General features: G+C 64.2%; 54 protein-coding genes (1 of these 54 only partly in view). 30 read left to right on the top strand and 24 right to left on the bottom strand.

Annotation, left to right across the window (positions count from 1 at the left end):
* Nucleotides 1–2148: the 3' portion of an Eco57I restriction-modification methylase domain-containing protein gene (locus tag P2T57_RS18890; protein WP_276302298.1), read on the top strand. The gene continues 2049 nt to the left of window position 1, outside the view; only the last 2148 of its 4197 coding nucleotides appear in the window; its start codon lies beyond the left edge, outside the window; it ends in the stop codon at nt 2146–2148.
* A 116-nt stretch (nt 2149–2264) separates the two neighbouring features.
* On the opposite strand, the gene P2T57_RS18885 is transcribed toward P2T57_RS18890, so the two are convergent.
* Nucleotides 2265–3014 (bottom strand): ribonuclease H-like domain-containing protein, encoded by a 750-nt coding sequence (locus tag P2T57_RS18885; RefSeq protein ID WP_276302297.1) that lies wholly within the window; start codon nt 3012–3014, stop codon nt 2265–2267.
* A 335-nt stretch (nt 3015–3349) separates the two neighbouring features.
* On the opposite strand from P2T57_RS18885, the gene P2T57_RS18880 reads away from it, so the two are divergent.
* Together P2T57_RS18880 and P2T57_RS18875 are read left to right on the top strand one after the other, a co-directional pair.
* A complete protein-coding gene (locus tag P2T57_RS18880) occupies nt 3350–3826 on the top strand; it encodes a cupin domain-containing protein (protein ID WP_276302296.1) in 477 nt (158 codons plus the stop codon).
* Nucleotides 3827–3935: 109 nt separating this feature from the next.
* Entirely contained in the window at nt 3936–4886 is a 951-nt protein-coding gene (locus tag P2T57_RS18875) for a hypothetical protein (protein ID WP_276302295.1), read from the top strand.
* A gap of 30 nt (nt 4887–4916) precedes the next feature.
* On the opposite strand, the gene P2T57_RS18870 is transcribed toward P2T57_RS18875, so the two are convergent.
* The 3 genes from P2T57_RS18870 to P2T57_RS18860 all read right to left on the bottom strand — a co-directional run bounded on the left by P2T57_RS18870 (nt 4917) and on the right by P2T57_RS18860 (nt 6596).
* Nucleotides 4917–5636 (bottom strand): class I SAM-dependent methyltransferase, encoded by a 720-nt coding sequence (locus tag P2T57_RS18870; protein ID WP_276302294.1) that lies wholly within the window; start codon nt 5634–5636, stop codon nt 4917–4919.
* A 72-nt stretch (nt 5637–5708) separates the two neighbouring features.
* The gene (locus tag P2T57_RS18865) at nt 5709–6191 is read right to left on the bottom strand and encodes a hypothetical protein (protein WP_276302293.1); all 483 of its coding nucleotides are present in this window, start codon (nt 6189–6191) and stop codon (nt 5709–5711) included.
* A gap of 66 nt (nt 6192–6257) precedes the next feature.
* Nucleotides 6258–6596: a DsrE family protein gene (locus P2T57_RS18860; protein ID WP_276302292.1), complete on the bottom strand. Its 339-nt coding sequence runs from the start codon at nt 6594–6596 to the stop codon at nt 6258–6260.
* Between the two features lie 106 nt (nt 6597–6702).
* On the opposite strand from P2T57_RS18860, the gene P2T57_RS18855 reads away from it, so the two are divergent.
* The 9 genes from P2T57_RS18855 (at nt 6703) to P2T57_RS18815 (ending at nt 15236) form a co-directional block, all read left to right on the top strand.
* The gene (locus tag P2T57_RS18855; RefSeq protein WP_276302291.1) at nt 6703–7305 is read left to right on the top strand and encodes an HD domain-containing protein; all 603 of its coding nucleotides are present in this window, start codon (nt 6703–6705) and stop codon (nt 7303–7305) included.
* A gap of 282 nt (nt 7306–7587) precedes the next feature.
* Nucleotides 7588–9087 carry an ABC transporter substrate-binding protein gene (locus tag P2T57_RS18850; protein ID WP_276302290.1) on the top strand — a complete coding sequence of 500 codons (1500 nt, stop codon included), beginning with the start codon at nt 7588–7590 and terminating at the stop codon, nt 9085–9087.
* Between the two features lie 76 nt (nt 9088–9163).
* Nucleotides 9164–10114: a carbohydrate ABC transporter permease gene (locus tag P2T57_RS18845; RefSeq protein WP_276302289.1), complete on the top strand. Its 951-nt coding sequence runs from the start codon at nt 9164–9166 to the stop codon at nt 10112–10114.
* A gap of 55 nt (nt 10115–10169) precedes the next feature.
* Nucleotides 10170–11039 carry a carbohydrate ABC transporter permease gene (locus P2T57_RS18840; RefSeq protein WP_276302288.1) on the top strand — a complete coding sequence of 290 codons (870 nt, stop codon included), beginning with the start codon at nt 10170–10172 and terminating at the stop codon, nt 11037–11039.
* Nucleotides 11040–11481: 442 nt separating this feature from the next.
* Entirely contained in the window at nt 11482–12708 is a 1227-nt protein-coding gene (locus P2T57_RS18835) for an ABC transporter ATP-binding protein (RefSeq protein ID WP_276302287.1), read from the top strand.
* Complete coding sequence (locus P2T57_RS18830; protein WP_276302286.1) at nt 12705–13490, top strand: aspartate dehydrogenase domain-containing protein; 786 nt, start codon at nt 12705–12707, stop codon at nt 13488–13490. Before P2T57_RS18835 ends, P2T57_RS18830 begins: the two co-directional genes overlap by 4 nt.
* A gap of 53 nt (nt 13491–13543) precedes the next feature.
* Complete coding sequence (locus P2T57_RS18825; RefSeq protein WP_276302285.1) at nt 13544–13981, top strand: dCTP deaminase/dUTPase family protein; 438 nt, start codon at nt 13544–13546, stop codon at nt 13979–13981.
* A gap of 275 nt (nt 13982–14256) precedes the next feature.
* On the top strand, nt 14257–14649 hold the full coding sequence (locus P2T57_RS18820) for a cupin domain-containing protein (protein ID WP_276302284.1): 393 nt from the start codon (nt 14257–14259) through the stop codon (nt 14647–14649).
* Between the two features lie 188 nt (nt 14650–14837).
* A complete protein-coding gene (locus P2T57_RS18815; RefSeq protein WP_276302283.1) occupies nt 14838–15236 on the top strand; it encodes a hypothetical protein in 399 nt (132 codons plus the stop codon).
* A 57-nt stretch (nt 15237–15293) separates the two neighbouring features.
* Here P2T57_RS18815 and P2T57_RS18810 read toward each other — a convergent pair whose 3' ends face one another.
* Nucleotides 15294–16568 (bottom strand): M24 family metallopeptidase, encoded by a 1275-nt coding sequence (locus tag P2T57_RS18810; RefSeq protein WP_276302282.1) that lies wholly within the window; start codon nt 16566–16568, stop codon nt 15294–15296.
* A gap of 442 nt (nt 16569–17010) precedes the next feature.
* On the opposite strand from P2T57_RS18810, the gene P2T57_RS18805 reads away from it, so the two are divergent.
* Together P2T57_RS18805 and P2T57_RS18800 are read left to right on the top strand one after the other, a co-directional pair.
* Nucleotides 17011–17781 (top strand): SDR family NAD(P)-dependent oxidoreductase, encoded by a 771-nt coding sequence (locus P2T57_RS18805; RefSeq protein ID WP_276302281.1) that lies wholly within the window; start codon nt 17011–17013, stop codon nt 17779–17781.
* Nucleotides 17782–18107: 326 nt separating this feature from the next.
* Nucleotides 18108–19157, top strand: a complete 1050-nt coding sequence (locus P2T57_RS18800; RefSeq protein ID WP_276302280.1) for a hypothetical protein — start codon at nt 18108–18110, stop codon at nt 19155–19157.
* Between the two features lie 456 nt (nt 19158–19613).
* Here P2T57_RS18800 and P2T57_RS18795 read toward each other — a convergent pair whose 3' ends face one another.
* Nucleotides 19614–20540, bottom strand: coding sequence for an ATP-grasp domain-containing protein (locus P2T57_RS18795; RefSeq protein WP_276302279.1), 927 nt, complete (start codon nt 20538–20540; stop codon nt 19614–19616).
* 48 nt (nt 20541–20588) lie between these two features.
* Nucleotides 20589–21536 (bottom strand): ATP-grasp domain-containing protein, encoded by a 948-nt coding sequence (locus P2T57_RS18790; RefSeq protein WP_276302278.1) that lies wholly within the window; start codon nt 21534–21536, stop codon nt 20589–20591.
* A gap of 169 nt (nt 21537–21705) precedes the next feature.
* Here P2T57_RS18790 and P2T57_RS18785 point away from each other — a divergent pair, with 169 nt between their 5' ends.
* Nucleotides 21706–22422, top strand: a complete 717-nt coding sequence (locus P2T57_RS18785; protein ID WP_276302277.1) for an EthD domain-containing protein — start codon at nt 21706–21708, stop codon at nt 22420–22422.
* A 72-nt stretch (nt 22423–22494) separates the two neighbouring features.
* Here P2T57_RS18785 and P2T57_RS18780 read toward each other — a convergent pair whose 3' ends face one another.
* The 3 genes from P2T57_RS18780 to P2T57_RS18770 form a co-directional block, all read right to left on the bottom strand.
* Complete coding sequence (locus tag P2T57_RS18780) at nt 22495–22623, bottom strand: hypothetical protein (RefSeq protein ID WP_276302276.1); 129 nt, start codon at nt 22621–22623, stop codon at nt 22495–22497.
* A 7-nt stretch (nt 22624–22630) separates the two neighbouring features.
* Complete coding sequence (locus P2T57_RS18775; RefSeq protein WP_276302275.1) at nt 22631–23227, bottom strand: hypothetical protein; 597 nt, start codon at nt 23225–23227, stop codon at nt 22631–22633.
* Between the two features lie 76 nt (nt 23228–23303).
* Entirely contained in the window at nt 23304–23465 is a 162-nt protein-coding gene (locus P2T57_RS18770; protein WP_276302274.1) for a hypothetical protein, read from the bottom strand.
* Between the two features lie 102 nt (nt 23466–23567).
* Between P2T57_RS18770 and P2T57_RS18765 the strand changes: the two genes are divergently transcribed.
* The 6 genes from P2T57_RS18765 (at nt 23568) to P2T57_RS18740 (ending at nt 30149) form a co-directional block, all read left to right on the top strand.
* Nucleotides 23568–24602, top strand: a complete 1035-nt coding sequence (locus P2T57_RS18765) for an LLM class flavin-dependent oxidoreductase (protein ID WP_276302273.1) — start codon at nt 23568–23570, stop codon at nt 24600–24602.
* Nucleotides 24603–24825: 223 nt separating this feature from the next.
* A complete protein-coding gene (locus tag P2T57_RS18760) occupies nt 24826–26112 on the top strand; it encodes an ABC transporter substrate-binding protein (RefSeq protein ID WP_276302272.1) in 1287 nt (428 codons plus the stop codon).
* Between the two features lies 1 nt (nt 26113).
* The gene (locus P2T57_RS18755; protein WP_276302271.1) at nt 26114–28132 is read left to right on the top strand and encodes an ABC transporter permease; all 2019 of its coding nucleotides are present in this window, start codon (nt 26114–26116) and stop codon (nt 28130–28132) included.
* On the top strand, nt 28132–28938 hold the full coding sequence (locus P2T57_RS18750; protein ID WP_276302270.1) for an ABC transporter ATP-binding protein: 807 nt from the start codon (nt 28132–28134) through the stop codon (nt 28936–28938). The genes P2T57_RS18755 and P2T57_RS18750 overlap by 1 nt, the downstream gene beginning before the upstream one ends.
* Entirely contained in the window at nt 28935–29711 is a 777-nt protein-coding gene (locus tag P2T57_RS18745) for an ABC transporter ATP-binding protein (protein ID WP_276302269.1), read from the top strand. Before P2T57_RS18750 ends, P2T57_RS18745 begins: the two co-directional genes overlap by 4 nt.
* Nucleotides 29712–29954: 243 nt before the next feature.
* Nucleotides 29955–30149 (top strand): hypothetical protein, encoded by a 195-nt coding sequence (locus P2T57_RS18740; RefSeq protein ID WP_276302268.1) that lies wholly within the window; start codon nt 29955–29957, stop codon nt 30147–30149.
* A 59-nt stretch (nt 30150–30208) separates the two neighbouring features.
* Here P2T57_RS18740 and P2T57_RS18735 read toward each other — a convergent pair whose 3' ends face one another.
* The gene (locus tag P2T57_RS18735; RefSeq protein ID WP_276302267.1) at nt 30209–32059 is read right to left on the bottom strand and encodes an asparagine synthase-related protein; all 1851 of its coding nucleotides are present in this window, start codon (nt 32057–32059) and stop codon (nt 30209–30211) included.
* Nucleotides 32060–32328: 269 nt separating this feature from the next.
* On the opposite strand from P2T57_RS18735, the gene trxA reads away from it, so the two are divergent.
* On the top strand, nt 32329–32739 hold the full coding sequence (gene trxA, locus P2T57_RS18730; protein ID WP_276302266.1) for a thioredoxin: 411 nt from the start codon (nt 32329–32331) through the stop codon (nt 32737–32739).
* A gap of 113 nt (nt 32740–32852) precedes the next feature.
* Nucleotides 32853–33413 (top strand): class I SAM-dependent methyltransferase, encoded by a 561-nt coding sequence (locus P2T57_RS18725; RefSeq protein WP_276302265.1) that lies wholly within the window; start codon nt 32853–32855, stop codon nt 33411–33413.
* 56 nt (nt 33414–33469) lie between these two features.
* Here P2T57_RS18725 and P2T57_RS18720 read toward each other — a convergent pair whose 3' ends face one another.
* The 3 genes from P2T57_RS18720 to P2T57_RS18710 form a co-directional block, all read right to left on the bottom strand.
* A complete protein-coding gene (locus P2T57_RS18720) occupies nt 33470–33868 on the bottom strand; it encodes a hypothetical protein (RefSeq protein WP_276302264.1) in 399 nt (132 codons plus the stop codon).
* A 51-nt stretch (nt 33869–33919) separates the two neighbouring features.
* Nucleotides 33920–34789, bottom strand: a complete 870-nt coding sequence (locus P2T57_RS18715) for a hypothetical protein (RefSeq protein ID WP_276302263.1) — start codon at nt 34787–34789, stop codon at nt 33920–33922.
* Between the two features lie 227 nt (nt 34790–35016).
* A complete protein-coding gene (locus tag P2T57_RS18710) occupies nt 35017–35373 on the bottom strand; it encodes an SHOCT domain-containing protein (protein ID WP_276302262.1) in 357 nt (118 codons plus the stop codon).
* Nucleotides 35374–35720: 347 nt separating this feature from the next.
* Here P2T57_RS18710 and P2T57_RS18705 point away from each other — a divergent pair, with 347 nt between their 5' ends.
* On the top strand, nt 35721–37226 hold the full coding sequence (locus P2T57_RS18705; protein WP_276302261.1) for an SLC13 family permease: 1506 nt from the start codon (nt 35721–35723) through the stop codon (nt 37224–37226).
* 70 nt (nt 37227–37296) lie between these two features.
* Here the strand turns inward: P2T57_RS18705 and P2T57_RS18700 are convergent, their stop codons facing one another.
* A complete protein-coding gene (locus tag P2T57_RS18700; RefSeq protein ID WP_276302260.1) occupies nt 37297–40167 on the bottom strand; it encodes an InlB B-repeat-containing protein in 2871 nt (956 codons plus the stop codon).
* Between the two features lie 147 nt (nt 40168–40314).
* Here P2T57_RS18700 and fdhF point away from each other — a divergent pair, with 147 nt between their 5' ends.
* From fdhF to P2T57_RS18680, 4 genes are all read left to right on the top strand, one after another.
* Nucleotides 40315–42411 (top strand): formate dehydrogenase subunit alpha, encoded by a 2097-nt coding sequence (gene fdhF / locus P2T57_RS18695; RefSeq protein ID WP_276302259.1) that lies wholly within the window; start codon nt 40315–40317, stop codon nt 42409–42411.
* A gap of 284 nt (nt 42412–42695) precedes the next feature.
* Nucleotides 42696–43892: an Acg family FMN-binding oxidoreductase gene (locus P2T57_RS18690; protein WP_276302258.1), complete on the top strand. Its 1197-nt coding sequence runs from the start codon at nt 42696–42698 to the stop codon at nt 43890–43892.
* Nucleotides 43893–44972: 1080 nt separating this feature from the next.
* Nucleotides 44973–46214, top strand: coding sequence for an orc1/cdc6 family replication initiation protein (locus P2T57_RS18685; protein ID WP_276302257.1), 1242 nt, complete (start codon nt 44973–44975; stop codon nt 46212–46214).
* Between the two features lie 370 nt (nt 46215–46584).
* Nucleotides 46585–46740 carry a hypothetical protein gene (locus P2T57_RS18680; RefSeq protein WP_276302256.1) on the top strand — a complete coding sequence of 52 codons (156 nt, stop codon included), beginning with the start codon at nt 46585–46587 and terminating at the stop codon, nt 46738–46740.
* 225 nt (nt 46741–46965) lie between these two features.
* Here P2T57_RS18680 and P2T57_RS18675 read toward each other — a convergent pair whose 3' ends face one another.
* From P2T57_RS18675 to P2T57_RS18660, 4 genes are all read right to left on the bottom strand, one after another.
* Nucleotides 46966–47775 carry a DUF8054 domain-containing protein gene (locus P2T57_RS18675; RefSeq protein ID WP_276302255.1) on the bottom strand — a complete coding sequence of 270 codons (810 nt, stop codon included), beginning with the start codon at nt 47773–47775 and terminating at the stop codon, nt 46966–46968.
* Between the two features lie 120 nt (nt 47776–47895).
* Nucleotides 47896–49521 carry a response regulator gene (locus P2T57_RS18670; RefSeq protein WP_276302254.1) on the bottom strand — a complete coding sequence of 542 codons (1626 nt, stop codon included), beginning with the start codon at nt 49519–49521 and terminating at the stop codon, nt 47896–47898.
* A 119-nt stretch (nt 49522–49640) separates the two neighbouring features.
* The gene (locus P2T57_RS18665) at nt 49641–50357 is read right to left on the bottom strand and encodes a ThuA domain-containing protein (RefSeq protein WP_276302253.1); all 717 of its coding nucleotides are present in this window, start codon (nt 50355–50357) and stop codon (nt 49641–49643) included.
* A gap of 95 nt (nt 50358–50452) precedes the next feature.
* A complete protein-coding gene (locus tag P2T57_RS18660) occupies nt 50453–51463 on the bottom strand; it encodes an MBL fold metallo-hydrolase (protein WP_276302252.1) in 1011 nt (336 codons plus the stop codon).
* A gap of 145 nt (nt 51464–51608) precedes the next feature.
* Between P2T57_RS18660 and P2T57_RS18655 the strand changes: the two genes are divergently transcribed.
* Nucleotides 51609–51860, top strand: coding sequence for a hypothetical protein (locus P2T57_RS18655; protein WP_276302251.1), 252 nt, complete (start codon nt 51609–51611; stop codon nt 51858–51860).
* Nucleotides 51861–51878: 18 nt separating this feature from the next.
* Here P2T57_RS18655 and P2T57_RS18650 read toward each other — a convergent pair whose 3' ends face one another.
* On the bottom strand, nt 51879–52400 hold the full coding sequence (locus P2T57_RS18650) for a YciE/YciF ferroxidase family protein (RefSeq protein WP_276302250.1): 522 nt from the start codon (nt 52398–52400) through the stop codon (nt 51879–51881).
* A gap of 114 nt (nt 52401–52514) precedes the next feature.
* Here P2T57_RS18650 and P2T57_RS18645 point away from each other — a divergent pair, with 114 nt between their 5' ends.
* Entirely contained in the window at nt 52515–52688 is a 174-nt protein-coding gene (locus P2T57_RS18645; RefSeq protein ID WP_276302249.1) for a hypothetical protein, read from the top strand.
* On the opposite strand, the gene P2T57_RS18640 is transcribed toward P2T57_RS18645, so the two are convergent.
* From P2T57_RS18640 to P2T57_RS18625, 4 genes are all read right to left on the bottom strand, one after another.
* Nucleotides 52685–53560, bottom strand: coding sequence for an alpha/beta fold hydrolase (locus P2T57_RS18640; protein ID WP_276302248.1), 876 nt, complete (start codon nt 53558–53560; stop codon nt 52685–52687). The genes P2T57_RS18645 and P2T57_RS18640 overlap by 4 nt on opposite strands.
* 375 nt (nt 53561–53935) lie before the next feature.
* Nucleotides 53936–54286 (bottom strand): GerW family sporulation protein, encoded by a 351-nt coding sequence (locus P2T57_RS18635; protein ID WP_276302247.1) that lies wholly within the window; start codon nt 54284–54286, stop codon nt 53936–53938.
* 61 nt (nt 54287–54347) lie between these two features.
* The gene (locus P2T57_RS18630) at nt 54348–54629 is read right to left on the bottom strand and encodes a hypothetical protein (protein ID WP_276302246.1); all 282 of its coding nucleotides are present in this window, start codon (nt 54627–54629) and stop codon (nt 54348–54350) included.
* A 79-nt stretch (nt 54630–54708) separates the two neighbouring features.
* Nucleotides 54709–55380: a uracil-DNA glycosylase family protein gene (locus P2T57_RS18625; protein ID WP_276302245.1), complete on the bottom strand. Its 672-nt coding sequence runs from the start codon at nt 55378–55380 to the stop codon at nt 54709–54711.
* Between the last annotated feature and the right edge of the window lie 40 nt (nt 55381–55420).

Genomic DNA, 55420 nt, shown 5'->3' with positions numbered 1-55420 from the left:
CTCGCAGATTTCGGCGCGACCAGAGCCGACGCCATCGGCGACCTGATGGACGCCTACCGGGAGTTCGCCGCGCTCGAAAACGAGACGCTGGAAGACGTGAAACGGATGGAGCGCACCTACGCCGAAATCCGGCGCGACGACCTGCGCCAGCGACTGACCGGGATGGCGAACGTCCACGCCGCCGAGCGGTTCGGCCTCGACGTGCCCTCCGGGGCCTACGAGCGAATGGGTCGGGCGCTGGACGACGACCGGGAGTGGCAGGCGGTCGCCGAGAAATCGTGGTTCGAGGACGCCCAGCGAATCGCCGACGAGCGCGGCTTCTTCCACTGGAAGCTCGCCTTCCCCGAAGTCTTCTACGAGGGCGACGGGTCGGCCAAAGACGAGGCCGAGGCCGGATTCGACGCCGTGGTCGGCAACCCGCCCTACGTCAGAAGTCGGAACCTGCCCGACGACCTGAAGGAGTACTACCGCGACGAGTACCGGACCGCAGAAGGGGCCTACGACCTCTACGTCCCCTTCGCGGAACTCGCCGGTGACCTCGGCAAGCGCGTCTCGCTGGTCGTGCCGAACAAGTGGACGACGACCGGCTACGGCCGGGAACTCCGCGAGCGCCTGCTGGACGACTGGGGGCTAAAGGAGGTACTGGACGCCTCGAACCTCGACGTGTTCCCCGACGCCGACATCTACCCGGTGGTCGTGACCTACGGCAAAGGCAGTGCAGACGGCGAGACCGACGGGATTCAGGTTCGTCATCCCGAATCGGGGTCTCGGGCCGGGGAGCGCGCTCTCACCGCGGCACCTGCGACCGCCATCGAGAAGTCGCTGGTGGACGGTCTCGGCGGGCGCGTCCTCCCCGTAGATTTGGACGCCGAGTTCGCCGACACCGCGGCCGAGGTGCTGGCCCGGTGCGACCGACTCGGCGACCACGTGACGTTCACCGAGGGCGTCCACACCGGCAACGTCCGGGAGAAACTGCTGGTAGACGACCGCGAGGACCCAGACGAGACCGGGGACGCCGAGAACTGCCGGAAGGTCGTGGACGGCAAATCGGTCGGTCGCTACCGCCTCGACTGGGACGGGACGTGGCTCAAATACGACGAGTCGCTGGTCGAGCGCGACGACGGCGAGTACGCAGACCTGCGGGACCCGGACTGCTTCGAGGACGCGAAACTGCTGGTCCGGGACATCAGCGACCGGCCGGTGGCGGTCTACGACGACGACGGCTACTTCGCGCTCAACACCCTCTACAGCGTCCGGTCGCGCGACGAGTCCGACCTTTCGCTCCGGTATCTCCTCGGGGTGTTCAACTCGGCGTTCGTGGCGAGGTACTTCCGGCAGGTCTACGGCGGCACCCACGTCAGCGGCGACTACCTCCGGTTCAAGCCGATGTTCGCCGAGGAGATTCCGGTCCCCGACCCCGAAGCGGCCGACGTGGACGCCACCGAAATCGCGGCACGCGCAGGGGTCCGAATCGAGGAGACCGACCCCGAGTCAGCAGTCGCCACCCTGACCCGGCGACTCCGGACGGCGCGCGACGAGCGAGCGACCCTGAACCTCGACGTGGTGGACTATCTCGGGTCGGCGGTCCAATCGGCCGACGAGGACCGGGCGACGACGCTCCCCGAGGTCAGCGTCCCCGCCGAGGGCGTCGGCGACTCGGTGCTGGCCGAGACGGCGACCGACCGCGAGGGCCTCCGAATCGGCGAGGTCGAGATTCGAGAGGGGACGGGCGGAGGCCTCGAGTTGGCCGCTACCGCGCGGTACAAACCCGCTTCCGGCGACCGAGGAGACCGCGAGACCGACCAGTGGGGGTACGTCGAGACCGACCCGGTGCCAGCGATGCGGTTCCCCAATTTGGGCGAGACCGAGCGCGCGCTGGTCGAGGCGTTCGTCCCCGCCGTCGCCGACCGCGCCGGCGGATTCGCCGGATTCCGCGAGAACGCGACCAAGACCAACTCCCTCCTTGACCGCCTCCGAGCGATGGCCCTTCCCGACGCCGACGCGGTAGAGGACGAGATGTCGCGCTACCGCGAGGTCCGCGAGCGCGCCGAGGAACTGGACGACCGAATCACAGCACTGGAGGACGCTATCGACGCTATCGTCTATCGGCTCTACGGAATTGACGACGAGGAGGTGGGGACCGAGTAACCGGGGTTCGAGCATCCTATATAAGTGGTAAAGAAATAATTATCTATACTAAAATAAACCAAATAATGTCCGCCTGCGACGACTGAAACGACCCGAGCCACTTCGCTCGGTGTAAATCAGGGCAGGTGCGGTTCGAACACGTCGGCCCGCAGTCCCTCGTGAACGTGGTCGAGGAGCGTCCGCAAGTTCTCTGCGTCCTCGCGGTTGTACGTGACCAACCTGTCGAGCGCGGCGTCGTCTTCGTTTCTGTCGTAGCGATGCCAGAGCCGGACCGCCTCGCGCCCGTCCACGTCCTCGTCGTCGCGCTCGATGCCGATTTCGCGCTCGACGTTCTTCAGGCCGCCCGAGAGACCCATCTGCTTGCAGGTGTACATCAAATCGAGGTGTGGCGTGGTCACGTCGAGGTCGAAGCTATCTTCGAGAAACGGCTGGTCGAATCGCTTGCCGTTGAACGAGACCAGCATGCTCGACTCGGCGAACTCCTCGCGGAGGACCTCTGCGGTGAGGTCTTTCCCCTGCACGTAGGTCCGGGTGTCGCCGCCGCGGTGGAGGCTGACCGTGGTCACGTCGTGGCGCGCGCTGTCGAGGCCGGTGGTCTCGATGTCGAAGAAACAGGCGTCCTCGGCGAAGTTACCGTATGCCCGCCAGAGGCTCCCGCTCGGCAGATTCTCGCCGAAGAAGTCGGCGTCCCCGGCGTCGAGTCGGTCCCACGCAGAGTCGATGAACTCCCGGACGTTCCGGCCGGTCTTGGGGCCGAGGAGGTCCTCCTCGAAATCGTCCCAGTGAGTCACACCCTGTTGCCAGAGTTTGCGCTCGGTCTTCTCGCCCACCCCGCTGGCCGCGATGAAAGAGTTCTGGAGTTTCATTGCAAGTCGGATTAGCGGGAAGGCTCTTAGTCGTGTGTGATTCGGCGGCGGAGGACATTTAGATAAGTGGTCAGCAAAGCAACGAGAGTTTCGAAAGCCCTCACGCGGTTCGCGGTCACGTGAGGGGTGGCGGCGCTCCGCGCTGTGACTGGCGAGCGGTGGAACCGCGAGCGAAGCGAACGTGATTTCGGAAGACGCGGGTTGTCTTCCGGCGGTCGCCCTTTCAGTCCGCCGAGGTGGGTGTTCTGCTCGCCGAGCGAATCCGGGGATGCGAATCTGCGCGATGCCGACCCGAAGTACCCAATCACTTAGTTTCGGAGTTCCAAGACGAGGCCATGGAGAAAGTCGCCATCGACGCGGTGGACAACGAGCGCAACCCGATGAAAGTTCACAGCGTCCGCAAACCGGTCTCGCGCGAACTCGGCACCGACCACTTCGCCATGAACTACTTCGAGTTGGAGGCCGGCGAGTCGTTCTCCGGTGGCCTCCACCGGCACAACGACCAAGAGGAGGTCTTCTACGTCGAGTCTGGCACCGCGACCTTCGAGGTCGGACTCGACCGCGAGGAGATTGCGGTCGAAGCGGGCGAACTCATCCGGTTCCCGCCCGGCGAGTTCCAGAAGGGGTACAACGACGGCGACGAGACCGTCGAGGGGTGGGCGCTCGGCGCACCCGGCGCGATGCACGACTGGGACGAACTCCAGTCGCGGACCTACTGCCCCGAGTGCGAGGACGAGACGACCCACGACGTGGGATTCGCAGGAGAGAACTTCGAGTTGACCTGCACCGAGTGCGGGACGACGCAGGGGTAAGCCGAGGTGCCGACGCCGGAGTCGTCCGGCACCGAGACCCGACAAGTCTAGACCAGACAAGCCTATTTCTACGTGGTCGGCGTACCACCGAATTCGGGGGACGATACCAATGGACAAGAACGAGGAGTCCGGAAGCGACGCGACACGCCGAATCGGCAGACGAACCGCGCTCCGAGCGTTCGGCGCGGTCGGAAGCGGCCTGTTCGGAGCAAGACTGGGACTCGCCAGCAGTGACGCGGCGAGCGCACAGGAGCGATTTCCGCCGAGCGAGCGGACCGATTGGGGACCGCCGAGGCGACTGGGCGAGGGGTCGATAGCGACCTTCTTCACCGAAGGCCGGTCGGGCGCGCCGCGGTACCTCGGGGTCTGGTTCACCGCCGACGCGCTCTCCGGTCTTCCCGGTGACGAGACGCCCGCCGGCGAGGAGTCCGGCAACGAAGCATCCAACGCCGAGGAGTCGCCGGTCCACCTGACCGAGTTACCGCTTCCGGAGGCCGCCCGGAACGCGACGCCGATTCGGTGGATTACGGCCGACTGGAACCCGGAGGGTCACGTGCCGAGAGACGTGTACGACGTGCCCCACTTCGATTTCCACTTTTACCTGATGCCGCGACAGTTGGTCCGAAGCGAAATCCGGCCGGGCGAGTGCGACGTAGACGAGGACGGCACCCCGGATGCGGGGGTTCCGTGCGACGTGTTGGAGCGCGGGACCGAACCCCTCCCGCCGCTTCAGCAACCGCCGGGATACGCGCCGACGGACGACATCGTGCCGTTCATGGGCAACCACTGGGTGAACCAGCAAGCCCCCGAGTTCCGCGGCGAGCAGTTCACCCACACGTGGATTTACGGGTCGTTCGACGGGGAACTCACCTTCCTCGAACCGATGGTGGCGACCGACTATCTCGAAAATCTGCGGGGGCGAGAGATTGCCGACGTCGCCACGCCCGACGCCTTCCCGCGACAGGGGTTCTACCCGACCCAGTACGTGATTCGATACCTCCGGCGACAGGACGCCTACGTCGTGTTCCTCCGACGATTCCAGTTGTTCGAGGGGACCTGAACCGCCGCGAATCGACCGACTGGCGCGAACTCAGTTCGCCACGAAGACGGTGTGGTCCTCGTCGCCGGGGTCGGTCCGGTCGTCGTACCAACCGTGGCGTTCGACCGACAGGTCCAGCACGCCGCAGACGCCTTCGAGGTACGCAGGGTCGTGGTCGTAGAGGCGGTGGGTGTCCACGAAGAACTCGCCGTCCGGCGTGAAGACGAGGGCGTCGTAGCGAGACGCGCCGTCGCCAGCGTCGTGGACGTGAGTGAGTCGGGCGTAGGTCCCCTCCTCGGATTGGTGGGTCCGGAGAGAGGCCGAATCGCCGAAGTTCTCGCCGGAGATTTGGTCGAAGACGAGGACGCCCCCATCGGCGAGGTGGTCGGCCCCAGCTCGGAGGCTATCGGCGACCCCATCAGCATCGAGATGCTGGACGACCGTGAAGGGGAACCACACGAGGTCGAACGTCCCTTCGACCGGCAAGTCGGGGAGTTCGCCGACCCGGAAGTCGGCGTCGGACTTGGTTCGAGCGCGCTCGACCATCGCGGGGTACTTGTCCACGCCGACGACTTCGAAGCCCTCCTCGCGGAGTCGCTTGCTGTGTTCGCCGGTGCCGCATCCGACGACCAGCGCGCGATTTCGGTCGCCGGAGCGTTCGACCATCTCCTCGAGCTTCGACAGGACGAACGCGACTTCGGCGTCGTAGTCTTTCCGAGCGTAGAGGGCGTCGTAGGCCTCGGGATACTCGGCGTAGAGATTTTCGTTCACGCTACTCCGAACGGCGAGAACCCGCATAAAACTATCAATTCGACAGACGAGTGTGTCGGTCGTCGGAGTGACTCAGCGGAGCGCGCGAAGTCCGGCGCTCCCGAGTCGGGAGACGAGGACGACGAGGGCCTCGCCGAGTCGCCAGACCAGCGTGGCGCAGGCGGCGAGCGAGGCCAGCACCACCAGTCCGAACCAGACGAGGACGCCGTACCGGAACCCCGCGAGGAGGACGTAGGTCAGTCCGGCGACGAGGCCACCGACGACGAGAACCCCCGACACCTTCAGCACGAGGCGTTGCCGGTAGTCGAAGCCGAGAGGGTCGTCGAATCCGAGGAGCGCGGGCAGACTGACACCCACCGCGGCGAGGCCGAGGGTCACGAGGATGATGAGACCCCCGAACAGGCCCGCCATGCCGTGAGCGAACCCGTCGCTTTCCGGCGGTGGGGGTGGCATCGACGCGAGTTCGAGCGCGGTCAGGGCCGCGATTCCGACGCCGAGACCGACGAAGACGACGCGGACGGCGGTGACGAGGACGGATTTCGCGCTGGAGGGCATCGACTCGCCTATTCGGAGAATAGCGGCATAAGCTTTCGGCGAGGAGACTGGTCGGTGTCGTGGTAGTTAGGGTCGGAGGTACGCCCATCCGTCGTCTTGCAGTCGAGTCAGTTCGCTCGCGCCAGAGGAGACCGTCTCGACGCCATCCACGAGGTCTCCGTCTTCGAGGTCAAGCAGGTCGAGCGTGTTGCTACACGCCCGGAAGTCGATGCCCGCGTCGAGGAGGTCCCGAACGGTGTCGCTGTGGGTTCCGTCGGTCGTGAGCGGGTCGATGCCTTCGGATTGGGCGACGACCGCGATGGCGTCCATCTCGATGGTCTCGTCGTTCGAGAGGTTCTCCGCGATGGTGAGGACGGTCTTCTGCTGGTCCTCGTCGCCGCTGGTGAGGTGGAATGCAGTTCGCATAGTGTGTGTAGGTCGGGCTTGAGGGGGAAGTGACTGCTGGCCCCCATTCATCGACCGCAGTGCCGAGACACGAACGCTTACGGTTCGCCCGACAGATTTCGGAAGTATGAGCGACGAAACACCGGACTACCGCGCACAGGTCGAGGAGGCCTTTCCCGAAATCGGCGACATCGAGGACCCGGACCTGCGCGAGCAGGTCATCGAAGCGTGGACGCTCGGCCTCGAACGCGGCGGATGGAAGGACATCTACGACATCCCCTACGCGTGGAACATCCACGAGGTCACGAACGTCGAACACGTCCGGGGTGTCACCCGCATCGCGGTCACGTCCGCCGAGGAGCAACGCGATTTCCACGGCGCAGACCCCGACCTCGACGTGATTCGGGCCGCGTGTCTCCTGCACGACGTGGGCAAGTGCTACGAGTACGTGGACCACGTGGACGACGAGAAACTGCTGGACCCCGACCCGCGGTACGCCTCCGAGGAGGTCCCCCACTCCATCTCCGGCTACGCGCTGGCTCACGAGGTCGGCTGTCCGCTCGCGGTCCAGCGGGCGATTCCCCACTTCCTCGGCGAGGTGCCCAAGCGCACCCTCGAAGCGGAGTTGGTCAAGAGCGCGAACTCCGCGAGTTCCAACGCCATCACCCAGTCGGCGATGGGCATCACCTTGCAGGAGTGGGTCGATAAATACAGTCAGACGAGCGACTGAGGAGCAATCGGAGCATCGACGTTGGAAATATTTATCCACGTTTAACAAAGAAATAGTTGATTCAAAGCCAATTTTTGATTTCCGAAGCGTTCGGAGTCGGTCGCACCGCCGAATTCGAACGGTTCGGGGACGGAGATTCGGACGGGTCGGGGACGACGAACGGTCCGCGTGCCGCCGGCCGTTAATTACAAGTATGGTATCAGATACCATAGTAGGAAAGTTGTCAGTACCAGCGCAAAGACGTTAAGCATCGTTGATGACGATTAAGGAGGGTGGGGAATCATGAACCGACGACAGTTCATCGCGGCGACGGGGACAGCGGGACTCGCGGGACTTAGCGGCTACGCGACACGACAGGACGGGGACGGGTATCTGCAAGCGGGGAACCAAATCGGGTTCCCCGAGAACTGGCAGGCCCGCCGAATCGAAGCGTCGAACGACTGGCCCATCGAGGCCCGACGAGACGTGCCGAACCGACAGGAGGACTCGACGTGGACCGACACCCAGTCGTTCCAGACCGCGACGTGGGAACCGCCGGAGGGGTGGCAAGACACCATCGCCTCGGAGGTCGATACGCTCCAAATCCTGAACCACGGCGCGGCCAACATGGAGTTCGACCCGGCCACGCTGGCGACCCACGAACTCTTCGAGGAGAAGACGGGCATCGAAATCGAACCCCTCGAAATCGGCGTGGACCAAGCCAACCTCCGGGAACAACAGTTCCTGAGCGCCCGGAGTAGCGAACCGCAGGTCATGAACGTGGACGGACCGCTCGTCCCGGTGTTCGTCCAGCAGGGGTTCCTCGAAGTCGTGGACCCGCTGTACACCGAGGAGATGTGGGACTCGTACATCCCGGCGCTCCGGAGTCTGGTCGAGTGGGACATCGACGCGACCCGCGAGGGCACCCACCAGTACGGCTTCCCGAACATCGGCGAGGGAATCGTGGGCAACCTCCGACCGGACCTCGTGGAGGAGCAAGGCATCGACCCCTCGCGGTTCCAAGGCGAGTGGTCGTGGGACCTGCTGGAGGAGACCATGCAGGCCTTCGAGGGGACCGACGTGTTCGGCTACGCCTACTACGCCGGGAACCCGACGTACCTGTTCTACTCCTTCCGCGAACTCCTCTACCAGCAGGGCGGCCGACTCGTGGCCGACGACGGCACGGTGCAGGTCGATACCGGCCCGGCCCGGACGGTCCTCCGGAAGATGGCCGAGTGGCGGGACAACGGCTGGGTCCCCGAGGATGTCATCACCTACGGCGAGGGCGACATCATCGACCTGATGCTGGCGGGCCAAGTCGCCTACGCCGACGGGTTCAGCGACTTCGTGCCGCGACTCCTGAACCGGTACGAGGCCGACACCGAGTACCGAGCGGTCCGGCCGCCGCGGGCCAACACCGGGCCGAACCCGGACCAAGCGTCGCTCATCGCGCCGAACGCGACGGGCATCAACCCCTTCGCCGACGACGCGCACAAGGTGGCCGGTCTGCTGTACGGCGATTTGCGACTGAGCTATCCGAGCCAGTGGTGGGAGTTCACCTACGAGAACAATCTGGCGTTCATGGACAAGGTGTTCACCGACTCCGCGGAGGCCGGATTCCTCCAGTACGGCGACGTGGTGGGGTCCGCGGTGGACCGCGGCGTGCTGGAACTGTTCCCGCAGATGCAGGCCATCTTCCAGCGCCTGACCGACCCGTTCCAGCAGGCCATCACGGGGAACATCTCGCCGCAGGAGGCGACCCAACAGGGCCAGCAGTTCGTCGACGACGTGCTGGGCCAGTAACCCGGCCACCGACTCCCCGACTAACCCGATCCAACGAACTCGACAACCCAATTCAACGACTCTCGCCACGCACACGATGTCAGAAGCCTACAGAGACGTTCCCGAGAGCGGCCTCGGCCGCGTCAAGCGACTCGTCTCGGACGTAGCCAACGACCACATCAGACTCTTCCTCCTCGGGCCGGCACTGCTGAGTCTGTTCCTCATCTTCATCTACCCCGTCACCTTTCTGGTGTGGACCTCGATGCAACGCACGCTGGCGTTCGGCGTCGCCGCGGAGTTCGCGCCGACCGCGAACTACGAGGCGATGCTGTCGGACCCGACGTTCTGGAACGCCGCCGAGAAGACGCTGACCTACTCGTTCGGGTCGTTCGCGGTCACGATGCTCGCGGGGTTGGTCATCGCGCTGGCGCTCAACAGAGTCGCCCGGAAGCGACTGCGGGACACCTACACGACGCTCATCCTGCTGTCGTGGGCGGTGCCCCTGTCCATCGTCGGCGTGACGTGGCGCTGGATGTTCAACGGCCAGTTGGGCGTCGTGAACAAGTTGCTACTGGACTTGGGGATTCTGTCGAGTGGCTACTCGTGGCTGGCGAATCCCCTCTCGGCGATGGTAGTCGTCGTCGCGGCCGACGCGTGGTCCCGGATTCCGTTCGCCACCATCATCATCCTCGCCGGGTTGCAGTCCATCCCGCAGGAGATGTACGACGCCGCGAAGGTGGACGGCGCGACCACCTTCCAGACGTTTCGCCACGTCACCCTGCCGTACCTCAGGCCCTCGTTTTTCGTCGCGGGCCTCATCACGTGGATGTTCGCCTTCCGGGCGTTCGCCATCCCGTTCTCGACCACCGGAGGAGGACCGGCGGGCGCGACGGAAGTGCTGTCCATCTACATCCACCGGTTCGGCATCGAGTTGTTCGACTTCGGCTTCGCATCGGCGGTGTCGATGTTCCTCGTCGGGGTGACGCTCATCGTGGCGGGCATCTACGTGAACGTGATTCTCGAACAGATTTCGGAGATAGAGGAATGACGGGACGAGAGGACAGGGGAATGACGGGACGAGCGAACGGGGAGGGCGCGGACTGATGGCGGGCCGAGAGTTCGGCATCGAGAAGTACCGGCGCAGACAGCGGTTCTGGAAGGCGGTCGAGAGTCCCTACGTCGTCCACTTCGTCCTCTTTCTGGCGGTGTTCTTCATCACCGCACCGCTGGTCTGGGAACTCCTCACGTCGCTGAAGACCAACGACGCGGTGTACAACCTGACGTACCTGCCGCGGAATCCGACGCTCGAAAGCTACTACGTCGCGTTGTTCGACCGGGGATTCTGGCGCGCGGTGGTCAACAGCGCCATCATCTCGTCGGCCTCGACGGTCGCCGTGATGCTTCTGGGGACGCCCGCGGGGTACGTCTTCAGTCGCTATCGGTTCCCCTTCGACAACCTCGTGTTCACGTTCATCCTGTTCACGAGGCTGTTCCCGCCCATCGGACTGGTGGTGCCGTACTACCGCATCATGCAACAGTTCGGCCTGCTGAACACCAGACTCGGCATCGTCATCGCCAACGTCTACCTCTGGTTGCCGCTGGTCATCTACATCATGCGCAACTTCTTCATCACCATCCCCAGAGAACTGGACGAGGCGGCGAGAGTGGACGGTTGCACGAAGATTCAGGCGTTCCGGCACGTGGTCTTCCCGGTGGTCCTGCCGGGGTTCGCGGCCGGGACCATCCTGACGTTCCTCTACTCGTGGCGGGAGTTCCTCTTCGCGTTCACCGTGAGTACGGACCTCTCCTCGATGACCATTCCGGTCGCAACCTTCCTGTTCGTCGGCGACACGTCGATTCTGTGGGCCTCGATGGCCGCGGCCGCGGTAGTCGCCACCATCCCCTCGGCGCTCGTCGTGTTCTTCTTCCAGCGGTACATCGTGGTCGGCCTCACGGGAGGGCTAAAGCGATGACCGGCGGGATTTTCGGAGATGCGACAGTCGAGAATCGGCCGAGGACGCACTCGACTGACCGAACCACCGGCGAACGCTCGGCGATACGTTCCGCCCGTCTGGGTGGACTGAAAGGGGCCGGTCACGCGAGCGGTGCGCGGCGCTCCGCGCCGCGACTGGCGAGCGGTGGAACCGCGAGCCAAGCGAGTGTGACCTCGGAAGTCACAGCCCGCGCAGGAGCGAAGCGACGAGGAGGAATGTCTTCCGGTGCTCGATGGCGGGCCGGAGACCCGTGGTCGTCTCAGCGACTCCTATCCGAGGTGGGCCGTCAGGCGGACCGAGGAGATGTCGCTGAGCGGCCGCCAGCGGGCGGGGGCTTTCTAAGCAATCAGCCACCCATTCTAGACGATTGTATAGATATTCTAAAGCAATACACAGAAGTCCAGACGGACAACACCAACTCATGAGCGACACAGCACCAGAGACCGCGAGCGAGGAGTACACGAACGTCGAGGACCGCGAAGTGAGCCTGCGCCTCGACGGCGTGACCAAGCGATTCGAAGAGGAGGGCGGCGAAGTCGTCGCAGTGGACCACGTTTCGATGGACATCTACGACGGGGAGTTCGTCGTCTTCGTCGGTCCCTCGGGGTGTGGCAAGACCACGACGCTCCGGATGGTCGCGGGTCTCGAAGACCCCTCCGAGGGCCGGGTCGAAATCAACGGCGAGAACGTGGCGGGCCGCGACCCCCGCGAGCGGAACGTGGCGATGGTGTTCCAGAACTACGCGCTCTACCCCCACAAGACGGTGCGCGAGAACCTCGCGTTCCCGCTCACGATTCGGAAGTACCCGAAGGACGAGCGCCAGCGGAAGGTCGAGGAGACCGCCGAGATGCTCGGCATCGGAGAACTGCTGGACCGCCAACCCAGAGACCTGTCGGGCGGTCAGCAACAGCGCGTGGCGCTCGGCCGGGCCATCATCCGGGACCCCGAGTTGTTCCTGTTCGACGAACCGCTGTCGAATCTGGACGCAAAGCTCCGCATCCAGATGCGGACCGAGTTGAACAAACTCCACCGCAGAGTGGGCAAGACCTCGGTGTACGTCACCCACGACCAAGAGGAGGCCATGACGCTGGGCGACCGCGTGGCTGTGATGAACGACGGCCGACTCCAGCAAATCGCGCCGCCGCAGGAGGTCTACGAGCATCCTGCCAACCGGTTCGTCGCCGGATTCATCGGGGAACCGCCGATGAACTTCTTCGCGGTGGAACTGAGCGAGCAGGACGACGAGCGCGACGGCGACCTCTGGCTCCTCTCGGAGGCCTTCGAACTCGCGCTTCCCGACGAGATGGCGGCGGCGCTCTCGTCGTGGGACGGCGACCGCGAGCGACTCGTCTTCGGGATTCGACCCGAGGACTTGCAGGACGCCGCCCTCCTCGACAGCGACGAAATAGACTCCCGGCGCTCCTTCCGGGCCTACGTCAAGGTGGTCGAACCGATGGGGTCGAACGTGGACCTGACGCTTGCTCCTCCCGGTGCGACCGACGACGAGTCCTCGGAGTTCACCGCGCGAGTCTCGAACGACACCACCGCCAGCGAGGGCGACACCATCACCGTCGGCGTGGAGGTGGGCGCAGGCCACGTCTTCGACGCCGAAACCGGCGACAACCTCACTCGGGACCGTGACCAATGACACAGACCTACACCCTCGGACTGCTCGGATTCGGTCGCATCGGCCGCGCCCTCGCAGAGTACGTCGAGTCGGCACCGGACTTCGAACTCGACTACGTTCTGGTTCGGTCGGAGAAGGAGGGGCTTCCGCAGGAGAAGCAAGTGACCGACCCGACGCGGCTCGCAGACCGACCGGTCGATTTGGTCGTGGAAGCGGCCACTCACGAAGTCGTCGCTGACCTCGGGGCGACGGTCCTCCAAGCGAGCGACCTCATGGTCCTCTCCGGGTCCGCGTTCGTGGACGAGTCCGTCGAGCGACGACTCGTCTCGACCGCGAGCGAGAACGGGAACGCCGTCTACCTTCCTCACGCCGCGCTGTTCGGCATCGACGGACTCCTCGACGCGCGGGAAGCACTCGATTCGGTATCCATCACCGCGACGAAGGCCCCCGACCACCTCGATTTCGGGTACACCGACGAGGTATCTCCGGACGACATCGAGGGACGAACCGTCCTCTACGAGGGACCCGTCCGGGGCCTCTGCGAGCGATTCCCGCGAAACTTCAACTCCCACGCGGTGGTGGCGCTGGCCTCCCTCGGACTGGACGACACCGAGTCGATGCTGGTCGCCGACCCGGAGGCCACGAGCGCCAACCACGTGATTACGGCGTCGGGCGACGGGTTCGACCTCGAAATCGTCCGGGAGAGCGCTATCAAGGGCGTCACCGGCGACTACACGCTGGTCTCGATTTGGGGGTCGATACGCCGGGTCCTCGGTGGTGACGACGGACTGCGGTTCGTCTGAACGTCGTCCCGCGCGTCCCGAAGTTTTTGGTCGTGGCACCCGGCGATATATCCATGCGACCAAGCGAACTGACGACACTCGTCTCGGGCCTCCTCCACGAGGAGACCCAAGTGACCGACCGCGGCCTCGATTTGACCGTGAGCGAAGTGCTGACCGTCGAGACCCCCGGAAGGGTCGATTTCGGCGGCGACGAACTCCGTCACGCCAACTGCGCCGCCCACGAGAAGGTGTGGCGCAACGATGAGGACGACTACCAGTGGTGGCACTTGGAGGCCGGCCAGTACCTCGTGGAGTACAACGAGACCCTCGACGCGGACCGCCCGCTGAGGGTCCAGACCCGCGATGCGGTCCGCGAGCGCGGGGCTTTCCACCCGACGCTGGAACTGACCGACCTCGGCAGAATCCCCCTCTCGGTCCCACCGGGCGGGATTCGACTCAAGGAGAACGCCCGGATTTCGACGGTGCTTCCGCCCGACGAGGAGTCGGAGTAGCGTCAGTACGTCACTACCTCGACGCCTTCGATTCGGTCGAAGTGGCGGACGTTTCGCGTCACGACCGGTTCGTCGTTGGCGAGTGCAGTCGCCGCGATGATACAGTCGTTGCGTTCGATTCGCTATCCCCGAGCAATCAGTCGTCCCGAAATCCGCCCCGCCTTCTTCATTACGGACTCGTCGGCAGGCAGAACCGTCTTCGTGTATAAAGTTCAGGTCCGCGATGGTCGGTTTTTGCCTCCATCCTTTTGCCACGTCGCGTCGAACCTACGGGCATGTACGAGAAAACTAGCCTTGCGGACCTCGAAACACGCGACGTGGAGGACATCGAACCCGACCTGAAGGCCGTGGGGTATCGACTCCGCCCCGAGGAGATGCGCCCCAGCGTCTGGGAGTTCGCGGAGGGCGAGACGAACAACTGGCACCGCCACGAGGAACAGGAAGAACTCTACTACGTCCTCTCCGGGACGTTTCTCGTGACCGTCGAAAGTGAGGAGAAAGGGGAAAGCGAGGACGGAGCAGTCGAGCGCGAAACCTTCGAACTCGGAGAAGACGAAGTGGTCGTGATGCCGCCCGAGACGTGGCGACAGTTCGAGGCGCTTGATGCGGGCCGCCTGCTGGTCGTCGGCGCGCCGAGCGTGAAGGACGACGGAATCACGGGGGATTAGGCGGCGTAGTGGCACCGATTCTGGCCGTCAATCGCGTCGGACGTGACCAGTGGTTACCACTACCAACGTTCAACCGCAACGAATCGAACTCGTTCCGGCGAGAAGCCCTGCCGACGCTTTTATCACGGATATAGAGCTAACCCCATAGCCATAAATCATTTAACTATATCCTACTAACAATAACATGTATGGAATCCAACTCAAGACGCGACGTCCTGAAGAAGAGCGGAATAGCACTCGCATCGAGTTCAGCCCTCGCCGTCCTCGGTTCGGGGAGCGCGGTCGCCGCCGGAAGCGACTACGAGCTAATCGTCGGCTCGAAGTCGGGGTACTCTGCGTACCTCATCCACGTCCCGAAGGCGAGTTCCGAGACGGCGGTCTTCGGGACCGAGTTCACCGAGGAGGACAGCGCTGATTCCATCGACGCGATAGAGGACGGCGGCGACTACTACGAGATATACGGCGGCGTCAGCACCGGCGACGACGATAGCGACCCGACGAACGGGGACAAGTGGCTGGTGCGCTCCGGCGGGAGCTACGAGGGTATCGACACCGACGATGTCACCGTCTCGACCAACCCGCTATAGCCGAGACATCGAGCCTATTTTTTCGGCCCGCCGGCCCGAGAGACCGAGTGAGCCTCGTCAGTGTTCGATGGTCGTAATCTCCTCGACGGGCCACTGGCTCAGAATCTCGACGCCGTTCTCGCGGACGACCACCATCTCCTCGACGCGGACACCCTGATTCTCGGCGGGTTGCATCGTCTCGACGGCCATCGTCATGCCCTCCTCGATTTCGATGGGGTGGTCGGGCGAGAGGCCGCGCCAGATGAGCGGGACCTCGTAGAGTTGGAGACCCAGACCGTGCGCCCAGTGGTTGGTGGTCATCTCCCAGTAGTCCTCCGCGCCGTACCAGTCCATGTGTTCGCCCTCCTTGTCGGGGAAGCCCTTGCAGATTTCGTCCGTGGTCGCGCCGGGTTCGATGCGCTCTAACACGTCGTAGAGGTCGTCGCGGGCCTTCTCGTAGGCGTCCTTCTGGGCTTGGGTGGGTTCGCCCATGCTGAAGGTGCGGTAGTAGCAGGAGCGATAGCCCATGAAGCCGATGTTGTAGAAGTCGGCGTAGACCAAATCGCCGGGCCGAATCACCCGGTCAGTCGTGTTGGCTTGGTGCTTGGGCCACGTATTCGGGCCGGAAGTGCAGTAGCCGCCCTGCACCATCGCGCCGAGTCGCCAGAGTTCCTTGGTGGCCTCGCCCCAGACCTCGGACTCGCGCATGCCGGGCTTTGCGGTCTCCTTGATGCGCTGGAATCCGGCCTCGCAGATGGCCGCGACCTGTCGGAGACACTCGATTTCGTCGCGGGTCTTGACCTTCCGGGCGTCCTCCATGGCCTGAGCGCATTCGCCGGTCCGAACGTCCACGCCGCGCTCCTCGAACTTCTGGATGAGTGGCTGGTTGCCCACGTCGATGCCCATCGGCTCTTTCTTGACGCCGTACTCGTCCATCGCCTCGACCACGAGGTCGGCCATCTTGCCCTTCAGCCAATCGCGGGCCGAGTTCCGACCGGAAGCACGAGGGACGTTACCGAGGCCCGGCGCGGCGTACCGGATGTCGTCCAACCACGGGCAGTTGAACTGCTGGTTGCTGGCGTGGTCGGCGGTGTCCCAGTGAACCACGTCGCCGTCCTCGGTCAGGAGGGTGTAGTGGTCGGCCCCGCTCCCGCCGGTCATGGCGAGTCCGGTCACGTACCGGACGTTGGGGTCGTTGATGAGGAGCATACTTCCGAGTTCCTGCTCGGCCATCTGTTCCAAGGCGCGCTCCTTGCGCTCCTCGCGCAGACGCTGGAAGTTGATTCGCTCCTCCCAATCGACGCCCATCGTGCCGCGGGTGCCTTCCATGAAATCGCGCTGATAGAAGCCCATGGGCGGTGGTACTCCGAGGGCGATAATAAAAAGTAGTGAACTACGCTCGTAACGTGTCCCCGGAAAGAGTGGCAGTTTGGTTACGTGGACAGGCGAGTCGCGCTGAGTGCTCACGTTTCGACCGGTTCCTCCTCGGTCTGTGGTCCGGCCGCCGAAACCAACAGGTTGGTGTCGATTCCGAGGACGCAATCGGTTCCGGGCCGTTGCAGTCGTGTCTACACTGATAGCTGAACAACATGTATATAAATTATATTTGAGGCAGGTATAGCGCCACCGAACGTTGCATCTAGTTGAGAACTAATCACATATTTGTGGTTACATACACGCAATCATCTATTATTCCACCCATATATTATCTAAAAACTCTTTATTATTTATTTCTTTTATTAATTGTTTTAAATATATAAAAAGTGGTATGAAAAACCTCTCCTTTCCGAAATACATGGATTTCGAAAACGATGTGGTCCTCGTTACTGGAGCCGCAAGCGGCATCGGTGCGGCGACATCCCGAAGATTCGCCGAACGGGGCGCAACTGTCGTCGTGACCGACATCGACGTCGATGCCGGAAAAACCGTCGCCGAGGACATCCGGGAGGCGGGTGGAGACGCGGTGTTCGCAGAACTAGACGTCAGCGACGCCGAGGCCTTCCAGAGCGTCGTGGATACCGTCGTCGAGGATTACGGGCGCATCGACGTGTTGTGCAACAACGCCGGCATTTCCGGCACGATGAAAGCCATCGAGGACATCACCGAGGAGGAACGTGACCGGGTGTTCGACGTGAACATCAACGGGGCTTGGAACGGGTGTCGGGCCGTCGCTCCCATAATGAAGGAGCAGGGCGAGGGCGCAATCGTCAACACGGCATCCGCGGTCGGACTGCGCGGGTACACGCCGGTGCTTCCCTACGCGACTTCGAAGGCCGCAATCGTGAACTTCACTCGGTCGCTGGCCGGTCGCCTCGGACCGACGGGCGTGCGCGTCAACGCGGTCTGTCCCGGAATGGTCGAGACCAAGATGCTCGAAGAACACCTCAGCGAATTCGAGGACCCCGAATCGGTCCGCGAGCGCGGCGAGGACCTGCACGTCCTCGGCCGATTCGCGGAACCCGAGGAGATAGCCAACTGTATCAACTTCCTCGCCAGCGACGAAGCCTCGTTCGTGACCGGGCACGCCTTCGTCGCGGACGGTGGTTGCGAAACGGTCATCGAGTAGTCGAGGAGGTTATCTCCGGCGTTCAGGCCCCCTTCCCGACGACAGCGAGGCCCACGAAACCGAAGATAGCGAACGGCCGCCGCGAGTCAGCGCGCCGAGGGTCCGAAGCCAGCAGTCGAACCGACCAGTGGCAGTCGGCGTTTCGAGAACCCAAATATTTACAATTTCTTCAGCAATTTCTATATAGCTTTGAGACACTTGTATATTTCCGAGCAGTCATGTCTCGAACACGAGGACCCCGCCTTGATGCTCCGACCGGGGCATCAGCCGACCAAAGCTATTAAACGCATCCATTCAATCTTGAATTAAGGACGATTGAGTAGAGTATGCGCCTGCCAACTGACCGCCTGACCCTCGAAACGGAGGTCGAGGAGACCGACACCCGGTACGGGTTCACGTGGGTCGCCATGGACGACAAGTACCGCATCCGGACCCCGGACAAGCAGTTCAAGGAGGTCCCGAAGGTGGTGGTAGACACGCTACGAGCGAAGGCCTCCGAGATGTCCATCGAGGACCTCATCGCCGAGACGGCCGAGCAGGATTCCGGTGCGGCGAACGTCCTCCGAGAGATGCGCGACGAGGGATTCGTCCGCGAGGACGCTCCGGTCGAGCGAGTCCGACCGCCCGAGGACATCCGGCTCTGGCACCGGGCGCTCGCCGTCGCGCTCCTGTTCTGCATCGGCGGGGTGCTGTGGACCAACGCGCTTTCGACGCTGGCCCAACCGATGCTCGACCGACCCTACCAGTACCTGTTCGGTGCCCTGCCGCTGGCGATTCCGACCGTCGTCTGCTCGGTGGTCGTCCACGAGTTCGGCCACTACTACACTGCGTGGAAGCAGGGACTCGACCCCGAGTTCGGCGCGTCGGTCATCAACGGGGTGATTCCAGCAGTCGTGACCCGGACCCACGGCGGGTGGTGTCTGCCCCGCAACCGGCGGATGTGGAACACGCTGGCGGGACCGGCCTACGGCCTCGTCTGGACGCTCGGGGTGTTCGCGCTGTATCACACCGTCTTCCCCCATCCGGGGTTGGCACTCGCGGGCGTCCTCTGTTTCAACCTCCAGATGTTCGCCATCGTCCCCCTGTTCCACGGCGACGGCTACCTCTTGATGACCGACTTTCTGGACGAGCAGAACATCCGGACCCGCGGAATCGAACACTTGCGGAACGGCCGCCCGACGTGGCAGGCGGCCTACGCGGCGCTCTCCTACGGTCTCGTCATCGTGGAGTTCGCGGTCAGTTTAGTCCTCGGGTACGTGTTCGGCGACGTGGGCGGTGCAGGAATCGCGGCGGCGCTCACCGCCGCCATCTACGTGGATTCGTGGCTCAACGTCACCGGGCGTCTGCGCGCGACTCTCTCGGTGTCCGGCGAGTGAGCGGCCCGTAAATCCGCCGGTCTCCTGATTGTACCGGTCGAACGCCGGAAGGACGCTGAGTCTCCGGGATAAATATAATCACTGCTCGATATTAATTATTTTAGTTGATTGTAGAAAAGTTTAAGTTAGGAAGGCATGTTATACAGTATGTAGCATGCACGAGACATTCATCCAAGCGCTCGACGAAGAAGAGGACCTCGAAGACCGCGAACACACCCAGCACACCAGCTCGAACGGCGACGGTAGCTGAGGCAACTGCCCGCGAGTAGTAGTCGGATTCCGCTCGCGGTACCCGCGACTTTTCGGAGATACGTACTACCCGATAGCCGGCGCGACGGGCAATTAGGCCGGCAATCAGGCTGACCGACAATCAGACGGACGAGCAATCAGATTGACCGTCAGTCGTGCGCGAACAAAATCGAAAACGGCGAGTTCTGCTCCCAGTCGGCGCGGCGTTCAGTTCACGAGCGCGTCGGCGAGGACCCCCGCGATGTCGGTCGCACTGTAGAGGTCGTGGAAGGCGAACCGAGGCCCCGGATTGACCTCCAGCAGGGCGTGGGTCTCGTCGCTGACGCGCAGGTCGGCCGCCCCGAAGCGCATCGGCGAGACCTCCCCAGCGCGTTCCACGTCCCGGCGAACCTCGTCCCGGAGGTCCACGGATTCGGCGTCGTCGATTCGGCTCTCGGTCTTGAAGGTCCACTCGTCGGTCACGTAGCGACTCGCGCCGACCACCTCGCCGTCGAGGAAGAACGCCCGCACGTCGTCGCCCTCGACGTACTCCTGAAACTGGACGGGCGCGTTCGCCAGTCGGTCAAGCGGGGCCGTCTCAAGGTCCGACTCGGACAGCCGATTCGGCCACGCCTCCTCGACCACCGGCTTGTAGACGACTTCGCCGTGGTCCGCGACGAACTCCCGAGCGCGGTCCGGGTCGGTCGTGAACACCGTGTCCGGAACCGAGATTCCCTCCGCAGTGAACTGCTCCATCTGGAGTGGCTTCCACTCGTCGTAGTGCTGGGTCCCCGGCGGGTAGAACACCGTCGCGCCCCGGTCGTCGAACAGACCGAGGAGCGACCGGAAGATGCCGCGCCACTGGTCGGTCTTCATGAACAGGTTCCGGGTCCCTTCGTCCTCGAAGTCGTCGGCGAACCGCGACAGCGAGGGGTGGAAGATGTGGTGGACCCACGGGAACACGCCCGTCACCTCGTCGAGGTCGAACTCCCTGCCGACCGTCACCGTGTCGCCCCCCACGTCGAAGGTCACCGGCACGTCGCTGGGCCAGTCGGTCGTGTCCCAGACGACCGCCTCCTCGCCGCGCTCCGCGACGGCCTCGGCGAGGAGTTCGAACTCCTTGAACTCGGCTTCTCCGATAAGTACAATCGTCATTGAGGATGCAACTATCGGGAGTCGATAAAAATATTTGGGACGGACGGGCTACGACGCCAGCAGGTACTCGGCGATTCGCTCGCCGACCGCGGTCGCACCGGCGAGGTCGTGGGCCGCGAACCGACCGGGCGTGTTGCTCTCCAAGACGGTGTAGTCGCCGTCGTCGGTGATTCGCACGTCTACGGCGGCATAGGCCGAGGGGGTGAGTTCGGCCGCCCGGACAATCGTCTCCCGGAGGTCGGCGTCGGGCGAGAGGCGTATCGACTCGATGTCGGTGTAGGCGACTTCGGAACTCTTGAACGAGATGGCGTCCTCGTCGTAGCCGTACTGTATCTGGCCCACGAACTCCCCGTCAACGACGTAGGCGCGGGTGTCCTCGCCGGGAATGTACTCCTGCAGTTTGATGGGCGCGCCCGATAGCTTTTCGAGGCGCTCCGGTTTGAGGTCGTCGGGCCGTATCACTTCCATGCCCTCGCCGCCGTTGACCGGTTGGACCAGCGCGCGAGAGTGGTTCTCCACGAACTCCTCGACGCGCTCGGGGTCGTTAGTGAACGTCGTGTCCGGGACCGGAACGTCCTCGTCGTCGTACAACTGGAGCATCCACGGCCGGTGGAAGTCCCAGTAGCGGTCCCGTGGCGAGACCGGTATCTTCGCGCCGTGTTCCTCGAAGATTGCGAGGAGCGACCGGAAAGTCTGTTGCCACTCTCGGAGTTGCTTGTACGCCGGGCGCTCCGGTTTCTCCTCGAACCAGTCGTAGTGGGGGAGATACGTCGGGAAGACCGTCTGAATCATCGAGAAGACGCCGGTCACGTCGTCGAACCGGATGGATTCGCCGAGGACGCACTCGCCGCTCCCCACGGTGTGTTCGACCGGCGCGTCCCCCGGCCAGTCCTCGACTGGGACGACGACGGTTTCCGCGCCGCGCTCCTCGGCGGCCTCCCGGACGAGTTCGTGCTCTTTGAACCGGTCGGTCTCGCCCAAAATAACGATGGTCATTGTCCGGTGAGATTAGCTGTGACTACAAGTATTTTAGGGAGATTTTGGTAGAAAAGAAGCTAAAATACGGTCGGCTCTGGAGTGGTCGGTCGAGGACGAATCGCCGTCCGGAAGGGCGTCGGCAGTCCATCGGCGGGTTTTATTGGGAGCGCAAGCGACGTTCCAGTCGATGTACAAACACGTGGCCCTGCTGGTTCGGCAGGACGACATGACTCACGACGAGTTCGTGGACTACTGGCAGAACAACCACACCCCCATCGCCCGCGAAATCGAGGGTGTCACGCGCTACCAGACCGTCCTCCCGACCGACCCCGAGAACGCCGAGTTCGACGGTCTGGCCGAACTCTACTTCGAGGACTTAGACGACTTGCACGACGCCCTCGGAAGCGAGGGAAGCCGGGACTACGACCCCGACAAGGGCAAAGCCAAGGAGGCCCGCGAGGACGTGGACAACTTCCTCGACATCGACGAGCGACCCCGGTTCATCGGCGAGGAGATAATCCAGAAGGACGAGGTAGACGGCGACACCGACGGTCTCTACAAGCACTCGGCCTTCCTCGTCCGCCAAGACGGCATGACCCACGACGAGTTCGTGGACTACTGGCAGAACAACCACACCCCCATCGCTCGGGAAATCGACGGCGTGGTGCGCTACGCCACGGTCCTCCCGACTGACCCCGAGAACGCCGAGTTCGACGGGATTGCGGAACTCTACTTCGAGGACCTCGACAAACTCTACGACGCTCTCGGGAGCGAGGGAAGCCGGGACTACGACCCCGACAAGGGCAAGGCCAAGGAGGCCCGCGAGGACGTTGACAACTTCCTCGCCATCGACGAGCGACCGCGATTCATCGGGCAGGAGACGGTCCAGAAGGACGAGACGTAGCGAGTCGAGAAATCGAACTCGGCGGTAGAGGCTTCTTTTTGCTCGTTCGAGCGAGAGAGGTATCCCGTTCGACTAGTTACGGCGGTCCTCCAACCACTTTCCGAAGCGGAGTTTGAGGTCCGCGAGGCGTTTCGAGCCGCCCGTGTAGACGTACTCCGCCCGAACGAGACTCGACTCGTCGGCGTCGTCCCTTGCGGTCATAGCTATCTCAAAATTGCTCCGTAATGACGGATAAAGGTTGGTACAGCAGTTGAATCCGAGTCGATTGGATGGCGACGTGGAACACGGCGGCCAAAACGAATAGAACCACTGCGCAGGCCAGCAGGAAACGGGAGGCGTCGAGGAAGAACGCGTTCGACCAGAGAACACGTCGGTTTCTGAGAAGGCCGCGTTCGTACCGGCCGATGACTTCGACGTACGCCGCCTCGGTGTCTATCTGCTCCTCGTAGTCGATGGGGATTCGGTCCGGACTCGACCCGATGAAGAGCTTCGAAGTGCCGTACACGAACAGCGACGCGACGAGGGAACCCACCAGCGAGACCGTTCCGGCCGCTCCGAGGAGACCGAGGCCGAGCGACGGGACCAGTTTCGCACCGCCGACGAGGAGGCCGGTCAGCACGAACGCGATTCGGACCGTTCGAACCGCTTCGCCGTCGAGTTTGTTGATTTGGGCGAGTTGCTGGCTCGTCGTCGTGCGGGCTTCCTCCAACAACATCTGCCGACCGTCGCCGCCGCCCGGTTCGTTGCCGTTTCGGTTCGACCGACCGCCGCCGCTCGCCGCCGCTGGTGATTCCGATTCCGACATGTCCTGCGACCAGTTCGTCGCGTCCTCGGTCAAAAAGATTCGTGCGAGGAGGTAGCACCGAGAATCGGACCGGGCACTATCCAAGGAAGTACAACAGCAGGAAGAACACCACGAGCATCCCGACCAGCACCAGCGCGGGCTTGAGGACCTCGAAAATCGACTCCTTGGGGCCGTCGAGGCCGCCGTCGGCGTTCTCCGAGACACCGGGCCTGCTCGCGCCGCCGGGTGCGTCGGTCATGCTTCGATGCTGAATCGCCTCCGGCATAAGTCTCGGGGTAAGTTTCGGGACGTGAACTGCTACCTTATAAAACATTAAGACGGCCCGGCCACATTTGCCGGTATGGAAATCGGGACCGGACTGTTCACCTGCCAGCGACGACCCGACGACGACCGGTCGATGAGCGAGATTTACGACGAGATGCTGACTCTCGGGCGCGCCATCGACGATTCTGGCCTCGCCAGCGCGTGGGTCTCGGAGCATCACTTCGCCGACGACGGCTATCTCTCGGCGACGATGCCGACCCTCGGGGCGTTGGCCGCCGAAACCGAGGACATCGAACTCGGCACCTGCATCGCCCTCGCACCGCTCTACGACGGGGTGCGCCTCGCCGAGGACGCCGCGACGGTGGACCTGCTGGCCGACGGCCGACTCACCCTCGGCCTCGCCATCGGGTCGAACCCGACCGAGTTCGAGGAGTTCGGCGTCCCCCGCGACGAGCGCGTCGAGCGAATGGAAGACACCACCGACCTCGTGCGGTCAGCGTGGTCCGAGGGACCGCTGGACTACGACGCCGAGTTCCACGACGTGTCGCCGGACGTGACCGTCACCCCCAAGCCCGACAGCGAAATTCCGGTGATGTACGGCGGGTCGGCCAAGCCAGCAGTCCGACGCGCGGCCCGAGTGGCAGATGCGTGGTGCGCGCCCTCCGCGCTCTCGATTGGGGGCGTCCGCAAGCGCGTCGAGGACATCCGGAAGGTCCGGGCCGAGGAGGGCCTGCGAGACGACGCCAGCGAGGCCGGTGACGCCGAGGACGACTTCGACGTGTACGTCCTCCAGCACGGGTTCGTCGGCGATTCGGAGGAAGAAGCGTGGGAGCGGATGAAGGAGGGCTACTTCTACATCCAGCGGCGCTACGCCGAGATTTTCTCGGGCGAGGAGGTCGAAGAACTGGACGACGAGCGCAAGCGGGAGTTGAAGGAGCAGGCAATCTACGGCACGCCCGAGCAGGTTGTAGACCAGTTGGAGGAGTACCGCGGGGCGCTGGGCGACGACGTGCATTTCATCTTCCGGACCTACCACCCCGGCATCGGCACCGACCGGATGGTCGAGTGCGTCGAGCGGTTGGGCGAGGAAGTGGTGCCCCACTTCGAGTAGCGGGCCAGCAGTCGCGGTTCGGAAGCGTGGAGAAAAGTCACTAAACATTTCTTTAAGCAATATTTTTGTTTCTTTCGGAATTGGTTATAGTTCCCTTTCTGTCGTTGCGGCTCGGCTATTACCGATTGTTGTGCTGACAAGACAGACGGAGGAGAGTTATTTCGACGTCGCCGCACCCGTATTTTACACAATAGTTTATTATCCAAGATTCCGCATAGCCGGTATGGGTCGTCAAACCAACCCACGGAACGCGGGCGAAGCGACCGAGCGGACTTCGGAAACTGACTCCGGCCTCTCCTCGCGGCGGAACGTACTGCGGCTTGCAGGTATCGCGGGAACCGGCGCGCTCGCCGGGTGCATCGGCGGCGCGGGCGTCGGCACCCAGAGCATCGACACGGTGAACTACGGCGTGCTGAGTCCGATGACCGGTCCCTACGGCGGACTCGCCGAGGGCCAGCGAAACGGGGCGAAACTGGCCGTCCAGCACGTCAACGAGAGCGACCAGTTCAGTTTCGAGATAAGCGCGGTGTACGAGGACACCGAGGCCGACACCGCGACCGGTCGCCAAGTCGCCCAGAAGGCGGTCCAGCAGGACGGCGCGGAGTATCTGATGGGCGCGATTTCGAGTTCGACCGCGCTGGCGCTCAACTCGTTCGCCGAGAACGAGGAGGTCATCTACAACCCCGGCGCGGCCGCGATGAACATCACCGGCGCGGACTGCAACGAGTACGTCTTCCGGGCCGAGACCCACACCGCCCAAATCGCGGAGGCCGTCGCGCCGTGGACCGCCAACAACCTCGGAACGAGCGTCTGGTTCCACATCGCTGACTACGCCTACGGCCAGTCGGTCCGCAGGGAGTGGAAATCCCGGATGCAGGAGACCAGCGACGATTTCACCGAGGTCGGCGTCTCGCGGTCCCAACTCGGCGCGACGAACTACGGGTCGTACATCAGCCAAATCAGCAACTCGGACGCCGAACTGGCGATTCTGGGCATGACCGGCGGCGACCTCATCAACTTCGTCAATCAGGCCGCGAATCAGGGGTTGAAGGACGACGTGACGCTGGTGAGTCCGACGATGACCTTCCAAGTCGTCCGGGGCGCGCTCGGCCCGGCGGCCTACGGGACCTACGGCGGAGTCCGGTACGTGCCGAAACTCGATACCGGCGACAACCAGCGCTTCGTGTCGGCGTATCAGGACGCCTACGACACGACGCCCGACAGTTTCGCCCGCGTCGCCTACGACTCCATCCGGATGACCGCCCACGGCATCGAGGAGGCCGGGACAAGCGACCCCGAGGAGGTCAAAGACACCCTCGCGGGCCTCGAAGTGCCCAGCACGTTCGGCCCGAACCGGTTCCGGGAGTGTGACCACCAAGCGATGAACCCGGTCTGGGTCGGCGAGAACGTCGAACCGGACTCGGGCGGCCCGGCGAACGTGAGCCTTCAGCAGAAAATCGAGGGCGAGAACGCCATCCCGCCCTGCGACGAGACCGAGTGCGACCTCTAACATGGTCGGTCTCACGGGGTTCGCCGAGCAACTGCTGAACGGGTTGACCATCGGGATGGTCTACGTCCTGATAGCCGCGGGACTGTCGGTCATCTTCGGTGTGATGGACGTCATCAACTTCGCGCACGGCGAACTGTTCGCGCTCGGGGCCTACTTCGCGTTCGCCATCTCTGCGCCCTTCGGCGGGGCAGGGTTCTGGATTGCGCTCCTCGTCGCACCCCTGCTGGTCGGCGTGCTGGGCGCGGTCATCGAGCGAGTGACTCTCCGACCGCTGTACGACCGCAACCCCCTCTATCACATCCTGCTGACCTTCGGGTTGGTGTTGATGCTCAACGACGTCATCACGTTCTTCTGGGGCAAACAGCCCAAGGCCTTCGCCGAACCGCCGATTCTGGCGGGTCCCGTGACGATTCTGGGCGTCAGCAACTCGCTGTACAGCTATTTCATCGTCGCGTTCGGCGCGGTCCTCTCGCTGGGGACGTGGTGGGCGCTGAACAACACCAAGTTCGGACTGGTGGTCCGGGCCGGGTCGCAGGACCGCGAGATGGTCCGGAATCTGGGCATCGACATCGACCGGTACTACACCCTCGTCTTCGGCGCTGGCGCGGCGCTGGCGGCAGTCGCGGGCATCGTCCTCGGTGCCTACCAGAACGTCAACCCCGGCATGGGGAACTCGGTCATCATCCCGGCGTTCGTCATCGTCGTGCTGGGCGGTCTGGGTAGCTTCCGCGGCGCAGTCGTCGGCGGACTCGGCGTCGGCATCATCCAGACGCTGGCCCGGACCTACGTCCCGGTGCTGGAGGGTCTCATCGTCTTCGCGCTGATGATAGGCGTCCTGCTGGTCAAGCCCGAAGGCCTGTTCGGGACTTCGGGCGGCGAGGGCGAGGAGGCCGAGGGCGAACTGCTGGCGGGCCAACGCGGCGGCGTGCTGACCGACCGCCAGCGATTCGGCTTGGGCGCGATTGCGGTGGTCCTCCTCGCAGTCGTTCCCCTTGGCGTCGAAGTCCTCTACTCGGAGTACGTCCTGACGCTCATGTCGGAGGTGCTGATTTGGGCGCTGTTCGCCCTGAGCCTCGACTTCGTGATGGGCTACGCCGGACTGGTCTCGCTGGGCCACGCGCTGTTCTACGGGACCGGAGCCTACGCCGCGGTGCTGGTCTTACTTCACGTTAGCTCCTCGGCGTTCGTGGCGCTCGCTGTCGCAGTCGCCATCTGCGCCGCCATCGCGTGGGTCATCGGCTACCTCTCGATTCGGGTCTCGGGGGTCTACTTTGCGATGATTACCTTGGCGTTCGCCCAACTGTTCTACCGGGCCGTCTTCAAGTTGGAGTGGACCGGCGGGAGCGACGGCCTGTTCGGGGCCGACGTGCTGTACGGAATCGGGGGGTACGCGATGGAACTGGACGAAATCGCCGAGATGGTGCCCCTCGTCGCCGAGGAGGGCCTGTTTTACTACTTCCTGCTGGCCACCGTGGTCGGGTCCTATCTCGTCGCGCGCCAGATGATGCGGGCACCCTTCGGGAGCGTCCTCCAGTCCATCCGGGAGAGCGAGCGCCGGACCGAGTTCGTCGGCTACGACGTGACCGCCTACAAGCGCCGAGCGTTCGTCGTCTCGGGCGCGATGGCGGGGCTTGCGGGCGGCCTGTTCGCGGTCGAAAGCGGGTTCGTCGCGCCCTCGCTCCTGTTCTGGCTGAACTCCGGCGAGGTCGTCGTGATGACGGTGCTGGGTGGGATGGGGACCCTCTACGGCCCGATGGTCGGTGCGGGGGTCTACATCGGGTTCGAGGAGGTCCTCTCGTCGTACACCGAGCAGTGGCAGTTCTTCCTCGGGGCGCTGTTCGTCGTCTTCGTCATCCTGCTCCCGAGAGGACTGGTCTCGCTCCCGGACAAACTGGTCGAGGCCGGCGGGAGAGCGGGCGCTGGCGGCAGTGCAGGCACGGGACCGGGTGCTGGCGGTGGTCCCGGCGAGGCCCACGGCGACGACGCCGAACCCCTCGCCGAGCAGGAGGTGAACGAGTGATGGCGGTCTCCGAGAGCGCGGATGGGTTCGACCCCGAGACCGAGACGGTCCTCCGGGCAGAGGGCCTGACCAAGCAGTTCGGCGACTTCACCGCGCTCGACGGCGTGGACTTGGGCGTTCGGGACGGCGAGTTCCGGAGCGTCATCGGGCCGAACGGCGCGGGCAAGACCACGCTGTTCAACTGCCTGACCGGCGCGCTCAGGCCGACCGCGGGGTCGGTCCACTTCCGGGGCGAGGACGTGACCCGGCTTCCGCCCCACGAGCGAGTTCGGCGCGGGATGGGTCGGTCCTTCCAGATTTCGACCGTCTTCGGCGGTCTCTCGGTCCGCGAGAACGTCAGACTCGCGGCCCAGTCGGTTGCGGAGGGCGAGGGAAGGATTCCCTTCCACCGAAAGCTGTTCAGTCCGACCGACCGCTTCGAGTCGGTCGAATCGCGGACCGACGAGGTGCTTTCCGAAATCGGCTTGGAGAGTCGGGCCGACGACTACGCCCGGAATCTGGCCCACGGCGACCGGCGAAGACTGGAACTCGGACTGGTGCTGGCGACCGACCCACAACTGGTCTTGCTCGACGAACCGACCGCGGGGATGGGGAGCGAGGAGACCCAGCGCACAATTTCGCTGGTCGAGGACGTGCTGGCCGACCAGACGATGCTCCTCATCGAACACGACATCGACCTCGTGATGAACGTCTCGGACACCGTGACGGTGCTGAACCGCGGGCAGGTGCTGGCGACTGGAACGCCCGAGCGAATCGCGCAGGACGACGACGTGCAGAAGGCCTACCTCGGAGGTGTCCGGGAATGAGCGACTCGTCTCGCCTCGACGCCACCGACTCGGACCGGTTGGACGCCGGGGCCTGCGAGAATCCGCTCCTCGACGTGTCTGGCCTCGTCGCGGGATACGGCGCGACGGAGGTCCTCCATGGCGTGTCGCTCTGCGTCAAGGAGGGCGAGGTCGTCTCGCTGGTCGGGCGCAACGGCGCGGGCAAGACCACCACCCTGCGCTCCATCGTGGGCAACGTCGTCCCCTCGGCGGGGACGATTACCTTCGACGGGCAGGACGTGACGGACCTCTCGCCCGAGGAGACCGTCCGGCGGAACGTCGCCTTCGTGCCCGAGGAGCGCAGAATCTTCCCCGAGTTGACCGTCGCCGAGAATCTGAAAGTCGGCCAACTCGGCGGCGGAGCGACCGCCGAGTCGCGGGACCCCGAGGAGGTCCTCGCGGAGTTCGAGAACCTGCGGGACCACCCGAATCGCCGGGGCGGCGCGCTGTCGGGCGGCGAACAGCAGATGCTCGCCATCGCTCGGGCGCTGGTCGCCGGGGCCGACCTCCTCCTGCTGGACGAACCCACCGAGGGCCTCGCGCCCTTCGTCGTCCGGCGGGTCGAGGAGTTGGTGGGAAGCCTGAACGACGAGGGCATCTCGGTCCTGCTGGTCGAGCAGAACGTCGAGGTGGCGCTGGAACTCGCCGACCGCCACTACGTGCTGGACCGCGGGGAAATCGTCTATCACGGCACGAGCGACCAGTTGCGCGAGAACGACGAAGTGGTCGATAGGCATCTGGGCGTCTCGATTTGAGAACCCGACCGGATGCATCTCGTCGCTGGCTCCGACCTACGCATCTCGGCATCGACTCCGCTGTCCGGCGCGTGCTGGCGCACCCCGTCAGTGGGTGCCCCAATCGCGCGAGTGGCGAGGGGCGAGGGAGCGACTGGAAAGAGTCTCCCGGTGGTGTCTCCGGAAAGAACGCCCGAAAAGGCCAATCGTCAGGTAGCGATACCGTACCACATATTTAACTTCTCATAGCCCATCATCTCGCGTATGGCATCAGCGTGGCGTCAGTTACTCCCGCAGTTTCTCATCATGCTGGTACTCTACTTTCTGGGCGTCGCTCTCTTAGCCGTCGCGGGAATCGAGGGGTTCGTCCCCCGAGTCATCGTGGCAATCGTCATCGCGTTCGGCTACCCCGCTGTCCTGCGGCGGATGGGTCGCGCGCCGCCCGCGTGGGAGCGGTAAGGAAACGTAATTGTTCTTCTCGGGATTGAAAGCAATTTTGAGAGCAATAGAGAGGTTGCTTAGAACGGATTTCGGCCCGAGCGAGCGACCCGAGGAGTAACCGTCTCGCGGTCCACGGTCTGTTGCATCCAGACCTCCAGATTCAGGATTCCCGAGAGGAGGCCCCAGTTGTCCGCCTCGCCCGCGAGGTGCCGACGCCGGAGTTGCTCCACGAAGTCGCCGTCGAACAGCGCGCGGTCCCGCGCCGAATCCAGCCAGTGGTTCACCGTCCGGCGGACATCGGGATGCTGGCGGTACCAGTCGTTCCACCGGCCCGGTCGCCCGGTGAACAGTTGCCACGTGAGTTGCTTGCCGACGTAGCCAGCGTCGTGGAGCGGCAGGGGATATTTCGGCGCGAGACCGGTCCGCTCGTAGGGAATCTCGTCCAAATCCCCGTCGAGTCGGCGAACGACCGCGTGCTTGAGCGGCGACATCGACCGGGGGATGCGGCCGCCGGTCAGCGGGACCGTCCCCCGGCGGAACTTGCGGTGAGGCATCCCCGCGACGGTATCGAGAAAGTCGCCGTCGGCGAAGGGGACCCGCATGCCGACCTGACTCCGGACCGCCTGATTCCCCCGGAAGTGACCGTTCTTCGGGAAGTTGCGGAACCACACGTCCAGAATTCGGTTGGGGACGCTGGATTTGGAACTGGAAGCGACCATCTCCCGGATGGACCGGTCGGGGTCCGGCGGGGTGCCAGTCGGAGTGTCGCCGTCGAGGACCGCCCGAACGTCCTCGGCGGACTCCCGGCGGAAGGACAGCATCGACTCGAAGGCGTCGGTCGCCGAGGGCGCGTCGAGGTGGGAGGTCCAAATCTCCTCGCCGAAGAACTCCCCCTGCGGCGCGGCCTCCATCATCGCGTCCACCTTACCGTGGAGTTGGCCGAAGACGAACGAGGGCGCGACCAGATTCTGGTGGGGCACCATCCCGTCGCAGGCCCGGACCGACCGGGCGTAGGCCTCGGCGAAGTCGTCGGGCGTCTCCAACACGAGGTCGTTGTCCACGCCCAGCGACTCGGCGACCGACCTCGCGGGAGCCAGATTCGACTCGTCGGGCGGGTTCGAGTCGTAGGTGAACGTCCGGAAGGGACCGTACTCCTCGCGCAGGACTCCCGCCATCGTGCGACTGTCGAGACCTCCGGAAAGCCAGAGTCCGAGGCGACCCGAGACGGTCCCGGCGGCGTCCGAGACCGCACGCCGGTACGACGACAGCGCCCGTTCGACGTACCCCGCCGAGGAGTACCGCGAGAAGTTGGGTTCCCAGTAGCGATTCGCCGAAACGTCAGCGCCGTCCGGGCCGACCCGGAGGAGACTCGCCGGCGGAAGCGCCCTGACGCCCGCCACCAGCGACTTGTCGCCGAGCGCGAACCCGAACGACAGCAGGTCGCTCGCAGTCCGGGCGTCGATTTCGGGCGACTCCATCCGGCCAGCGACCGCCGAGAGGTCGGACCCGAAGGCCACGCCGTCGTCGGTTTCGGCGACGTAGCACTCTCTGGTCCCCAACTTGTCACTGGCGACCAGCAGGTTGCCCTCCCGGTCGGCGACTGCGAGGAGGAAGGGGCCGCTCAACTGGGGGAGCGTTACGGTGGGTCGGTCCAGCACGCGCTCGAAAATCTCGGCGTGCGAGAGGCCGAGGCGCTCGCGGTTCGAAATCGCGCCGTGGACGACGCCGACGCCCGACTCGCCGGACCACGTGGCGTGACCGCCGGGGTCCTTCTCGCCGTGATGGACCAGCGCGAGGCCCACGTCGCCCGCGGGTCCTCGTTCTGCGGGAGCGAATCGCTCGATTTCGTACCACTCCTCGGCGTCCGCGGACGCGACCATCGCATCGAGCGCGTCGGACCCGAGCGTCGTGCCGATTACGCCTACCATGTGACCGACGACGACCGAACCGCCCATTGTTATTGACTGAGCAAATCTGGCGGAAATCGGACCGCCGAAATTATCCGGCGCGTGTGTCGACCGAAATCCGGCGTTACTGTTGTCGGTCGAAAAGGTTCGGATTCGTCTCTCGACCGTTTCTGTCCGCCGCGGCGGGCGTCAGGGTCGGCGACAGAAACCGAATTAGGGCCGAGCGGGAGAAGCAATATTGTGCTATACCTGCAAAACAGTTAAAGCCGTCCGGTGACAAGATAGCGGTGATGAGCGAAGACGAACTCGAATCTATCCGCGAACAGAAGCGCGACGAACTCCTCGGCGAGGACGACGCCGAAAGCGAGACTACCGAGTCTGCGCCGAACGAACCCATCCACGTCGAGAGCGTCGAACACTTCTCGACGGTGACCACCGACCACGACGTGGTGCTGGTGGACTTCTACGCGGACTGGTGTGGACCCTGCAATATGCTCGAACCGACCGTCGAGGCCCTCGCCCAGAAGACCGACGCCGCGGTGGCGAAGGTGGACATCGACCAGCATCAGGGCCTCGCCACCCAGTACGGGGTCCGAGGAGTCCCGACGCTCCTCCTGTTCGCCGACGGCGAGCAGGTCGAACAGGTCGTGGGCGTGCAGGACGAGGCCACCCTGACCCAACTCATCGAGCGCCACAGCTAAGATTCCGGTCAGAAAGGGGGTCGTTCCGGTCGGGAGGAGGATTTGCGTTCGCGGTCTTGCGTACTTCGGCCACATCCCGCAGTCGTTAAGGCGGTCGGCCACGGATTTCGGGCATGGGATTTCACACCTTCGACCCCGAGTCGGCCGACAGACTCGAAGACGAGTCGCGGTATCGCTACCTCTCGCGCGAGGAGTTAGTCGGCGCGCTGGACCTCGATTCCGAGAGCGGGTCCTCGGTGGCGGACTTGGGGAGCGGGACCGGGTTCTACACCGACGATGTGGCCCCGTTTGCGGGCGACCTCCGGGCCGTGGACGTGCAGGCCGAGATGCACGACCTGTATCGCGAGAAGGGCGTGCCGGAGAACGTCGAGTTGGTGACCGCCGACATCGGGGACCTCCCATTCGGCGACGGCGAGTTAGACGCCGCCTTTTCGACCATGACCTTCCACGAGTTCGCCAGCGAGGAGTCGCTGGCAGAGGTCGCCAGAACCCTCCGCGACGGCGCGCGATTCGTCGTCGCCGACTGGAGCGCGAACGGGAGCGGCGACGGCGGCCCGCCGGTCGAGGAGCGCTACAGTCGTGACGAAGCAGTCGAACTCCTCGAGGACGCCGGGTTCGAGATTCGGCGGGCCGACGAGCGACCCGAGACGTGCTTCGTCGTCGCGGACCGATAGGACGTAATTCGTGGTCGCCGAACGAGCGGAGGCCGACCACGGACGACGCAATCTCCTCACGCACTGGCGAGAACGGAGCCGAGTCCGTAGCCGACGAGGGCGACAACTTGCCCGAGGACGAACGTTCCCGCGAGGAAGAACGCGAGGAAACCGGGATGTATCGGGTCGCCGAGTTGGTCAACCGACACGGCGACGGCCCCCGCGGTCAACACGGCCGCGACCGGAGCGAGGCCGACACCGACCGCGGTAGACGCCGATAGACCGTTCGCCCCGGTCCACGCCGCGACGAACAGTACGCACGCACCGGCGAGGAGGTAGGTCGCGGTAGGCCACTGCGAGCGAGTCAGTTCGCCGGCGAGGACGCTACTGGCGGCCACCAAGACGACGTATAGCCCGACCAGTCCGGCGTAAGCGACCACGCCGTACGACAGCGCATCTCTGAGTTCTGGGTTCATCGAATGAGGACCTGAAAGGATGGTTCGGGGGAAGCCTACTTCAACGTCGGGTCAGATAATCTTCGAGACGTACCCGTCCGAGGAGTCGTCACAGGTGTAACCGCTACCGTTACCCTGATAGTAGATGTTCTCGGAGTAGTCGAGCGCGTCGGTCCACGTGTCCGCGACGGTCTGGCGCGACTCCTTGAATCGGTAGTCCGGGTCGAGGATTATCGTGCCGTGGTCCTGAACGTCGTAGTGAGCCTGCGCGACGACTCGGCCGTCCGGCATGTTCCAGAGCCGAGCGTGCCACTGGCTTCCGGTGAGGTGGGTCCCGACCGACTTGGCGACGCCGCTGTCGTTCTTGGCCGCGCTTCCGTCGATGACCGTGTATCGGTCGAAACTCGGGAGGTCGGCACACCAGCACTCGCCGTCCCACCAGCTAACGTTGTCGCGCATGGCACTTCGAATCTCGCTGGCCGACTTGTTCACTTCCCACGCGACGTTTATCGGTCCCGTCCGTTCGGCGACGTCGGCGTTCTTGTAGCAGTACTCCGGCAGGTCGTGGGTCTGGGTCCCCACGTCACCGCTCGACCCGGACTCCTGAGCGACGAACTCCGACATGTGGCCCAGAACTGCCGTATCGGGCTGGGTGACTTGGAATCGACCCTTGCGGTCCCGGTAGTCCTCGGGAAGCTGTTCGCGGGTGACGGTCGCCTCGTCAACCGTCACCGTTTCAGTCCCGAACTTGGCCCTGAGCCGACCGCTCCGGAACTGTTCTTCGTAGTCGAAGGTGTCGTCTCCCGCGGGGGTGAATCGGTGAATCCGAACGCCTTCGACTCGAATCGGTCCGTCGGCGTCCTCGCTGGCACTCGCGGCACCGGCACCGAGGACGCTTGCGATTCCTACACCAGCACTCTGGAGGAACTTTCTTCTCTCCATAGATTGTAATTATATTTTTGTTATTTATTATTTTATATTTTCTTTATATACTATAACCTGAAATGGAGAAATGTTCGAACGAAAATGAGAACTTCGTTGGTGTGCGGTGTCACACTACGTCGAGTCTCGCGGATAGAATCGGTCACCGATTCGGCGAGCAGACGCCGCGCTGTGGGGGCCGAAAGACGCCCGAAATCGGTGCGCGCCGGGCGGCGTCGCCGAGTCGGCTATTCCCGGAGTCGCTGTCGTCGCTCCTCGAACTCCTCGTCCGAGAGGTCCCCCCGAGCGTAGGCCTGCCGGAGTTCTTCGAGCGCGGGGTCGCCGGTCCCGTTCGACACCGACCGATAGAGGAGATAGCCGACGCCGACGATAAGCAAGAGACCGACTATCCAGAAGCCAAACATCCACGTGGGCGTGGCCCCGCCGAACCCGCCGGGACCGGCCGGTCCGCCCTCGACCGGGCCGTGCATCCACCACCCCATCCCCATCATCGGCCACGCGAACAGCATCGTCACGACGGGGAGCAACAGCAGGAGCGCCACCGCGACGATGAGAATTCGGGAGAGTTGTGCGTTCGTCGCCATACTCGCCAAGACGACGCGCGAGGGTAAAGTTCTGTCTGCGGGACGTACTGTTCGAGAAATATTTTCCATTGGTAAGAGTATGTTTTTGTTTGTTTAACACGCAAGGAGTTGTCTTTCGGTGGCTCCCGAACGAAGCGTCTCCCGGTCGGAACGTCGGCGAGTCTGGCGTCGTCCGGTCGGAACGTCGGCGAGTCTGGCGTCGTCCGGTCGGAACGTCGGCGGGTCCGAGCGTCGTCCAGTCGGAATATCGACTTGGCCGAGCGGCTTCCGGGCGAAGTGTCGCCCAGAAACCATTACTCGGAGAGCGCCGAACTGGGAGTACGGTAGTTCTCTCGCAGGATGTCGTCATGACGGAGAAATCGCTTCCCACGGTGCCGCGTCCGCCGGACTGGACGGTCGTCCTCGGCGTCTCGGCCGCGGCGCTCGCGGTCGCTGGTGCGCCGACACCGGCAGGTCTGTCGCCCGCCGGCCAGCACGCGCTCGCCACGGCGACGTTCGCGTCCGGCCTCTGGATTACCGGCGCGCTCCCGCTGGCCGTGACCTCGCTGACGATTCCGGTCTGGCTTGTCGCGCTCGGGGTGTATCCGACGCTTGGGCAGGCGCTGACCGGGTTCGCCGACCCGGTGGTGTTCCTGTTTCTGGCCACGTTCGTCCTCGCCGTGGCGCTCCAGAAGCACGGTCTGGACCGCCGGGTCGCGCTCCGACTGCTGGGCCGGGTCGGGACGACTCCTCGTCGGGTCGTCCTCGGGGTGATGGTACCGACCGCGGTGCTGTCGATGCTCGTCTCGAACACGGCGACGGTGGCGCTGATGGCCCCCATCTCGGTCGGCGTGGTGCGTCAAATCGACGCGACAGCGAATCAGTCGGTCGAGAACCTGCACACCGCGACCCTGCTGGGAGTGGCCTACGCCGGGAGCATCGGCGGCATCGGGACGCTCATCGGCACGCCGCCCAACGCCATCGTGGTCGGCCTGCTGGCGGATGCGGGCTACGAGGTCGATTTCGCGGAGTGGCTGGTCGTCGGTCTCCCGACGGTCGCCGTCACCCTCCCGCTGGCGTGGTACCTCCTGATTCGGCTCTACCCGCCCGAGAACGTAGACGTGTCCTCTGCCCGCGAAACCGCCCGAGCGTCGGCCGACGAGGCCGGACCGCTGGACAGGTCCGCCCGGCGCGTCGCACTCATCTTCGTCGCCGTCGCGGGCCTCTGGCTTCTGGGCGGACTGGGATTTCTGTTCGAGGACGCGCTGTCTCCCGAGTGGTACGCACTCGCGTTCGGCCGAGAGAACGAGTATCAGGGTCTCCTCTACTTCGTCGTGGTCGGCCTCTCGGCGATTCCGGTCCTCTTTCTCGCGGGCGGCGTCGAGTGGGAGGACGCGGAGGGCATCGACTGGGGCACGCTCCTGCTGTTCGGCGGCGGATTGACGCTGGCCGACGCGCTGTCGGACACCGGTGCGACCGAATGGCTCGCCGGCGAGGTCCTGTCGGCGTTCGGGGACGCACCGCTGGCCGTCCTGCTGGCCGCCATCGTCGCGCTGACCGTCGCGTTCAGCGAACTCGCGTCGAACACCGCCACCGCGGCCGTCCTCGCGCCGGTCCTCATCGAGGTCGGTCGGGAGTTCCCCCTCGCGGGAATGGACGCCGCGGTCCTCCTCCCGATTGCGAGCGCCGTCGCCGCGAGTTACGGGTTCGCGCTCCCAGTCGCCACCCCGCCGAACGCCATCGTCTTCGGCACCGGCGAGGTCACTCGGGGCCAGATGCTCCGGGCCGGGTCGGTGCTAGACCTCGTGTTCGTGTTCGTGACGACCGGCGTCCTGCTGGCGCTTTCGGTGACGGTTCTGCCGGGCGTGGGTTGAAAATCGAGAGCAGAGCCGAGACGAGACCCGAAACGGAGAGAATCGAAACGGAGAACCCGAAACTGGGACCCTACGACGCTCGCCGACGGAACAGTCCGACGACGACCAGCATCGCAACGACCGCCTGCGCGATGCCGAATCCGGGCGTGTCGCCTTCGGTCGTTTCGGTCCATTGGTCGTCGGAGTCGTCAGGGTCGTCCGGGTCGTCGGGGTCGTCGGTGGTCGTCGCACCGGGTTCGCGGGCGGTGATGGTGACGGGACCGACCGTCTGCTCGCGCCGGTCGTCCTGCCCGGCGAAGTAGTAGACCGCTTGCCCACGAATCTCGTACTCTCCGGGTTCGTTAATCTGGAGGCGGACCTGCAGGGTCTCGTCGTCGTCGGGCGTGACTTGGATGAACTTCGTGGACTTGCGACTCGCCAGTTCCCCGCCACCGACGCCGGCTATCGAGACGCCCTCCTCGGGCAGTTCCAGTTCGAGTTTCGCGTTCAGATTCTCCTTCTCGACGATGTTGGCGACGGTGAACGTGACGATTGCGGACTCCTCGGTCGCCACGACGTTCGCCCGGTTGGAGTTGAGTTGGAAGTTGGCGTTCTTCTGGACGTTGATAATCCTCGTCGCGGTGTTGGCGACGTCGTTCGAGTCGGTTGCGCGGACCCGAACCCGGTGTTTGCCACCGACCTCGAAGGCGGGCGAAACCTTCGACCCCGACTCCTCGAACTCCCCGTCTCCGTCGGTGTCCCACTCGAATTCGACGTCCGAGTCGTCCGAGACCGCAGTCAGGGGCACGTGCTGGCCGATCTTAGGTTTCGTCACGTCACGCTGGATGGAGACCGAGGGTCGGTCCCGAACCGTCACGCTGTATCGCTTCGTCACGGCGTCACCGCTTTCGTCCTCGACCACGAGTTTCACCGAGTACTCGCCGGGGTCGGGGAACTCGTAGGAGACCTCCTCGCCGCGCTTTGGGTCGTCGCCGTTGACCGTCCACGTGTAGCTTCGAATCCGACCGTCAGGGTCTTCGGAGTCCTCGGCGTCGAACTCCACCGTTTCGCCTATCGTCGGCGTCTGCGAACTGGCCTCGATTTCCGGAATCGGTTTCTCGTTCTCCTCGGCGAACACCGGGTCCAGCGACTTGTCGGCGTCTATCTCGACGCTAATCGTCTGCTCGTCGCGCTCCCCATCCGGGTAGTCACCTTCCCAGTGGTCGAAGACGTACCCCTCCGCGGGAATCGCTTCGAGCGTGACCTCTGACCCTTCTTTGTACGTTCCCTCCTCGCCGCCGGTCGGCCCGGAGGGACTGATTTCGACGTCCCCGCGGTCGCTCGATGCCGATGCGTCGAGCGAGTACCGCGTTATGTCCTCTTCGAAGACGGGGGTCAGCGACTTGGCCTCGTCCATCTCGACCGTAATCGTTCGGGAGTCTTCCTCTCCGTAGGGGTAATCGCCCTTCCAGTGGTCGAACTCGTAGTCGTCCGAAGCGGTCGCTTCGAGGGTCACGTCCGTTCCCTCCTCGTAGCTCTTGGAGACGTAGCTACTGAACGAGTCGTAGGGCGGACTCATCTCGACTTCGCCGCCCTCGTCGGGAACGTCCACGTTGAGGCCGTACTCGGGTGTCACCTCGGCGAAGACGGGAGTCAGCGACTTGGCCTCGTCCATCTCGACCGTAATCGATTGGGAGTCTTCCTCCCCGTAGGGGTAATCGCCCTCCCAGTAGTCGAACTTGTACCCCTCGGCAGGGGTCGCTTCGAGGGTCACGTCCGTTCCCTCCTCGTAGCTCTTGGAGACGTAGCTACTGAACGAGTCGTAGGGCGGACTCATCTCGACTTCGCCCTTCTGGCCGGGAACGTCCACGTCGAGACCGTACTCGGGTGTCACCTCGGCGAACACCGGCCTGAGCAACTTGGCTCGGTCCATCTCGACCGTGATGGTCGAGTCGTCTCGGTCGCCCGAGGGGTAGTCGCCCTCCCAGTGGTCGAACTTGTAGCCGTCTCTCGGGTCGGCTTCGAGGGTCACGTCCGTCCCCTCCTCGTACTGCTTTTCGACGTAGCTACTGACGGTATCGTAGGGCGGGTCTACATGGACCTCGCCTTCGGTCCCCTTCACGTCGAGACCGAGTAGGTACTCGGTGGGGTCCTCGACGAAGACCGGCATCAGTCCGCGGTTCTGGTCCATCTCGACCGTGATTCGTTTCTCGTCTCGGTCGCCCGAGGGGTAGTCGCCCTCCCAGTGGTCGAACTTGTAGCCCGAGTCGGGTTGGGCTTCGAGGGTCACGTCGGTTCCGACTTCGTAGTCGAGAATCTGTCCGTCTCGATAGGTCGAGTACGGAGGACTCGCCCGGACCTCACCCTCAGAGGGAACGCCCAGTTCCAGCGTTCGCTCGTTGGCCCGGACATCGACCTCGAACCGGGCGACTTCGAATCCCTGCTGGTCGGTCGTGTCGCCGTACTCCGGCGCGTTGAACTTCCGGTCGGGGTTCTCGTCGTCGGTCAGGGTGACCCGAGTGTAGAAGACGAAGGTGCCGGTCTCCTGTGGCGTGACCGTGACCGATAACTGGTTGTCGGACCCGGCGTCCCAACCCGAAGAACCGCCGACGCCGGCCTCGGCGAGCGCGTAGTCGGCGGTCATCTCGCCGCCGTACTTGTCGTAAATCGTGTCGCCCGCTTCTCTGGTGAGTTCGAAGGAGAGGTCGGTGTAGATGCTGTTGACGTGACTGTCGGTCGCGTGCCCCGGAAACGAGACCGAGATGGTCGAGTACTTACCTGCCCGCCCGCCGAAGTTCGCGCCGTCCACTTGGATGGTGAACTGCTCGCCGACCGTCACCTCGCTCGGCGCGGAGACCGAGATGTTCGGGTCGGGGTCCTGATAGCTCTGAGTGACACCGAGTGCCGGTGCCACCGAGGAGATAATGAGCAAAGTGACAATAAGGAGCGTTCGGACGTCCATCAATCGAAATCCAATCTTCGCATTTGCATAAATTTACTGGTATCTACTTCCCGCATACTTGTTGGGGTTCGGACACTGGCTCGGCGGAGTTCTCAGCGGAGCTTGCGGTCCGTTACGCATAACCAAGTCGGCGTCGCACGAGGTGTCATGAGTGGGGGCGAGCGAGCGAGTGAGGACGACCGAACAAGCAGTGGCGACCAAAAGAGCATCTGCCCGTTCTGCGGCGTCGGGTGTGGCGTCCGGTACAGCGAGGACACCGGGAAAGCGGTCGGGTGGCGCGCACCGGTGAACCAGCGCGGCGAACTCTGTCCGAAGGGGGTGGCGGCCTACGACGTGGTGGACCACGACGAGCGACTGACCCGGCCGCTCGTCCGCGGCGAAGACGGCGAACTCGTGGCGTCCTCGTGGGACGAGGCCCTCAATCGAGTGGAGTCGGGCGTTCGCCGAATTTCGGAGGCTCACGGCGAGGAGGCGCTGGCGTTCTTCGCCTCGTCGGGATGTACCAACGAGGAGAACTACCTCCTCCAAAAACTGGCGCGGGCACTCGGGACGAACAACGTGGACAACTGCGCTCGGCTCTGTCACTCCTCGACCGTCGCCGCCATGAGCGACCGGTTCGGGACCGGCGCGATGACGAACACGATTCGGGACCTGCCCGAGGCCGACGCCCTCCTCGTGGCGGGCGCGAACCCCGCCGAACAGCACCCCATCATCTTCAGTTCCTACGTCGCACCCGCCGTCAAGCAGGGCGCGACCCTGATTCACATCGACCCCCGCGAGAACGCGACAACTCGCCACGCCGACCACCACCTCGCGCTCCGACCGGGCTACGACATCCCCCTGCTGAACGCGATGTGCAAAGTGCTGGTCGAGGAGGGACTGGTAGACGACGAGTTCGTCGAGGCACGAGTCGAGGGATTCGACGAGTTCGAGGACTGGCTGGCCGGAATTGCCATCGATTCGGCCGCCGAAAAGGCCGGCGTCGAAGAATCGGCCCTCCGGTCCGCCGCGCGGGCCTACGGCGAGGCCGACCGGTCTGCGGCGTTCACCGGGATGGGGATGAGCCAGCACCGGTGCGGGACCGCCAACGTCCACGCCCTGCTGAATCTGGCGCTTCTGGGGGGCAACGTCGGCAAGCGCGGCGCTGGCGTCAACCCCCTCCGAGGGAAGAACAACGTGCAGGGCGCTGGCGACGTGGGCGCGCTCCCCGACGTTCTGCCGGGGTATCGGGCCGTGACAGACGCCGAGGCACGCGAGGAGGTCGCCGACGAGTGGGGATTCGAACCACCCGCAGAACCGGGCCTGACCGAGGTCGAGATGACCCATCGGTTCGGCGACGAGATTCGCGGGGCCTACGTCGTCGGCGAGAACATCGCGGCCACCGAACCAAACGCCAACCGGGTGGCCCGAGAGTTGGACGACCTCGATTTGCTGGTCGTGCAAGACATCTTCCCGACCGAGACGGTCCGGCACGCCGACGTGGTACTCCCGGCGAGTTCGTGGGCCGAGAAGGCCGGGACCGTCACGAACACCGACCGGCAGGTCCAGCGCATGCGACCCGCCACAGCGCCGCCCGGCGAGGCCCGCCGGGACTTGGACATCATCTGCGAACTCGGGGCAAGATTGACCGACGCCGGGGGCTTCGAGGACCGCGCGCCGAGCGAGGTCTTCGCCGAGATGACCCGCATCAATCCGCTCTACGCCGGGATGAGCTACGAGGGAATCGGCGAGGGAAGCCAGCGGTGGCCCTTCCCGGAAGATGCGGACTCGGGCGTCGAAATCCTGCACCGCGAGACGTTCGGCGACGGGTCGAAGCGCGCAACGCTGGAACCGGTCGAGGACGTTGACCCGGCCGACGAGGTGGGCGAAGACCAGTTGGTGCTGACGACCGGGCGAATTCTGTCGCACTTCAACAGCGGTGCCGTGACCCGCCGGTCGGGGATTCTGACGCGACTCCGGAGCGACGACGCGCTTCAGATTCACCCCGACGACGCCGCCGAGCGCAACGTCGAGGAGGGCGATGTGGTCGTCGTGGAGAACGACCGCGGGCGGGTCGAGGCCACCGCCGACGTGACCCCTGCGGTCCGACCGGGGACCGCGTTTCTGACCTTCCACTTCGCCGAACCGCTGGTGAATCGGCTGACCGGCGACGAACTCGACCCGGTGGCCAAGATTCCCGAATACAAGCACTCGGCGGTCAGCGTGCGAGTCTCCGGAACCGGAGAGTCAGACGACGAGAGTTGAAGGACCGGAGAGTCAGACGACGAGAGGTGAGGGACCTGAACTGACAGAGAACTTTCGAGGTCGTAGTCGCTATTCCTCGTAGTCGCTGTTCCGTTGGTTCAGCACTCAGCACCCGGCTGTGTCGCTTATTCGGTGCCCGGTCTCCGCTATGGCGCTTATTCGGTGCCCGGTCCCCGCTATGGCGCTTATTCGGTGCCCGGTCCCCGCTATGGCGCTTATTCGGTGCCCGGTATCGAGAAATTCGACGCGGAGAACTAAGTTCACAGCCATCGTCACGACGGCTGATGGGGGACTCGAACCGAGCAGACGGCGGGGGACCGACCGACCGGACGGCCCGCGAGCAACCGGGAGAACCGCCGGAGAGCCGAAAACCGACCGCGGGACAGCGAGGCCGAGAGACCGGCGTCGCGGAACGCCTCGGCCTCGACGCGCTGAGTCCACTCTCGCGGCGACGGCGATGGGTCGGCGGCAAGCATCCGTGGCGGGTCTCGGCGTCGCTGTTTCCCGGAGAGGGGACGCCGACCGAGCAGGCTCAGTTTCTGGTCCGGTACGCGGTGCTGGCACCGTCGAGTCACAACACCCAACCGTGGCTGTTCAACGTGACCGGCGACGAGATTCGGCTGTTCGCGGACTTGGAACGGTGGTTGACGGTGGCCGACCCCGACAAGCGCGAACTCTACGTCAGCCTCGGGGCGGCGCTGGAGAACCTGCTGGTCGCCGCCGACCACTTCGGACTCGGCTACGAAGTCGAGTACCTGCCGGGGAGCGACAGCGCCCACGCCTCGACGGTCCGGCTATCGGCCGGCGACAGCCAAGCGTCCGAAACGAGCGACGAAGCCAGCGACCGGCGCGACTCCCGACTGTTCGAGACCATCCCGAACCGGCGGACCAACCGGAGTCGGTATCAGGAGCGCCCGGTGCCCCGCGAGGACCTGCGAGTGCTTCAGGAGGCCTGCGCCGAGGCGGACGTGCGCCTCCAGTTCGTCGCCGACCCGGCGAAGGTGGACGCCCTCGCGGACCTGTCGTCGCGGGCCGACCGCCGGCAGTTCGCCGACCCGAACTACCGACGGGAACTGGGTCGGTGGATAGGCCGCGGCGCGTTCGGCGACTCGTGGCTCGAAGCCAAACTCGGCAAGTACCTGATGACGTACCTGAACGTCGGTGGCCAGCAGGCGCGCAAGGACGCCGGACTGATGCGGGCGACGCCACTGGTCGCCGTGATTCGAACCCAATCCGACGGCCGCCGTGGCCAGATTCGGGCCGGACAGGTCTTCCAACGAGTGAGTCTGCGCGCGACGGTGCTGGGCGTCCAGACCCACCCGATGAGCGCAATGCTAGAGATTCCCAGCCTACGCCGGGAGTTGACGGGACTGTTGGGACAACCGGAGTGGACGCCCCAGCACCTGTTCCGACTCGGCTACGCGGGTGGCGTTTCGGAGGTGTCTCCTCGGCGTCCGGCCGAAGCGGTCCTCGTTGACTAACTCCGCTCCGAGACGAACTTTCTCGGACAGCGACGATGACGACTCCGCGGGTGACGACGGCTACGACATCCCGAATTCCGATACCATCCCGAATTCCGATACCATCCCGAATTCCGACGACGTCCCGATTCGGGTTCCGGCATTTGACGGGTTAGGGAAACCCGGCTCTGTGGCAATCCTCCACTCCGTGGTAACCCCGTCGTTTCCGCTGTTTCGGCGAACAGAGGAGACGCGATTGTGAGACGTTGTGTCGAAGGTTTTGACTCGGTAGCGGAGAGAACAGGGACGAAGACAGGTCGAAAGACCTCGGAGCAACCCCACCGTTTCCGCTGTTTTCGGGAGAGGGTACCGAGAATTAAATCGCTGGCTGACATTCGAGCGGCGTGAGACGAGGTATCGAAGACCGGAACGACACCACGATTTCCGCTGTTCGGTCGCCGGTTGTATTGACGATAGAGAGTCTTTCCGGACGCTTTTCGCGGGTTCGGAAATCAAGTCGCACCCACGAAGGGAGAGACGAGAGGGGGACACCCACCCCATCGTTTCCGCTGTCTTTCCGACGAGGAGGGGTCGGGTCAAAAGAAACACACTCACCCCACCGTTTCCGCTGTCTTGCGGCAGGAGAGACGGGGGCCGGAGGAGCCGAATATAGGTCACGAAAATGACTAGACGGGGAGGAAGCGAGCGAAACAACGAAACGCGGTGGCGGCCGCAAGAAGATGATGGAAAGTGAAAGCGTCGAAAAAGCCACGTAGATAGTCTAAAGAAGCTAAATAGAAGCAAAAGACGAACTAACTTAACTAGTCTAGTTGTACTACGGCTATAGTTTTTGCCTATATGTAATAAAACTACCGCCTCTAGAGAGGCTTTCTCGACCCACCCTCCCTTCCCGACCAAAGACTCCGGAAACGATGGGGTGGGTGTGTGTTTAAGTCAATCGAGACATCGGAAACGACGCACCCTCGACACACCCCACCGGACCACTCGACAAATAAAAGCTTTCGGGACAGCGGAAACAGCGGACGCACCGCTGACCACGTGGCTTTATAATCCAGACCGTCCAACGACCGCACACCGACAATGTCATCGTTCAGTTTCGACCGAGACAACTCCCTCTACAAGAACCGGGACGCGCTGTTAGAGGAGTACACCCCGGACAACCTCGTCGGGCGCGACGAGGAGTTAGAGGAGTACCACGCCGCACTCCAACCCATCATCAACGGCGAGGCCCCGTCGAACATCTTCCTCTACGGAAAGAGCGGCGTGGGTAAGACCGCGGCCACTCGTTTCCTCCTGAACCGTCTCCAAGACGACGCCGCCAAGTACGACGACATCTCGCTCAACGTCATCGAAATCAACTGCGACGGTCTCAACTCCAGCTATCAGGTCGCGGTCCGCCTCGTCAACACCCTCCGGGACCCCTCCGAGCAAATCAGTAACACGGGCTACCCCCAAGCGCAGGTCTACAGCTTTCTCTGGGAGGAACTCGACAAACTCGGCGGGACCATCATCGTGGTCTTAGACGAGGTGGACCACATCAACGACAACTCCATCCTCTACCAGATTCCGCGCGCCCGGTCCAACGGCTACCTCGAAGACGCGAAAATCGGCCTCATCGGCATCTCTAACGACCTCTCCTTCCGCGATTCCCTCTCGGCCAAGGTTCGCTCCTCGTTGTGTGAGAAGGAAGTCTCCTTCCCGCCCTACGACGCCACCGAACTCCAGAAGGTCCTCAGCCAGCGCGAACAGGTCGCCTTCCACGACGGCGCGCTCGCCGAGGACGTAATCCCGCTCTGCGCGGCCTACGGTGCCCAAGACGCCGGGGACGCCCGGCAGGCCCTCGACCTCCTGCTGGAAGCGGGCGACTTGGCTCGGAAAGAAGCAGTCGAGCAAGTCACCGACGAACACGTGCAGGAGGCCCGCGAGAAACTCGAACGCGACCGAATCATGGAGGGCGTCGCCGACTTGACCGAACACGCCCGACTCATCCTCTACGCGCTCACCTCGCTGGAGGCCGAGGGCAAGACTCCGGCCCGGTCTCGGGACATCCGACCGCGCTACGAGCAACTCTGTAACCACGTCGGCACCGAACCCCTCACCAGCAGACGGATGCGCGACCATCTCGCTGACTTGGCCATGCTTGGAGTCATCTCCTCGACGGAGAAGAACGAGGGCATGTCCGGCGGTAAGTACCGCGAACACGCCCTGAAACAGGACCTCCAACTCGTCGTGACCGCACTGGAGGAGACCATCGAGTTCGCTGGCGTCCACGAGAGCATCCGTCCGTACTACCAGACGACCTTCGAGGACGCGGAGAACTAACTCTACCATCTTTTAGGAATCCTATTTCGTTCTCGTCTCGTTCTCTACCCCATCGTTTCCGCTGTTTCTCTCTGAATTTCGCCGGTCCTGAATTAACCGCCTTCGCCTCTCCAACCCGGTTTCGCCGTTCTCAGGTCTTGGCTACCCCACCGTTTCCGCTGTCTACCGCCGCACCACGAACTCCTCTCGCTCGGGGAACACCGGTGTTTCCGCTGTTCCGCGCCGGTTCGCCGCAGATAGCTACCCCGCGGTTTCCGCTGTTTTCCCGGTATCGAGTCGAGCGGCCCAAGACATCACGACCACAGGCAATCACAACCACGAGCAATCACAACTGCGAGCAAATCTCATACGAGATGTCGGCGGAGAACGGATGTCGGCGGAGAGCGGAGTTTCGGCGAAAACGACGAACGGACTCGAACTCGGAGCGACGACCGGACAGCGGAAACCGCGGGGTCGATTCGCGGGCCAGCGACAGCGGAAATCCCGGTGTTCCGACCCCGAGGAGTCCGGCGAGGACGACTCGTAACCGAGACGACACCCGAGACGAAACTGTTCGACCCGGTTCTCCTCGACGGTACTGATGGTCGGAGACGACGGGATTCGACCGGTCGGAGTCAGACGCCGAGGCCGACCTACAACCGACGAAGACACCGGAAACGGTGGGGTCGCCGAAACGTGGATGTCTAAGGCGGAAGAACTGGGTCGGAAATTGGGGAACCGAGTAGGAAAAACTGGGCCGAAAACCGCCGTCCTACTGGTCGTGTTCGACTTCCAGAATCCGGGAGTCGCAGTCGGCGCAACTGACCGCCACGACGTCCATCGTCCGACAGCAGGACTCGACGGTTTCCTGTTCCATCGTGATGTCCCCGCCGCAGTCGGGGCAGGATTCGAGGAAGATGCGCAGGCCGCTCAGGACGCGACTCTGGTTCGTGACCGTCAGGGCGTCCCAGTCGTCGTACCGTTCTTCCAGCAGTTTCGCGGCGGCGAGGTCGGCGACCAGCGCCGCGCGGGACTCCCACTGACCGAGGCGGCCGCCGTCGTACTGGGCGACCAGTGCCTCGTCGTGTTCGTCGAACGAGAGTTTGTCCTCGTCAACGTCGAGGACCCGGCCCAAGTCGCTCTTTTCGGTTCCCTCGGCGTTGATGGCGTCCATGTTGTCGCGCCACGCTCGGTGGAAGGAGTCGGCGAGACAGAGGTCGTCCATCTGCTCGCAGGGTTCGACAGCGCCAGCGTCGGCCAGCACTTCTTCGGGTTCCCGGTCGTCCTCGGTGACTTCGGGCGTCTCGTCTTCGAGTTTGTCGAACTTCGCCAGCACCCAGTCGGGGAAGTACTTCTTGGTGAGCGAGGGGGTTCCGGGCACGAGGTAGCCCCGGAGGTAAATCGTCACGAGCGAGAGCGCGAACGCCACCATCCCGCCGAACGGCGTCAGGACAAACGAGACCAGTCCGCTCCCGACTGCGGCGATAACGATGTTGACGGCGGTACACGGGGTACACCGATTTTCGCCGGTGTACTCCGGTTGCCGAAACCGTTCTACGAACCCTGTCGATTTCGTACTCATATTGTCTGTATTCTTCATTTTTACCATATATATCTGTTGTTAAAGAAAACAGACAGGTCTGCGTCGAGCGCCGTCGGGTACGGTTACGACGGACTCTCGACTCACTTCGTCTCGACTCGCTTAGAGTTCCAGCGGGGAGGCGTCGCGCCACGTCGAGACGGTTCCGGTCGCGCGCTGGAGTCGGAGCGTGACCGTCCCGCCGCTGGTGTGGTAGTCGTCGAAGGCGATTTCGCCGCCGAACTTGCCGACTATCCAGTTCGTCAACCAGAGGCCGAGACCGCTTCCGTGGTGGAGCGCGGTCTCTTTCCCCTCGGTGAGGACCGCTCGCTCGTCTTCGGGGATGCCCGGCCCGTCGTCCGAGACGGTGACTTCGACCCACTCGGCGTCCTCCTCGGCGCTCGACACCGTGACGGTGACCGTCACCGAGGGGTCGCCGTCGTTGTGTTCGATTGCGTTCTCGACCAGTTCGCCGAGTGCGGCCTCCAAGGTCTTGTCGGCGAACACAACCACTGACTCGGGGAGTCTGGTGACGATTTCGGCCTCGGGATGCGACTGGCGGAACTCCTCGCAAGTCCGCTCGACGCACTCGGTCACGTCGATTTGGGTCTCGGCCGGGTCCTCGCGGTCGAGGGTCTTGCCGACCTCGCGGGCCTTCTCGCTGATTTCGATGAGTTCGCTCGCCTTCTGCTCGATGACCTCGGCCTCCGACCGGGCGGGCGGGAAATTCTCGCCGATGTTCTCGGCCCGACCGAGGACGACGTTGAGGTCGTTGCGCAGGTTGTGCCGCAGGATGCGGTTGAACACCTGTAGTCGCTGTTCGCGCTGGACGAGTTCCTTGCGCGTCTGCACCGTGTCGATAGCGTAGGCCAGACTGGTGCCGAACTTCGAGAGGACCCGGCGCTCGGTCTCGTCGAAGGCGTGGCGAACGTCCGACCAGACGCTCAGGACGCCGTAGGCCCGGTCCTCGTAGGCCAAGGGGACGGCGGCGACCGCGTATCGGTCGCGGCCGGCGTTCGCCCGGCCTAACTCGAATCCGTCCTCCAGTCTCGCGCGCTGTTCGACCGCCACGGTCCGGGTTTCGACCGCCTCGCGCACCGGCACCCGGTCGCCGCCCTCGCGGTCGGCGTCCAGCACTATCGCGTCGAGATACCGCTGTTCGACGCCCGCCGAGACCTTGGGATGGACGGCCTCGGTCTCGTCGTCCACTTTGCCGACCCACGCCAGCAGGTAGGGCGAGGAGTCCGCGAGGCGTTCGCAGACGGTCTCCTCGATGTCCTCGCGTGACGACGCTCGGAGGACGGCCTGACTCACGTCCCAGATGAGGTCGTTGACCTCGATTTGGCGGTCGGCGAGTCGCTCGGTCCGGCGTCTGGCGATGGCGTTCTCGATGCGGTTGGCCAGCACCGTGAACTGCTCTTTGCCCTCGCCCTTCTTGAGGTAGTCCGTGACGCCGGCGGAGATGGCCTTGCTGGCGATTTGCTCGCTTCCGCCGCCGGTCAGCAGGATAAACGGTATCTCGGGGTAGGCGTCTCGGACTGCCTCGAGCAGTTCCAGACCGTCCATCCCCGGCATCTCGTAGTCGCTGACCACGCAGTCGAAGCACTTGGTTTCGAGGCGTTCGAGGGCCGTCTCGGCGTTGTCCACGGTCTGCACGTTCATGCCGTAGTCGTCGGTGAGAACGCTGGCGGTGACTCTGGCGAAGAAATCGTTGTCCTCGACGTGCAGTATCCGTGGCGCTACTGCCATCTACGTTTTGCCGGTTTCGCGGCTTCCTAATAAAGGGTTTCCTTCTTTTAACTTTATTCCTGCCAATATCAAAATTGATGTTCGGTATCAGCGATGATGACGCGCCCGAAAACCGGCCGCTAACCCTCCTCGGGCGGTTCGGGGACGTTTCCGAAGGAGGGTGACGTGGAATTTACATTTTCTGCCCATTCGACCGCGTTCGTGACGACCTGCTGAATCTCGGACTGGTGATAAATCGGATAGGTCTCGTGGCCCGGCCGAAAGTAGAAGATTCGGCCCGCACCCCGGCGGTAGCAACACCCGCTTCGGAACACCTCGCCGCCCTCGAACCAACTGGTGAAGACGAGGGTGTCGGGCGCTGGCACGTCGAATCGCTCGCCGTACATCTCGGCCTCGGGGACCTCGATTGACTCCGGAACGCCCTCCGCGATTGGGTGGCCGGGTTCGACCGTCCAAATTCGCTCTCTCTCGGCCTCGTTTCGCCACTTCAGGTCGCAGGTCGTCCCCATCAGGCGCTTGAAAATCTTCGAGAAGTGCCCCGAATGGAGGACCACGAGGCCCATCCCGGACAGCACCTGCTGGCGAACTCGCTCGACCACCTCGTCCGCGACTTCCTCGTGGGCCTCGTGACCCCACCACGTCAGCACGTCCGTCTCGTTCAGTGTCTCCTCGGTTAGGCCGTGTTCCGGGTCGTCGATGGTTGCCGTCTGCACGTCGAACTCCTCGTCTTCGAGGAAGTCCGCGATGGCCCCGTGGATGCCTTCGGGGTAAACCTCGCGGGCCTCGTCGTCCTCCTTCTCGACGCGGTACTCGTTCCAGACTGTGACGGTGGTCATGCTTTCGGGGTACGGCGGGGCGACTAATCAGTCCCGAGGCCGCCGACCCATCTCTTACGTAGCTAGAAACACAAAAATGCTCCCGAAACAAATAGCTAGGATTGTTTGGTTTCGGCGCTCTCCGTCGCGTTCTCGAACATAGCGTCGATGTCGGGGTCGCTCTCGACCAGTTCGTACTCGCCGTCGGTCTCGGTCACGACGTCCTCGCGTTTGAGGTGGTCCAAGTGCGCCCACGCCTCGCCGGGGCCGTGCATGATGTGGATGGCCGCCAGTTCGCCGAACAGGTCGGCGCTGACGGTCCACGCATCGGCGCTCCCGCGTTCTTCGAGGACGCCCAGCACGCGCTCGGTCCGCTCGCGGTGGTGGTCAGCGATTTCGCGCGCTCGGGCCGTCGGGTCCTCGATGGGGTCGCGGTGGCCGGGCCACGCGCGGGCGAAATCATTTCGAATGATGCGGTCGAGCGACGAGAGGTAGGTCCCGAGGGGGTCCTCGACGCGGGGGTCCGCGCCGCCGACGTTCGGCGTGTAGCGCGGCAGGAGCGCGTCGCCCGCGAGGAGTTCCCGGCCCTCCTCGCCGTCGAAAGCGAACCCGGAGAGGCCACCAGCGTGGCCCGGCAGGTGGACGACTTCCAACTCGACGCCGCCGACCTCGAAGCGGTCGCCGTCGGCGAACGTCTCGACGGTCGGCGAGTCGCCCTGAATCTCGTCGTGGACGCCCAGAAAGTCCAGCAGTTCCTCGGCCTTCTCGTCGGGCACGCCCCACCGCTCGAACAGGTCGCGCCGTTCGATTTCGGCCTTGTGGTTCGCGCCGTCGCCCGCGACCATCTCGGCGTCGTCCTCGTGGACGTAGACCGTTGCACCGCTCTCGGCCTGAATCTCCCCGGCGAGGCCGGTGTGGTCGTGGTGCCAGTGCGTGAGGAAGATGGCATCCACGTCGGCGAACTCGACGCCGTACTCCGCGAGGCCCTCGCGGAGTTGGTCTCGGCCCTCGTCGGTGGCGACGCCGGTGTCCACGATTGCAGTCGATTTCGTATCGGCGTCCGCACCGAACAGGTACACGTCGTTCTCGCCCTCGAAGACAGTGTTCCCGAGTTGAATCCGTTTCACGGTCGTACTCCGCCCCTGCCAGATAAGTCGTTTTCTCTCTCGGCGCTCGCTCCGCGCTTCCGCGCTGTCCGGAGTTTTACTGGACCTGTAGTAAAAATTATTACGGAACTTTTATGATAGTTACTGCTCGCCCTTCGACCACGCGATGAGCGAACGACTGGAGCGACGGGAGCAAAACGCCGACCCGATAAACTGGAAGCGAACCGACGGCGGCGTCGAGATTTACGACGAGCGCGACTCCGAGGCGTGGGTGCGGATGGAGTTCGTCAGCGGCATCGACCCCGAGAAACGCCTGTTCGGCATCTGCGACGAGTGCGGACTGGTCACGCCCCAACGCTCGCTTCCCTCCGCGAGCATGGCCTGCGGCAACTGTGGGTCCGAGTTCGGCGACGAGTAGGGCGGGCCGAATCCGATTTTAAAACAGTCTGTCCGTGAACGACTGGAACTCGCCGCCCTCCGAGACCGATTCGAGGTCGTCGAGGGCCTCCTCGTCCTCGTCTCGGTTCTGTTCCAAGAGGCGCACGGCTTCGCCGTCCACGTCGATAGCGTCGGCGAGTTCCAACAGGCCCTCGTACTCCGTGATTTCGAGGCGCTCGGCCTTCCGACCGACGTGGTTGTAGAGGGAGTTCTGGACCGCGTTGTTGATGGCGTCGGTGTCTGCGGCGCGCTTCTCCTCGGCGAGCGCGTCGAAGGTCGGGACGGTCCGCTCGTGGGGTTCGAGGCCCAGCACGTCGAAGGCGCGTTCGAGGCGTGCGACGTGTTCTCGGGTCTCGTCGCGGTGGCTGGCGAAGTCGTCCACGAGGTCCGAGTCGGTCGCGCTGGTCTGAAGTTCGTCCAACAGGTCGGCCAGTTGTCGCTCCCCGTAGTAGATTCCCCTTAGCTTGTACTCGAACAGGTCGTCTGGCGAGTCGAGGTCGCCGGATGCATCGAGCGTCATTCCCAACGTAGTAGTCCGCACACGTCCTTAGGGGTTGTTGCCCGCCGAGATTCGTTTCGTCTTTCTCGAACGTGTCGCGCTACTGTTTTTACCACCGGGGCCGTTAGCGACGCTATGGCCCTTCCGAAGCCAACGACCGCGCTCGAAGTCGCCGCAATCGTCGCCGGTGCGTTCGTCGCGCTCATCGTCGTCGTCCCGCTCGTTCCGTTGCTCCTCGACCTCGCGGTGGGAATCTTCCGGGGATTCTTCGACGCAATCGTCCCCGGCGGGCGGACCTACGCTGACTAGTCGGTATTGGTCTCTTCGCTGCGGGTCTCCTCACCGTCGGACGTTTCGCCGCGGGATGCCCACTCTGCGAGGAAGCCCCGGAGCGCCGCGGTGAAGAACGCCGGATTGTCGAGATTCGAGGCGTGGCCGGCATCCGGAACCTCCCGAACGGTTGCGTTCGGGATTCGAGCGCCCAATCTCGGTGCGTGACGCCGAACGAATCCGGGTTCGTGTTCGCCGTACAGCACGAGCGTCGGGGCGGCGATGGCGGAGTAGTCGATTTCCGCCTCGCTGAAGGCCACGAGGGCGCGAATCACCTTGACGAACTCGTCGGTCTCCATCTCGGGTCCCTCGTCGCGCAGTCGCTCTATGGCCTCGTAGTCGCCGCTGACGGCCTCGCCCTGCACCTGCTCCTGAAGCCAGACCATCGCTTTCTCGACGCGCGGGTAGCCGAGGAGTCTGACCGGCGGGATGGCGGCCTGAAGTAGGACCGACCGCTGAAGCCACTCGCGCCAGTCGAGGAGTTCGGTGCCGAACGTGTCGGCGAGGACCAGTCCCGACAACTCTTCGGGGTAGGCCGCGGCGTAGACTTGCGCGATGCACCCACCGGTCGAGAGGCCGCAGACGACCGGCTTTTCGAGGTCCAAGGCCCTGACGAGCGCGTCGAGGTCCGACGCGAGGAGGTCCACGGAGTACCGCCTGCGCGCCGACCCGCCGGTCCGGCCGTGACCCCGCACGTCGTAGGCGACGGTCCGGTACTCGTCGCTCAGGGCCGCTGTCTGGGGATACCACTGGGAGTGGTCGAGGATTGCGCCGTGGACGAACACGACCGGCGGGCCGGTGCCGTCCTCCTCGTAGTAGGTCCGGATGTCGTTCGTTCTGACGGTGGCCATCACAGTCGCTACGGTCGGAACCGGGATGAAGGTAGCTCTCGGGAGGAGGGCGGCCGCTCTTAGAGAGATTTCGGGACCTCCTCTCGGCGCGCGCTGGCGGACTCTCGTAGTCCGCCGTCGTCGCGCGAGGGACGCGGCCGCCTTGGGCGGCCGCGAGGTTGGGGCGGCGTGAGGTTCGCAGTAGCGGGAAGCAGAAGGTTCGCAGGGGAACATGAGGTTCGCGGTAACGGGGGCGAGACCTGCGGTAGCGGGACGGGTGAGTTTCGCGGTCCGGTCGCGGCCTCCGTCGATGTCAGAGCCGGGTCACTACCGCCGATAGCAATCTATTCAATTATTAAGAAAATAATTACAATCTTCGAAGACACATCTACAGTTCTACGACCGTCCGAACCGCCGTCCGAGTAGCAGTCCCGCGACCACCCCGACGACCAGTACCCCGAGCGACCGGCGGCGCTCCTCGAACCGGACAAAGCGCGTGCCCTCGTCGGTGATTTCGAGCGCGCCGACCGGGGTGGCAGTCGCGCCGCCACCTCCTCCGCCGCCTTGGCCGGTCTGTTCGCTCTCCGCTTTGCCGCCGCTTCCGTATCCGCCGCCGAATCCGAAGGCCACGCGGGCCACCGGGACGACGGTTCGGTCGCCGCGCTCTATCGGGTCGCCGAACACCGACCGGACCGTCGCGCTGTGCTGGAGTCGCTCTACGATTGATTCGATTTGTCTGACGCTCACGGCTGTTCCCCCAGAGGAGGTTCGACGCCGAGGAGCAAAGAGACTCGCCCCGGACGACCCGCTACTCCTCGTCTCGGAGCGCCTCTGCGATGGATTCGAGTTGCGCTTTCCGGAAGGAGCGGCCGGTCTCCTCGGGGTCGTCGTCGTCCAATTCGCCGATTTTCCGGAGAATCCCGGTCCGCATCTGCGATTTGGCGGGGAGACGGTTCGCGTCGATGTCGTAGCCCACGGCGTCGCAAATCGCGGCGAGGGCTTCCTTGGTGAACCCGGTCGATTCGACGCGCTCGTATCGCCCGACTGCCTGCCGAATCTCGTTCCGCAGGTCGTCTACGGTCTTGGCCATACCTGTGATAGCGGGCGGGACCGTTCGTACCTTCCGGTCGCGCTCCGACCCTGTACTTTCCGGTCGCACGCCGACCCCGCTACCGAACTTCGTAAGTGTCGTGTTCCGCCAAGAACCGCCCGAGGTCGGCGGTCTGGCGGTAGTCCGACGCCAGCAGGTCCGCGAGCGAGGAGGCCAGTCGCTCGCCGTCGCCCTCCTCCCAGTCGCTCGGGTCGCGGACCGGCACGACCAGAAAGCCCCGGCCCGGCAGGTGGTCGGCGTGGAGGTCCGCCATCGGGTCGCCGTCCACGGCGTCGAGGAGGGCCTCGCGGGCGGCGTAGGTCCCGAGGACGTAGCGAGTCGCGCGCTCGCCGACCGGCACGAGGACGTGGGCCGCGATGGCCCGGAGTTCCGCGTCGAAGAACGGTTCCAAGTCGGCGTACTCCCGGTCGGTCGGCGCGCGGTCCTCGGGCAGACAGCACATGTGGCGATAGCTGAAGAAGACGTTCGCGCTCCTCGGTTCGTCGCTGTAGGCGTCCCCGAGGAGGCCGACCTCGTTCAAAACCGGTTGCAGGCGCTCGCCCGCCGCGCTCCCGGTGAAGGGCACGCCGGTCTCTCGGCCGCCGTGGACGCCCGGATGGTCGCCGACCACGTGGAAGTCGGCGTTGGCGTCGCCGTAGCCGAAGACGGCGCGAACTCCGGACTCGCACTCGTGTCGGCAGGGCGGCGACATTCCGAAGGGGTTGCTGGTTCTGTCCGTGACGTTCTTCACGCGCCAGAATACGCCAGAAGGAGTTAAAACCGGCCCGGTT

Origin of the sequence: Halorussus lipolyticus, assembly GCF_029338375.1 — an archaeon.
GTDB classification, from domain to species: domain Archaea; phylum Halobacteriota; class Halobacteria; order Halobacteriales; family Haladaptataceae; genus Halorussus; species Halorussus lipolyticus.
This window is presented reverse-complemented; position numbering and strand designations above follow the sequence as displayed.

Excerpts from the sequence above, each read along its gene's own strand:
- P2T57_RS18880 (WP_276302296.1), top strand. The coding sequence starts at position 3,350 with ATGGAGAAAGTCGCCATCGACGCGGTGGACAACGAGCGCAACCCGATG.
- P2T57_RS18855 (WP_276302291.1), top strand. The coding sequence starts at position 6,703 with ATGAGCGACGAAACACCGGACTACCGCGCACAGGTCGAGGAGGCCTTT.
- P2T57_RS18835 (WP_276302287.1), top strand. The coding sequence starts at position 11,482 with ATGAGCGACACAGCACCAGAGACCGCGAGCGAGGAGTACACGAACGTC.
- P2T57_RS18885 (WP_276302297.1), bottom strand. The coding sequence starts at position 3,014 with ATGAAACTCCAGAACTCTTTCATCGCGGCCAGCGGGGTGGGCGAGAAG.
- P2T57_RS18665 (WP_276302253.1), bottom strand. The coding sequence starts at position 50,357 with ATGACCACCGTCACAGTCTGGAACGAGTACCGCGTCGAGAAGGAGGAC.
- P2T57_RS18740 (WP_276302268.1), top strand. The coding sequence starts at position 29,955 with ATGGCATCAGCGTGGCGTCAGTTACTCCCGCAGTTTCTCATCATGCTG.
- P2T57_RS18715 (WP_276302263.1), bottom strand. The coding sequence starts at position 34,789 with ATGGAGAGAAGAAAGTTCCTCCAGAGTGCTGGTGTAGGAATCGCAAGC.
- P2T57_RS18830 (WP_276302286.1), top strand. The coding sequence starts at position 12,705 with ATGACACAGACCTACACCCTCGGACTGCTCGGATTCGGTCGCATCGGC.
- P2T57_RS18815 (WP_276302283.1), top strand. The coding sequence starts at position 14,838 with ATGGAATCCAACTCAAGACGCGACGTCCTGAAGAAGAGCGGAATAGCA.
- P2T57_RS18775 (WP_276302275.1), bottom strand. The coding sequence starts at position 23,227 with ATGTCGGAATCGGAATCACCAGCGGCGGCGAGCGGCGGCGGTCGGTCG.
- P2T57_RS18690 (WP_276302258.1), top strand. The coding sequence starts at position 42,696 with ATGGGGGACTCGAACCGAGCAGACGGCGGGGGACCGACCGACCGGACG.
- P2T57_RS18840 (WP_276302288.1), top strand. The coding sequence starts at position 10,170 with ATGGCGGGCCGAGAGTTCGGCATCGAGAAGTACCGGCGCAGACAGCGG.
- P2T57_RS18875 (WP_276302295.1), top strand. The coding sequence starts at position 3,936 with ATGGACAAGAACGAGGAGTCCGGAAGCGACGCGACACGCCGAATCGGC.
- fdhF (WP_276302259.1), top strand. The coding sequence starts at position 40,315 with ATGAGTGGGGGCGAGCGAGCGAGTGAGGACGACCGAACAAGCAGTGGC.
- P2T57_RS18675 (WP_276302255.1), bottom strand. The coding sequence starts at position 47,775 with ATGAGTACGAAATCGACAGGGTTCGTAGAACGGTTTCGGCAACCGGAG.
- P2T57_RS18750 (WP_276302270.1), top strand. The coding sequence starts at position 28,132 with ATGGCGGTCTCCGAGAGCGCGGATGGGTTCGACCCCGAGACCGAGACG.
- P2T57_RS18795 (WP_276302279.1), bottom strand. The coding sequence starts at position 20,540 with ATGACGATTGTACTTATCGGAGAAGCCGAGTTCAAGGAGTTCGAACTC.
- P2T57_RS18705 (WP_276302261.1), top strand. The coding sequence starts at position 35,721 with ATGACGGAGAAATCGCTTCCCACGGTGCCGCGTCCGCCGGACTGGACG.
- P2T57_RS18865 (WP_276302293.1), bottom strand. The coding sequence starts at position 6,191 with ATGCCCTCCAGCGCGAAATCCGTCCTCGTCACCGCCGTCCGCGTCGTC.
- P2T57_RS18850 (WP_276302290.1), top strand. The coding sequence starts at position 7,588 with ATGAACCGACGACAGTTCATCGCGGCGACGGGGACAGCGGGACTCGCG.
- P2T57_RS18700 (WP_276302260.1), bottom strand. The coding sequence starts at position 40,167 with ATGGACGTCCGAACGCTCCTTATTGTCACTTTGCTCATTATCTCCTCG.
- P2T57_RS18825 (WP_276302285.1), top strand. The coding sequence starts at position 13,544 with ATGCGACCAAGCGAACTGACGACACTCGTCTCGGGCCTCCTCCACGAG.
- P2T57_RS18670 (WP_276302254.1), bottom strand. The coding sequence starts at position 49,521 with ATGGCAGTAGCGCCACGGATACTGCACGTCGAGGACAACGATTTCTTC.
- P2T57_RS18845 (WP_276302289.1), top strand. The coding sequence starts at position 9,164 with ATGTCAGAAGCCTACAGAGACGTTCCCGAGAGCGGCCTCGGCCGCGTC.
- P2T57_RS18760 (WP_276302272.1), top strand. The coding sequence starts at position 24,826 with ATGGGTCGTCAAACCAACCCACGGAACGCGGGCGAAGCGACCGAGCGG.
- P2T57_RS18630 (WP_276302246.1), bottom strand. The coding sequence starts at position 54,629 with ATGGCCAAGACCGTAGACGACCTGCGGAACGAGATTCGGCAGGCAGTC.
- P2T57_RS18780 (WP_276302276.1), bottom strand. The coding sequence starts at position 22,623 with ATGACCGCAAGGGACGACGCCGACGAGTCGAGTCTCGTTCGGGCGGAG.
- P2T57_RS18745 (WP_276302269.1), top strand. The coding sequence starts at position 28,935 with ATGAGCGACTCGTCTCGCCTCGACGCCACCGACTCGGACCGGTTGGAC.
- P2T57_RS18640 (WP_276302248.1), bottom strand. The coding sequence starts at position 53,560 with ATGGCCACCGTCAGAACGAACGACATCCGGACCTACTACGAGGAGGAC.
- P2T57_RS18720 (WP_276302264.1), bottom strand. The coding sequence starts at position 33,868 with ATGAACCCAGAACTCAGAGATGCGCTGTCGTACGGCGTGGTCGCTTAC.
- P2T57_RS18755 (WP_276302271.1), top strand. The coding sequence starts at position 26,114 with ATGGTCGGTCTCACGGGGTTCGCCGAGCAACTGCTGAACGGGTTGACC.
- P2T57_RS18820 (WP_276302284.1), top strand. The coding sequence starts at position 14,257 with ATGTACGAGAAAACTAGCCTTGCGGACCTCGAAACACGCGACGTGGAG.
- P2T57_RS18770 (WP_276302274.1), bottom strand. The coding sequence starts at position 23,465 with ATGACCGACGCACCCGGCGGCGCGAGCAGGCCCGGTGTCTCGGAGAAC.
- P2T57_RS18645 (WP_276302249.1), top strand. The coding sequence starts at position 52,515 with ATGGCCCTTCCGAAGCCAACGACCGCGCTCGAAGTCGCCGCAATCGTC.
- P2T57_RS18800 (WP_276302280.1), top strand. The coding sequence starts at position 18,108 with ATGCGCCTGCCAACTGACCGCCTGACCCTCGAAACGGAGGTCGAGGAG.
- P2T57_RS18790 (WP_276302278.1), bottom strand. The coding sequence starts at position 21,536 with ATGACCATCGTTATTTTGGGCGAGACCGACCGGTTCAAAGAGCACGAA.
- P2T57_RS18765 (WP_276302273.1), top strand. The coding sequence starts at position 23,568 with ATGGAAATCGGGACCGGACTGTTCACCTGCCAGCGACGACCCGACGAC.
- P2T57_RS18860 (WP_276302292.1), bottom strand. The coding sequence starts at position 6,596 with ATGCGAACTGCATTCCACCTCACCAGCGGCGACGAGGACCAGCAGAAG.
- P2T57_RS18725 (WP_276302265.1), top strand. The coding sequence starts at position 32,853 with ATGGGATTTCACACCTTCGACCCCGAGTCGGCCGACAGACTCGAAGAC.
- P2T57_RS18735 (WP_276302267.1), bottom strand. The coding sequence starts at position 32,059 with ATGGTAGGCGTAATCGGCACGACGCTCGGGTCCGACGCGCTCGATGCG.
- P2T57_RS18685 (WP_276302257.1), top strand. The coding sequence starts at position 44,973 with ATGTCATCGTTCAGTTTCGACCGAGACAACTCCCTCTACAAGAACCGG.
- P2T57_RS18650 (WP_276302250.1), bottom strand. The coding sequence starts at position 52,400 with ATGACGCTCGATGCATCCGGCGACCTCGACTCGCCAGACGACCTGTTC.
- trxA (WP_276302266.1), top strand. The coding sequence starts at position 32,329 with ATGAGCGAAGACGAACTCGAATCTATCCGCGAACAGAAGCGCGACGAA.
- P2T57_RS18810 (WP_276302282.1), bottom strand. The coding sequence starts at position 16,568 with ATGGGCTTCTATCAGCGCGATTTCATGGAAGGCACCCGCGGCACGATG.
- P2T57_RS18680 (WP_276302256.1), top strand. The coding sequence starts at position 46,585 with ATGTCGGCGGAGAGCGGAGTTTCGGCGAAAACGACGAACGGACTCGAA.
- P2T57_RS18655 (WP_276302251.1), top strand. The coding sequence starts at position 51,609 with ATGAGCGAACGACTGGAGCGACGGGAGCAAAACGCCGACCCGATAAAC.
- P2T57_RS18785 (WP_276302277.1), top strand. The coding sequence starts at position 21,706 with ATGTACAAACACGTGGCCCTGCTGGTTCGGCAGGACGACATGACTCAC.
- P2T57_RS18710 (WP_276302262.1), bottom strand. The coding sequence starts at position 35,373 with ATGGCGACGAACGCACAACTCTCCCGAATTCTCATCGTCGCGGTGGCG.
- P2T57_RS18805 (WP_276302281.1), top strand. The coding sequence starts at position 17,011 with ATGGATTTCGAAAACGATGTGGTCCTCGTTACTGGAGCCGCAAGCGGC.